A 55,204-nucleotide genomic window follows, 5' to 3' on the forward strand; every position below is an offset into this window, starting at 1 on the left:
AGAGGAACCGCTTCGCGAACCGCACCGACCGGTAACCGCGCCGGGCCGAGGCGACCGGCAGCCGGTCCACGACTCCGGACACCCCGCGCCGCAGGGGCCGGGGGACGCGCTGGTAGCGCAGCGCGAGCAGGTTGGCGAAGTGCTTGCGGTATCCCGCGAACAGCTCGTCCGCGCCCATCCCCGAGAGCATCACCTTGACCCCGGCCTCCCGGGCGGCCATGCAGATCAGGTACGTGTTGATCGCGGCGGGGTCGCCGATCGGCTCGTCCAGGCTGTACGTCATCTGCGGCAGCAGGTCGAGCACGTTCGGGGCGATCTCGATCTCGTGCAGGTCGACACCGAACTGCTCGGCGACCTGCCGGGCGTAGCGCAGGTCGTCGGGCATCGCCTCGAACTTGGCGTCCTCGGCGCGGAATCCGATGGTGTAGGCGGAGATCCCGGGCTGGTGGCGGGCCGCCAGCGCGGTCAGATAGCTGGAGTCGAGGCCGCCGGAGAGGAAGGTCGCCACAGGTACGTCGGAGAGCAGATGGCGCCGGGTCGACTCCTCGACGACGGCGTCGAGGTCCGGCCGCTCACCGGCCAGCGCCCGGTCCCGGCCCTCGGCGGCGACGTCCTTCAGGTTCCAGAAGCTGCCGCGCTCCACCCGGCCGTCGGGCCGGCAGCGCAGCCAGCTCCCCGGTGGAAGCTTCTCCGCCTCGCGGAACGCGCAGCGCGAGTCCGGCACCCAGTAGTAGAGGAGGGACGCCACCAGCGCCGCCTGGTCCACCTCCAGCGACTTGCCGGTCGCGGCGGCGAGCGCCTTGAGCTCGGAGGCGAACATCAGGCCCTGGCCGCGCCGGAGCAGGAACAGCGGCTTGATGCCCAACTGGTCGCGGACGAGCACCAGTTCACCGGTCCGCTCGTCGAAGACGCCGAACGCGAACATGCCGCGCAGCCGGGGCAGGCAGTCCGTGCCCCAGCGCCGCCAGGCCTCCAGGAGCACCTCGGTGTCGGAGGTACCGCGGAAGCGCACCCCGGTGGCCACCAACTCGGCGCGGAGTTCGGGCGCGTTGTACAGCTCGCCGTTGTACGTCAGGGCCAGGCCGTCGGAGACCATCGGCTGGGCGCCGGTCTCGGACAGGTCGATGATGGACAAACGACGGTGCCCGAGTTGCACTTCGCCGTCACCCAGGGGGTGGCCGTAGCGGCCCGAGCCGTCCGGGCCCCGGTGGGCGAGGGTGTCGGTGAGCCGGTCGGTGACGGCCTTTCCGTCCGGCCATCGGTACGTGCCCGCGATGCCACACACGTCTACCGCACCTCCTGGTCGTTGTCCGGAACCCGTGCGGCCCGTATCGGCTGCCGTTCCGTGATCCGCCGGCCCTCCCCCACTGACTGAGCGGCGTGGGCGGTACCCCCACCGTTCTGCCAGGTCGGCCGCTCGCTGTGGCCGCGCAGCGCGTTGGCCAGCCCGTCCCACAGCGTGCCGTCGGTCCGGTCGCGCGGATCGGGGTCGATCAGCACCACACCGATCACCGGGATGTGCTGGTCCGCGAGCTGCCGGGCCACGGTGTGCAGCCATGCGGCGCTGCCGTGTCCGGCACGTACGACGAGCACGGTCCGGGAGCCGAGGTGCTGGAGGTCGGTCCACGCCGTGCCGGGCGCCACCGAGCCGACGCCGATCCGCTGCTCCTGCGGGGACACGGTGGCTGCCTTCTCGCCGCCGACCACTGTGGGGTCCCCCGGTTTCGGGCGGCGGCCGGAGAGCTGTGTGCCGGGGAGACCGTCGACGACGGTCACCGGCCCGTCCTCCCCCAGTGCCCGGGCGAGACCGAGGGCGATCACGGCCGTGCTGCGCGCGCAGCCGAGTTCCAGCAGCGACAGCGGCTCCGCCGAGCCGCGCGAGGTGCGGGCCAGCGTGGTGGCGAGGCGTTCGCGTGCCACCCGGGTCCGCCGGCGCTGCCACAACCTGCCGGAGCGGCGCGGCAGTTCGGCGATGACCGAGGCGCCGAGGTTCGCCGCGATGTCCCGGCGCAGCACGGGGCGGTCCGCGACCACGACGCCGACCGCGGCCAGCGCGAGCCCGAGGAAGAGCCCGAGGACGAGTCCGATCACGCCGTCGGTGACGAGGGCCTTGGGCAGCGAGCTCCGCACCGCGCGCGGGGCGTCCACGATCTGGGTGCCGGCGACGAGCTGGGGCGCGCCGACGCGGGCCTCCTCGGCGCGCTGGCCGAAGTCGGAGATCTGTGAGGTGAGTTCGGCCCGCCGGGCGAAGAGCGACTCGAGGTTCGCCGCGTCCGCGGGGTCGGAGTCGGGCGACCGGCCGCCGATCGACTTGTTGACGTCGGCGAGCTCCGTCTCCATCCGGTCCCGCTGGTCGAGCAGGCCCTGGGCGTTGGCGTCGGCGATGTCCTGGATGCGCTTGGCGTGGTCCGCGACGAACGCTTCGGCCAGTGCCTTGGCCCGGGCCACCGCTTCCGTGTCGGTCTTGCCCGTCACATCGATCTGGAGGACGTTGTTGGTCAGTCCGGTGCCCCGGTAGTCCTTCATGAAGTCCTCGGGTTTTTCCGGGGACTTGAGGATCTTCAGGGCCTGGTCGGCGATCCGCGTGGTCGCCAGCAGCTGGGCGTCGGTGCGGATCAGCGTTCCGGTGTCGTTCGGCTGGTCCTCCTGGTGCGCGACCAGCACCTTGGTCACGGCGGCCGGGGCCGGCGGCAGCACGACCGCCACGGCCGCGCCGGCCAGCATCCCGAGGAGCGCCATGGCACCCCACAGCCGGCGGCGTCTGCGCACCGCGACCACCAGCGCCTGGAGGTCGAGGAGCGGGGTGGCGGCCGACGACTCCGAAGTCGTGCTCGTCGTCACGCTGGATCTCCTGTCGCGTGGCCGTGTACCGCGAACGTCAAAGTGGCGTCGTCGGACAGTCGGTCGGCGGTTTCCGTCGGTCGGGTGCGGACCGTGCCGGCGACGACGACGCCGACGAGCTCGTGGCCGCCGTCCGCGCACGCCTCGGCGATGCCGGCGAGTTCCCCGGCGGTCCAGCTCCCGGCGCTGAGGACGGCGAGGGCACCGGACTCGGTGTCGCGGTCCGGCACGATCGGCCGGTCCACCGAGACCTCCACCACCCGCAGCCGCGGGTCACCGGAGGCCTCGGCGACGAGCTGTCCGGCGGCCAGCCGGGCGACCTCGTCGCCTTCCGGTACGACGACCAGCAGCCGTCGGGGGGCGGGCAGTTGGTCCCGGAGCCTGGCACACACCCGCCGGTAGCGGAGCCGCCGCTCGGCCTCGTCGCCGGACCGCTGGAGGGCCGGTGCGTCCCAGGGAGTGTCGATGCCGAGAAGGCGGCGGAACCGGGCCCGCGAGCCGTGGCTCTCGGGCCGGTGCCCGTGCCGTTCGCCGGGCACGTCGACGGTGCCGAGGAACGGCGAGCCGAGCGCCGCGGCGATCTCCGGTTCGGCGCGCAGCCGGCGGCTCACCCGTGCGGCGGCGAGATGGCCGATGACCGCGAGCAGGAGGAACAACAGCGCCCCGCCGACGGTCAGTTGCATCCTCGTCGGCGCCGCCGCCCCGGTCGGCCGGGGGGCCGGACCCATGACGACCATGCTGGCCTTGGCGCTCGCCGGGTTGGCCTCCTCCAGCTTCTTCATGGCGTCCTGCAACCCGGTGCGCAGACCCTCCAGCTCGGTGCGGGCCTGCACGCCCTCCACGGTCTGCCCCGGATCCGCCGAGTCGGCCAGATCGGTGATACGGCGGTTGGTCTCGGCCACCTGCTTGCGCAGCGCCTCGGTCGCCGTGTCCGCCGCGGGGTCGGTGCTGCCGCCCGCGATACGGGTGGCGAAGGTGACGAACTGCTGGGCCAGCTGGTCGGAGAGCCGCTGCGCGCGCTCCGGGGTGTCGGCCGTACCGGAGACCTTGATGATGTTCCCGTCGTCCGCCTTGGCGCTCACGTCTTTCTGCAGCTCGGCGCCGCTGGTGCCCCACTTCAGCGCGGCGGCCGCGCGGTCGACGACCGCCGAACTGGTGGCGATGTCCACCTGAGTCAGCAGTTCGCGCTCTTCCCACTGGCCCGGCAGCAGCACCGACGCCTCTGCCGTGTAGCGCGGCGGAAGCAGCAGCACCGAGGTGCCGTAGCCGAAGAGCGCGCCCGCTACGGCGAGGACGGCGAGGAGCCGCCACCGCCGACGGAGAATCCGTCCGATCGTGACCAGGCGGATCGTGTCGTCATTCAATGGTGCGGCCTCTTCCCCATACGGACCGGCCCAGCCGCGGACACCGGGGCTTGGTCCCGGCAGGCGGCGGCATAGGCGGCGAGCAGTGACGCTTGCGAGTTCTCCCAGGACAGCGGTCCGCTGACCCGCTCCTGGCCGATCTTGCCCATGCGGGCCCGCTTCTGCGGATCGTCGAGGAGCAGCGCGATGAGCTTGGCGAACTGGGCCTCGTCGTCGTCGGGCGCGTAGACGGCGGCGTCACCGGCGGAGACGCGCGCCTCCCGGAGATCGAACGAGACGATCGGCCGGCCCATCGCCATGTACTCCAGGACCTTGTTCATGGTCGACACGTCGTTGAGCGGATTGCACGGGTCCGGGGAAAGGCACACGTCCGCGGTGCACAGGTAGCGCACCAGGTCGGCGTCCGGGATGCGCCCGGTGAACTGCACCTGCTCGGACAGACCCAGCTGCCGGGACAGTTCGACCATCGCGTCGAAGGCGTCGCCGGCGCCGACGAAGACCGCGTGCCAGTCGGTCCGCCCGAGTTCGTCGCGCAACTTCGCGAGGGCCCGCAAGGCGTAGTCGACGCCGTCCTGCGGGCCCATCACGCCGAGGTAGCACAGCAGATGAGGCTTGCCGCGCTTCAACTCCGGCTCCGGCGGCACCGGTTGGAACCGGTCGGTCGCGGGCGCGCTGCGCACCACGAAGACGTCCTCCGGCCGCTTGCCGCCGCGGCGCAGCGCGACGTCCCGGTAGCTCTCGTTCGTGGCGAGCACGATGTCCGCGGCCCGGTAGGTCCGCCTCTCCAGCGCGCACACGGCGCGGTAGAGCAGGTCCTCGCCGCGGTCGAACCGGGAGAGGTACAGCTCGGGTACCAGGTCGTGCTGGTCGAAGACGAACCGCGCGCCGCGCCGCTTCAGCCACAGTGCGGGCAGGAACAGCAGGTCGGGCGGGTTGCAGGCGTGGACCACGTCGACCGGGCCGACCTTTCGGGCCAGCCGGAGCGTGTGCCAGAGCGCCGTTCCGTACTCCCGCAGATAGCCGGCGGGCCCGCCGGTGGCCGCGCGCAACGGGTAGCGGTGGATCCGGACCCCGTCGATCACCGCTTCCGGTTCCGTGTCCCGTTTCTCCCCCTGGGGGCAGATGACGTGCACTTCCCAGCCCGCGTCGCGCAGGGTGGTGCACTCCTGCCACACCCGCCGATCGAACGGCACCGAAAGGTTCTCCACCAGGATCAGCGCGCGCCGGTTCGTCCCGTCGCGGCTGATTGCGTCACCAAGCAAGGCCCATGTACCCCGGTTCGTTCCGGCGCGTCTCGGCGTCGGGAAGGTGGATGAGGTCGACGATCGCCGGTCCGCCCGTGTGGGGCAGCGCCGACAGCACGGCCGGATCCTTGGTCCCGACCAGGCACACCTCGGCGTGCTCCAGCACCTCGTCGACGGAGTCGGCGAGCAGTTGCGCGAGATGCGGCAGCCGGCTCTCGATGTACTCGCGGTTCGCGCCGAGCAGCCGGGAGAGGCTCACGTTGGCGTCGTAGATCTTGAGGTCGTAGCCCTTGCCGAAGAGCCGCTCCGCCAGCTCGACGAGCGGGCTCTCCCTGAGGTCGTCGGTGCCGGGTTTGAAGGACAGCCCGAACAGGCCCACCTTGCGCTTGCCGGTGCGCTCGACCAGGTCCACCGCGCGCTGGAGATGGTCGGAGTTGGAGGCCAGCACGTGGGAGAGGATGGGCACGGAGACGTCGGCCCGCTGCGCCGCGTGGACCAGGCTGCGCAGGTCCTTGGGCAGGCAGGAACCGCCGAAGGCGAAGCCGGGCCGCAGGTAGGCGGGGCTGATGTTCAGCTTGCGGTCGGCCAGGAACACGTCCATCACCTGGTGCGAGTCCACCCCGAGCGCCTGGCACACCGAGCCCAGCTCGTTCGCGAAGCCGATCTTGAGGCCGTGGAACGCGTTGTCCGCGTACTTGATGGCCTCGGCGGTCGGGATCGGCACCCGGAACACCTCGCCCGGCAGGCCGTCGTACAGCGCCGCCACCGCGTCGCCGCTCGCCGGGTCGAGCTCGCCGATGACGGTCTTGGGCGGGTCGAAGAAGTCCTGCACGCTCGTGCCCTCGCGCAGGAACTCCGGGTTGACCGCGACCCCGAAGTCCACCCCGGCCGTGCCGCCGACGTTCTTCTCCAGGATCGGCACCAGCAGGTTCAGGCAGGTGCCCGGAAGCATGGTGCTGCGGAACACGACGGTCTGGCGCCCGCCCCGCTCGGCGAGCGCGGCGCCGATCTGTTCGGTGACCCGCTCCAAGTACGTGGTGCACAGGCTGCCGTTGGGCTCCGACGGCGTGCCCACGCAGACCAGCGATATCTCGCTGTCCATGATCGCCTCGCGGACATCACCGGTGGCGCGGAGCGCTCCGGTCCGCACGACCTCGGCGATGAGCTCGCCGATCCGCTCCTCGACCACCGGGGCCTTGCCGTCGTTGACCAGGTCGACCTTCACCTGGTTCACGTCCACCCCGATGACCTCGTGCCCCATGCTGGCCAGGCACGCGGCCGACACACAGCCCACGTAGCCGAGCCCGAAAACGCTGACTCTCATGCTCCGTCTCTCCCCCCAGTCAGGCCCTTGCGGCCTGCGTTCCGCGCGTCGGTCGGTCGACCCCCGCGCATCAGTAGGCCCCCTGCCCGTGGAGCACCGCACGCAGCGTCTTCCACAAGATCACCGTGTCCAGGGCGAGCGACCAGTCCTCCACGTACCGCAGGTCGAGGCGGACCGCCTCCTCCCAGGACAGATCGCTGCGTCCGCTGATCTGCCACAGGCCGGTGAGGCCGGGCTTGACCAGCAGCCGCCGCCGGATGTCCGGGCCGTACGCGGCGGACTCCTCCGGCAGCGGAGGCCGCGGTCCGACGAGCGACATCGATCCGGTGAGCACGTTGAAAAGCTGCGGGAGCTCGTCGAGCGAGTACCGGCGCAGCACCGCTCCCACCCGGGTCACCCGCGGATCCCGGCGGAGCTTGAACAGCAGACCCGCGCCCTCGTTCCGGTCGGCCAGGTCCGCACGTGCCCCGTGGGCCCCGGTGACCATGGTGCGGAACTTGACGATGGTGAACTCGCGGCCGTCCTTGCCGACCCTGCGCTGGCGATAGATCGCCCCGCCGCGGCTGTCCATCAGCACGAGCAGCCCGACGAGGAGCATCAGCGGCGCGAGCACCACCAGCAGAATCGTTGCGCCCAGCCGGTCGACGACCCCTTTGATCGCCCGGCGGCCACCGCTGAAGGTCGGCATGCTGACCCGCAGCAGCGGGATCCCGAGCACCGCGTCGACATGCAGGCGCGGGCCGGCCACCTCCATCAGCACGGGGGCCACGATCATCTCGGCGTCGCTGCCTTCGAGGTTCCAGGCCAGCCGCTGCAGCCGGTGCGGTGACCAGTGCGGGTCGGGGGTGACGGCGACGACTCGGTAGCCGTCGTGGCGGACGTGCTTGGCGACGTCCTCCAGCAGGCCGATGACCGGCACTCCGTCCAACTGGTCACCGTCGAGCCCGCCTTGCTCGCCGTCGATCCCCCGGCCGTCCGTCGTGCACACCGCCTCCACCCGCCAGCCGAGGTGCGGGAACTTGCGGGTGCGGTTGATCAGGTCGCGCACGGTGGCCGGGCTCCCGGCGGCGAGCACCGGTCTCAGGCACCGTCCTTCGTTGCGCTGTTTGTGCAGCCAGAGGCGGAGCAGATACCGCGCGGTCATGGTGACGAGCGCGATCGCCGGGATCGCGACGAAGATCCAGAGCTTGATGTTCCGCGAGGTCAGGGCGATCCCGCCGAGCGCCAGCACGACGGTCGCGGTGAACAGCGAGCGTCCGAGCCGACGGAATTCCTCGGCACCCTGGCCGAGCACGGCCGGAGCCCACGCCCGGCTCACCGCAAGCGCTCCCAGCACCAGCAGCTGGGTGCCGAAGGCGAGAATCCCCCATTTCTCATGCCAGTTGGCCGCGTCCCGGGCCCCGAAGAAGTCGCCGATCGCCCCCACCACGCAGGCGGTGGCCACGGTGTCACTGATGATCACGGTACGGCGGTACCGCTGCTCCCAATCGGTCGCGGGCTGGCTGATCGCCCCGTCCGCCAGACGCCCACGCGCCGACGGAAAAGGGCCGACTATTCCCCCCTGCCGCACAGAACCCCCCAAGGTCCCCAGTGGTACGGCGTCGCCGCCGCACACTGTTTCTCCCCCTGCGGAGGGTCCCCGCCCCCCGCACTGTGCCTCCCCTCGGGAGGCCCCCACCGCACCGCTCCCCCTCGGAACACCACCGCCCCCGGCGTATGACATCCCGGCTGTCTCAGAGTTATGTGGTCAACCCCCTGGCGACAGCGCACTCGCAGGTCCTGCCAAGCCCCTGAGGTACGCGGAACCCCGTCGAAACCCCGGATGCTCCCCGCGCCCCAAGCCCCCCTACGGGTCCAAGTACCGATCACCCCCACGTCAGGCGCGAGAGACGCGGCTACTGGCCGTCCACATCGCCGGACCCATAGATCACCATTTGTCGCCTGGTGTCCCACCATTGCGAAAGCACGGTCAATCTAGACCATCTGGGGCCGCCTGAAGAGAGGTCTGTGTGGACTTTGTGCTCAATATTTGAAGGCGGGGCCATAGATCAGCGACCGCCTGCGGGTGCCCTGGTGACGCAAAACGTCCCTTGCGCCCGACGACGGCGGGAGTTCGCCGAGCCGACGGCACCGGCGACCCGAGGCGTCCCGGCACTGATCGACGACACCCGGAAACAGGTCCGCACCGTTCCGTTCGCGCAGGCAGGCGCCGAGGACGACCTCGACCGGGTCGTCGCCGTCGACTCCGAGATCGTGCGCGCCGACCAGCACGCCCCCGAAGCCCCCGCAAACCGACCCCGGCCGTGCCGCGTTCCCAACGGGCCAACCCACAGGCCCGCGTGGCGCAATTCTTGCGAGCTGTCCGACCCCCCTTCGGGAGGCAAAGTTTGCGCGCGGCGGTGCCGCAAAGGCCGATCGGATCACCACCAGCGAACACCGCGCCGGATCCGGCGGCCGGTCGCCGGCCTTCGCCGCCACGGCTTCCAACGGCTCCGCGAACCACCCCTGCGGACACGACAAAGACCGTCTTCCCATCGCTGAGAAAACGGCCTCTGACCTGCGACTTCAAAAGTCGGGACGACAGGATTTGAACCTGCGACCCCTTGACCCCCAGTCAAGTGCGCTACCAAGCTGCGCCACGTCCCGCTGCCCGTCTGACCTGGGGTTTCCCCTGGCCGGACACGCATGGAAACAATACCGCACTCCCGTCGGTGATCGCGCACGCCTTTATTCGGGGCCGGCTTCCGGTCGCGTCCCCGGCAGCACTTGACCTGAAGTTTGGTTGAGGTTGCACGATCGTCCGCATGACGACGACAACCACGGAACACAGCCGCCCGTACACGCACGGCGACCTGCCCCGCCTCATGGGACTGATGACCGGCGACGAGAAGCACGGTCCGGCGGCGACCTCGACGCTCGACGTGCTGTGGGTCCTGTACGACCAGGTGCTGCGGGTCGGCCCGGAGCGGATGGACGACCCCGAGCGTGACCGGTTCCTGCTGTCCAAGGGGCACGGTCCGATGGCCTACTACGCGGTGCTGGCCGCCAAGGGATTCGTACCGGTGGAGTGGCTCCCGGACTTCGGCTCCTACGACTCGCCGCTCGGGCACCACCCCGACCGGGTACTGGTGCCGGGCGCCGAGATCGGCAGCGGGTCGCTGGGGCACGGGCTGCCGATCGCCGTCGGGACGGCACTGGGGCTGCGCGCCCAGGGACGCACCGCCCCGCGGGTCTGGGTCCTGGTCGGGGACGCCGAGTTGGACGAGGGCAGCAACCACGAGGCCATCGCCTTCGCCGGGCCCGCCAGGCTGGACCGGCTGCACACCGTCGTCGTCGACAACTCCTCCGCCGGCCACGCCCGGCCCGGCGGCATCGCGGCCCGCTTCGAGGCGGCGGGCTGGTCCGCGGTGACGGTCGACGGCCGTGACCACGCTGCGCTGTACGCCGCCTTCACCGCACCGCACCCCGGCCGACCGCACGCGGTCGTGGCCCGGGTGGAACCGAAGTCCGCCTGATCGGCCCTCCCCCGCCCTCCCCACCATCACATCGAGAAAGGCTCCCCATGGACACCATGCGTGACCGTTTCGCCCCGGTCGTCTCCCGGCTGCTCGAGGAGGACCCACGGGTCGCGGTCGTGCTCGCCGAGATCGGCAGGGACGGCTTCGCGGACGCACAACTCCGGCACCCCGACCGGGTGATCAACGTCGGCATCCGCGAGCAGCTCCTCGTCGGGGCGGGCGCGGGACTCGCCCTGACCGGGATGCGTCCGGTCGTGCACACCTTCGCGAGTTTCCTCGTCGAGCGGCCCTTCGAGCAGGTGAAGCTGGACCTCGGGCACCAGGACGTCGGCGCGGTACTGGTGAGCGCCGCGGCCTCCTTCGACTGGCCCGCCGGTGGGTTCACGCACATGGCTCCGGGCGACGTGGCCCTCCTCGACACCCTGGACGGCTGGACCGTACACGTGCCGGGCCACCCGGACGAGGCCGAGACCCTGCTACGGCACGCGGTCGCCGCGGGCGACGACAAGGTGTACGTACGGCTGTCCGTCCAGTCGAACGCGGAGGCCCTCCCGGTCGACGGCGCGCGCTTCCGCACCGTCCGCGAAGGCCGCTCCGGCGTGGTCGTCGCCGTCGGCCCGATGCTCGACGCCATCCTCGCCGCGACGGACGGCCTCGACGTCACCGTCCTGTACGCCACGACCGTACGGCCCTTCGACGCGGACGCGTTGCGCGCCGCCACGCGGGCCGCCGGGACGGACGTCGTCCTCGTCGAGCCGTATCTGGCGGGCACCTCCACAACCGCCGCGAACGACGCGCTCGCCGACGTGCCCCACCGTGTGCTCGGCCTGGGCGTCGGCCGCGCCGAACTCCGGCGCTACGGCACCGTCGCCGAACACCTCACCACGCACGGCCTCGACACGCGGACCCTGCGCGAGCGGATCGGCGGCTTTGCGGGAGGGGGAGACGGCGGGCGGGTGGCGGTACGGGGCTGAGGCCTCGCCGTACGACAACGCCCTCACCGTCGCCCTCGCCGAAGGCCGCACCAACACCAGCCCTCGCCGTCAACTGTCCTGCGGGCACGCCCGTTCACGTATCGCCACGTCGCTCGGGGCGACCGGGGCACCCGGGCCCACCGGTACCGCGTCGGCCCGTATCAGCCCGCGTATGGCAGGCACCAGGAGCAGAATCGTCGGCACCACGAAGCTCATCGCCCCCGCGACGAGCAGCACATGGCCGGCACCGATGCCCGCGGCCGCAGGGCCCGCCAGGGCCTGGCCGACGGGCATCATCGCGAGGGAGCCCGCCACGTCGTACGCGTGGATGCGGTTGAGGACGTCCGGTGGGACCTGGGTCTGAACGCTCGTCGCCCACATCACGCCCCAGAAGGACATTCCCACCCCCGCGACGGCGGCTCCGGCCGCCATGGCCGGTACGCCGAGTCCCGCCCCGACGGCTGCCGGGAAACCGGCGAAGGCGAAGAGGGCGATCGACCCGGCGCGCAGCATACGGCGGGGGCGCAGCCGGAGGGCGAGGAGTCCGCCCACGACGGTGCCCGCGCCGAGGGCCGAGTTGATCAGGCCGTAGGCACGCGGTCCGTGCTGTTGCACCACCTCCGTCGCCACGAGCGGAACCGTCGGGCCCGATACGGCGATCATGTAGAGGCACCAGACGGCGATGACTCCCCACAGCCATGTGCGTGATCTGAACTCCCGCCATCCCTCGACCAGATCGGCCTTGAAGGCGCCCGACCCGTGCCCCGGCTCGCGGCTGCCCGGTGCGAGCGGGGGCAGCCGGAGCAGCAGGAGACAGAGGGCGCTGACCGCGTAGGTGGCGGCGTGGGCCGCGAACACGCCGCCGGGCGAGGTGAATCCGACGAGCAGGCCCGCGACGGCCGGACCCGCGAGTTGGGCGGCGGACTCGGCGATGCGTATCGCGCCGTTCGCGCCCTGGATGTCGGAGGCGAGTCGCGGCACCGTACTCGCCACGCCGGGCTGGAACACCGCGCCCGCCACGCCGTTGACGAAGCCGATCGCGCAGATCTGCCAGAGCACGACATGGCCGGTGAAGAAGAGCGCGGCGGCGAGGGACTGGGTGCCGAGGCGCACCAGGTCGGCGCCGATCATCAGCTTGCGGGTGCTGAACCGGTCGGCGATCACCCCGCCGAAGACGACAAGTCCCGCGAAGGCGGCGGCCGTGGAGGCCATGGCGAGGCCGACCGCGCCCGCGCCGTACCCGTGTTCCAGGAGGCCGGCGGCGAGGGCCACCGGCAGCATCGTGTCGCCGAGCCGGGCGACGGCGCGTGCCACGAAGAACAGCGCGAAGTCCCTTGACCAGACGGGCCGTTCGCCGCCCGCACCGCCACTCTTCACCGCCCCGGCGACAGCCGCTCCCGCGACAACCCCGGCTCCCGCTCCCACTCCCGCGACAGCTCCGGCAACGATGTCATCGCCGTCGTCCCCGCCGGTCGCCCCGCCCGACGCCGACTCACGCCCTGTCCCCTTGCGCACCGGATCCGATGCCCTCCCCGTCATCCCCCACCGCTCCCTCCCCCGGCCGCCGCCCCCGAAGCGCCCCGCCGATGCCCGTGAAATACCGCCCGGGTGGGAGCCGGATCCCCCTCCGCCCCGCTCCCACTACCGCTTCCGGATGATGCCACGCACCACTGACAACGCCGAGGGAATTTCAGTCGCCGGACCCGGACGGGAGGCCCACCTCCGGGTAGGCGTCCAGGAGTCGGGGCGGGGCCGCCTGGCGCCAGGAGTCGGCGAGGATGTCGCGGAGTTCTTCCTCGCTGTCCAGTGCGGCGAGCCGGGCCCTGACCCAGGCGAAGCCCGCCTCGTGGTCGGCGATCCAGAACTTCTCCGGTTCGGCGAGAACCAGTTCGTCACGCTCCTCCTTGGGGCAGCGCACGGCGATGGAGGTCTCCTCCTCGGGCACCGTGACGAACATCTTCCCGGCGACCCGAAAAGTGGGCATGTTCCAGGCGATCTTCTCCGTCGTGTCCGGGAGGGAGAGGGCGATACGGCGTACGTCTTCGGCATCCGGCATGAGACGCAACATAGCGGCCGCCACTGACAACCACCTGGTGGGAGCCCCTGCATAGTGCATGGATGATGGGTGCATGGCGCCCGTACCCGTCGAACCCCGTCCCCTGAACAGCTCCGAGCGAGCCGTGCTGGAGCGCATCCTCGCGGCCGACTTCGCCGACGCCCCCGTACTGCGGAGCCAGCTGGAACGGACGGAGGTGGTGGCCGTCTGGGCACCGGGATCCGTGAGCGTCGACCTGCGGGTTCGCGCACCCGTACGGCGCGCGGCGATGGCGTCCGAGCTCGTACCCGTGGACGCGCACGTCCTCGATCGGTCGGGCGAGTACGTCGGCGAGTTGTTGGTGTGGACCGACGAAGGCGCCACCTTGGCGGCCCTGGAGTACGCCTGGGTCACCGACGACATGCCGACCGTCCTGCCGACGGTCGATGAAGTACGGATCTCCACGCGCTGACCGGCCACCAGGTCTCACCGACCTCGCGCAGTCGCCCCCGCACCCACGTCCGCCGGCGTTCCCGCCCCCACGCGTTTGTAGTAGAGCGTCGTCGGCCGCAGCACCCCGTCCGGGCTCGCCGCGTAGTCCGGGATCACGCCGGCCCGGGTCCAGCCGGTGGAGCGGTACAGGTGCTCGGCGGGGCTGTCGGTCTCGGTGTCCAGGTGGAGGAGGGTGATGTCGGCGGCGCTGGCCGCGTCCTCGGCGATGGTCAGCAGTCGGCGTCCGAGGCCCTCTCCCCTGGCGTCCCGGTGGACCATCAGCTTGACCAGTTCGGCGCGGTGGCGGCTGTTGGGCTTGTCCGGGATGGCCAGGCTCACCGTGCCGACCATCCGCTCGCCGATCGACGCCGCCCACACCGCGAGCTGCCCGGCGGCGACACTGTTGGCACGCTCCCGCCACCAGTCGACGGCCGCCGCCCGGCCGAGCGGCGCCAGGAAGCCGATCGAGGCGCCGTCGTCCACGGTGTCGGTCAACAGGTCCGCCAACTCATCGACGGCGGCGAGCAGTTGAGCGACCTCCAGACGCGTCACCCGCGTCACACGCGTCACCTTCACGGCAGCACCACCGCCAGCACGTAACGCACGTCCTCGGGGCCCGGGCACCGGAACCGCGTCGGCCCCCACACCCGCAACCGCAGACAGTCACCGGCGTCGAGACGGTGCTCGACGTCCTGGGCCGTCACCTGGAGGGCGCCCTCCAGAACCCAGATGTGCTGTTCCAGGCCGGGCACGGGCGGGCGGTCGTAGGCGAGGTCGGCGCCCGCCCGGAGTCGTCCCTCGACGAGTTCGCCGCGCAGCCCGGTGTGCGGGGGCGACACGGATCGTCGTACGAAACCGGAGGCGCGGTCCTCCCACACCGGTTGCTCGGCGGCGCGGATCAGTAGGGCGGGTGCGGCCTCGACCTCGCTGAGGAGTTGGGACATGGTGCGGCCGTAGACACCGCAGAGGCGGTTGAGGAGGGCGGCCGTGGGGCTGATCTCGGCGCGTTCGGCGCGGGACAGGGTCGACCGGCTCACCCCGCTGCGCTCCGCCAACTCCCCCAGGGACCAGCCGTGTTGGGCGCGCAGCTCGGCGAGCCGGGCGCCGAGTCGGATGTCCACCGGGTCGAGGGTCGTAGCCGTTTCCTCGGATCTCATATCCGGGACGATATCCCGGATATGAAACGGCGAGGTTACGTCCGGGCCACTTCTTCCAGCGCGTCCAATACCGGGCGGATCAGCGGATGCTCCTCCGTGCCGCGTCGTACGGCGGCGAAGACGCGGCGGGTCGGCGCCACCCCGTCGACGGGCCGGACGACGACTCCCGTCAGGTCCATTCCGCGCAGCGCCGAGCGCGGGACGAGGGCCACACCCGCGTCCGCCGAGGCGAGGGCGACCACGGCGCGAAAGTCGTCGGAGGAGTGTTCGAGACGGGGCTGGAATCCGGCGTTCTCGCAGGCCAGGACGACGACCTCGTGACAGGGGTTGCCTGGGTACGGGCCGATCCACGGGTCCTTGGCCAGTTCGGCGAGGGAGATCTCGGCGGCGTCGGCGAGGCGGTGGGTGAGCGGAACGACCGCGTCGAACGGCTCGGCGTAGAGCGGGACATGGATCAAGCGCGGGTCGTCGGCGGGCGGGGCTCCGCGGTACTCGACGGCGACCGCGACGTCCACCTGCCGGTCCAGCACCATCGGCAGGCTGGCGTCACCCTCGGCGTCCTGGACCCGGAGGCGGATGCCGGGTGCGAGGAGGGCCAGCCGGGACAGCGCGGGGGCTACGACCTGTGCGATACCCGTCGCGAACGCGGCGACGGTGACCGTGCCGGCCGCGCCCGAGCTGTACGCGGCGAGTTCCGCCTCGGCCCGCTCCAGCTGGGCCAGGACCACGTTGGTGTGGCTGAGCAGGATCTCGCCGGCCGGGGTCAGCCGTACGCCCTTGGCGCCGCGCTCGACCAGGCGGTGGCCGGTCTCCTGCTCCAGGGCGGCGAGCTGCTGGGAGACCGCCGAGGGGGTCAGATACAGCGCGGCGGCTGCCGCCGTCACGGTGCGGTGGTCGGCCACCGCACGGAGGATGTGGAGCCGCCGCGCTTCGATCATGGGACCGATTATCGCAATATGTCCAAGCTGTTCGGCCCCCTCACGTTTCCAGCCGCTCCCGGGCCTCCCGTTCCCCTCAGGTTTCCCGCCGCACCCGGGCCTCCCGTTCCGCTCAGGCGTCCAGCTCCGCGCGGGCCGCCACAAACGCGTCGACCGCCCGGTTCACATCGTCCGTCGAGTGCGCGGCGGACAGCTGGACCCGGATGCGGGCCTTCCCCTGCGGGACGACCGGGTACGAGAAGCCGATCACGTACACGCCCCGCTCCAGCAGCAGCTCCGCCATCCGGCCGGCGACGGTCGCGTCGCCGATCATCACGGGTGCGATGGCGTGGTCGCCGGGGAGGATGTCGAAGCCCTCCTCGGTCATCCGGCGGCGGAACAGGGCCGTGTTCTCGGCGAGTTGGACGCGCAGGTCGTCCGCCGACTCCAGCAGGTCGAGGACCTTGAGCGACGCTGCCGCGATCACGGGGGCCAGGGTGTTCGAGAAGAGGTACGGCCGTGAACGCTGGCGCAGCAGCGCGACGATCTCGGCGCGGGCGGCGACGTAACCGCCGGAGGCGCCGCCGAGGGCCTTGCCGAGGGTGCCGGTGATGATGTCGACGCGGTCCATGACGTCGTGCAGTTCGGGGGTGCCCCGGCCGCCGGGGCCGACGAAGCCGACGGCGTGCGAGTCGTCGACCATGACCATCGCGTCGTAGCGGTCGGCGAGGTCGCAGATCTCGCGCAGCGGGGCGACGTAACCGTCCATGGAGAAGACGCCGTCGGTGACGATCAGCTTGCGCCGGGCGCCGGCCGCCTCCTTCAACTGCCGTTCCAGATCGGCCATGTCGCGGTTGGCGTAGCGGAAACGGCCGGCCTTGGAGAGCCGGATGCCGTCGATGATCGAGGCGTGGTTGAGGGCGTCGGAGATGACCGCGTCCTCCGGGCCCAACAGGGTTTCGAAGACACCGCCGTTGGCGTCGAAGCAGGAGGAGTAGAGGATCGTGTCCTCCTGGCCGAGGAACGCGGAGAGGCGGGCCTCAAGTTCCTTGTGGACCTCCTGGGTTCCGCAGATGAAGCGCACGGAGGCCATGCCGTAGCCCCAGCGGTCGAGGGCCTCGTGGGCGGCGGCGACGACCTCGGGGTGGTCGGCGAGGCCGAGGTAGTTGTTGGCGCAGAAGTTGAGGACCTCGCCGGGACGGCCGCCCGCGGTGACGTTCACGGTCGCGGACTGCGGGGAGCCGATCACGCGCTCGGGCTTGTGGAGTCCGGCGGCGCGGATCTCGTCGAGGGTGGTGCGGAGGTCGTCTCGCACGGAGTCGAACATGGGGGAAGCTCCTAAAGTTCCTTCGCCGAGGGGGAGTTACTCGGTCCGACAGGGAGTTGCTCGGTACCGAAGGGAGTTACGCGGTCCAGTCCAGGATGACCTTGCCGCCCTTGCCGCTCGCCGCGTCCGCGAACGCCGCCTCGAAGTCGCGGTGTCCGTAGCGGCCGGTGATCACGGGCGCGAGGTCCAGGCCGCCTTCCAGCAGTACCGACATGGCGTACCACGTCTCGAACATCTCACGGCCGTAGATGCCCTTGATGGTGAGCATCGAGGTGACGATGCGGGACCAGTCGACCGGGAACTCCTCGGAGGGCAGACCGAGCATCGCGATCCGGCCGCCGTGCGTCATGTTGGCGATCATGTCGCGCATCGCCTCGGGTCGGCCCGACATCTCCAGTCCGACGTCGAAGCCCTCGCGGAGTCCCAACTCCCGCTGGCCGTCGGCGATCTGAGCGTCCGTCACATTCAGTGCGAGGCTCACGCCGATCTTGCGGGCCAGGGCGAGTCGCTCCTCGCTCACATCCGTCACTACGACGTTCCGCGCGCCGGCGTGCCGGGCAACTGCCGCCGCCATCAAGCCGATGGGGCCCGCACCGGTGATCAACACGTCCTCGCCGACGAGCGGGAACGACAGCGCGGTGTGCACGGCGTTGCCGAACGGGTCGAAGATCGCGGCCACATCGAGGTCGACGGGAACGCGGTGCACCCACACATTGGCGGCGGGCAGCGCGACGTACTCCGCGAAGGCCCCGGCCCGTCCGACGCCGAGCCCGACCGTGGCGCGGCACAGGTGGCGGCGCCCGGCCAGGCAGTTGCGGCACTTGCCGCACACCAAGTGGCCCTCACCGCTGACCAGTTCACCGACTGCTATGTCGGCGACGTCCCGGCCCGTCCCGACGACCTCGCCCACGAACTCGTGGCCGAGCACCAGCGGCGTACGGATCGTCTGCCGCGCCCACCCGTCCCAGTTCCGGATATGCAGGTCGGTGCCGCAGATCCCGGTCCGCAGGACCCTGATCAGTACGTCGCCGGGTCCGACGGCGGGCTCCGGGACGTCCGCGAGCCACAGCCCGGGCTCCGCCTTCTCCTTGACCAGCGCCTTCAACGCTACGGCTCCTGAGGGTGAGGTCCCGGGGCCGGGCACGATCCGGACATGCCGGACGCGCCCGTTCCAGGGGTGGGGGTGGATTCTGCAAGCAATCTGCCCCACCTGAGCGCCCCGGTCCATCGAGGTTTTCTTAAGCCGTGCCGCAGCTTTCCTTCACGCCTGGCACCTTCACGCCTGGCACCTTCACGCCTGGCACCCGTCGAGCCGCGACACCTGGTAGTGGGCGATGTACCAGCCGTCCGCCAGCCGCTTCACCAACACGGCGAGCTTGACGTCGACCGGCGACCGGTCGGTGAACGTGAACTCCGTGTCCAGATAACCGAGTACGACGTCGTCCGCGAGCTTCCTGGTTTCGAGAACCTCGAACTGGGCGGTCATGCCCGGGGGTTGGGAGTCGTAGTACTCGGCGATTCCCTTCCGTCCGACGCTGAAGGGATGCAGCCCCTGGAAAATCGCGTCCTCGGTGAAGAGCCGGGCCACTTCCTCCGGCTCGTGGGCGTCCACGGCCGCTTTCCAGGGGTCCAGGACACCGCGCAGGATGATTTCGTCGTCCTTGCTGTTCATCTCCGTCGACCTTTCTCAGTGGCCGGTCAGTGACCGGCGCTCATGCCGCCGTCGACATGCAGGATCTCGCCGGTGACGAAGGGAGCGTTCTCCAAGAACACCACGGCGTCGACGATGTCGCTCACCTCACCCATCCGCCCGACCGGATGCAGGGCGGCGAGCCCCATGTGGGTCTCCTCCGGGTGCATCGGGGTCTTGATGGTGCCGGGCGACACAGCGTTGGCGCGGATGCCGCGGGTGGCGTACTCGATGGCGAGGGACTTGGTGGCCGACTGCAGGCCGCCCTTGGTCAGCGAGGCCAGCGCGGAGGGGACACGGGCGTCCGCGTTGTCGACCAGGCTGGTGGTGACGTTGACGATGTGTCCGCCGCCCTGGGTGAGCATGTGCCCGATGGCGAGCTGGGTGATCCGGAAGAACCCGGTCATGTTGATGCCGAGCACGGCCGCGTAGTCGTCGGCCGTGTAGTCGGTGAACGGCTTGGCGACGAAGACACCCGCGTTGTTCACCAGCGTGTCGATGCGGCCGAACCGCTCGATCGCGGCGGCCACGACCCGCTCGGCGGTGGCCGGGTCGGCGATGTCGCCCTGGACGGTCACGATGTCCGCGTCGTCGGCGGGGGCGATGGTGCGCGAGGTGGCGACGACGCCGTAACCGAGCTTGCGGTAGGCCTCGACGACGCCGGCTCCGATGCCCTGCGAGGCACCGGTGACGATCGCGACCTTCTGGTTCTGAGTGCTCATGACGACCTTCTCCGAAGTGGTGGCTGAGGTGCTCCCGGCCGGTGGTTTTTCCTAGCCGACCGGTCGCCTATTGGAGAAAGTAGGTGATCCGGGGAGGTGAAAGCAAAGGTCAGAGGGGGTTTGCCCGGGACCGGAATCCTCGCTGCTGAGAGGCCTGGCCTCCCAGTACACGTCAGCGGTGCGGGTCGCCCTCGGGCAGCCAGGCATCGGGGGCGCGCAGTCCGAGGTCGCCGGCGTCGACGCCTTCGCAGAGCGCGTCCACGGCGGCGAGGACCGCGGTACGCGTCTCGCCCTCGCGCCACACCAGCGACCAGGTCCAGTGGACGGTGGGTCCGACGATCTCGCGGCGCACCAGGTCGGGCGGCAGTGAAGTGGTCTGTCCCTTGGGCGAGTTGACGATCGGGCGGCGGCTGCGGCGGACGTGGTCGAAGAACGCGGGGCCGGTGATCCCGCCGTCGGCGATGGGCACCGCGCGGGCCCCGGTGTCATGGGCGAGCCGCTCGGCGTACACGTTCCAGGACGACCAGGAATTGGTGTCGTCGTCGAGGAGGACGGATGTGTCCCGGGCCCACACATCGCCGGCGTCGGTACCTGTGCTCACCGCATATAGGCGATCCGCACCCAGCAGTCGGGCCCGGAGGCCGTGCCGTTTCAGGTCCTCGTCCCGCACCCAGCACACGGCGAGATCCAGGCTGCCGTCCGCGACCCGGGCGGCCTGGGTGTGCGAGGGCGCGACCCACGCGTCGACGTGCACCTGGGCCACTCCGGCGGTGCGCGAAGTCAGGTCCGCGGGGAGCCAGTTGACGTAGCCGAGCCGCACCGCCTCCGAGCCCGCGAGCCGGCCGGCGCGGCGGCGGAGGTCGTCGGCCCGCTCCAGCAGCGCCCGGGTGTGCGGGAGCAGGGCGGCGCCGGCCGGGGTGAGGGAGACCGAGCGGCGGTCGCGGTCGAAGAGCCGTACGCCCAGATCGCGTTCGAGGGCCTTGATCTGCTGGGAGAGGGAGGGGCCGGCGATCAGGAGGCGGTCGGCGGCCCGGCCGAAGTTCAGTTCCTCGGCGACGGCGACGAAATACCTGAGTTGGCGCAGCTCCACGCCCGTCATGCTACGCGGGCTGGGAGGCCGTCCCTCTCAACAGGGAGCAAGCCTGTCGTGGCGCCCGCGCCGGTCCGGGGCCACGATGGGGGCATGGAAGTCCGGCGCCCTGCCGCCGGGCCGGGCGGGCCCGAACGGAGCGAGATCATGCGAGAGTTCCTGGTCGAGATCACCACGACCGTCCCCGAAGGCACACCTCAGGAGGAGGTCGACGAGCGGCGCGCCGCCGAGGCCGTCCGGGCCCGCGAACTGGCCTCGACCGGCCATTTGGCGCGGCTGTGGCGCCCCGTGGGTGAACTGCGCAGCGTGGGCGTCTGGCGCGCCGACGACGAGGAGCAACTCCACGAGAAGGTGCTCGGCACCCTGCCCCTGCACGCGTGGATGACCTTCGCCGTCACCCCGCTGGAACCGCACCCGAACGACCCCGGATATACGGAGTAACTCCCCCCACCTGCAAGGGATTTCACCTTCATGAGCTCTTGCGCCCCGGTCCCCGCGCCCCGGGCGGACGGGACCCTCCTGTCGCCCTGGCCCCATGTCGCCCGGGTCGCCGCCGCCCTCGCGGCCGGCATGGGGGTCGGCCGCTTCGTCTACACCCCGGTCCTCCCGCTGATGCACGCGCAGGCGGGCCTGAGCACCGACGCCGGCGCGCAGCTGGCCACCGCCAACTACGTCGGCTACTTCCTCGGCGCCCTCGCGGGCACCCTGCTGCCCGCCCTGGTCCGCTCACGCGCGGTCTTCCGCGGCGCGCTCGTCCTGCTGATCGGCACGCTCGCCGCGATGCCCGCCACCCACAGCACCGAGGTGTGGATCGCGCTGCGCCTGCTGGCCGGCGTCGCGAGCGCGCTGATCTTCGTGGTCGCGGTCAGCTCGGCCCTGGGCCACCTGCGGAACCACCCGCCGCACCTGCCCGGCTGGGCCTTCGGCGGGGTGGGCGCCGGCATCGCGCTCTCCGGCCTGCTGGTCCTCACGCTGCACTCCGTCGCGGACTGGCAGGTCGCATGGTGGTCCTCGGCCGCGCTCGCCACGGCGCTCGCGACCGCCGCATGGAATCTACGACCCGAAGTGCCGGTCACGCCCTCGACTGACGCCCCCGAAAGGGTAGTTGACCCCTGGTTCGGCGCCCTGTTCGTCAGCTACACCCTGGAGGGCGTCGGCTACATCGTCGCCGGGACCTTCCTGGTCGCCGCGATCGACCAGAGCTCGCCCGGCTGGATCGGGAGCGGCGCGTGGGTGCTCGTCGGGCTGGCCGCCGTACCGTCCGCCGCGCTGTGGGCCCGGCTCGGGCGCCGTTGGTCGTGGCCCGGGCTGCTGTGCGTGGCCCTGGTGATCCAGGCGGTCGGCATCGCGCTGCCCGCGCTGGTCGGCGGGGTGGCGGCGGCCCTGGTCGGCGCGGTGCTGTTCGGCGCGACCTTCATCGGCGTCAGCACGCTCGCCCTCGCGGCCGGGGCGGAGTTGCAATTCCCGCGCTCGGTGGCCCTGTTGACCGCCGGCTACTCCGTCGGCCAGATCCTCGGCCCCCTCGCCGTGGCCCCGCTGCTGCACCACGGCTACCGCCCGGCCCTGCTCCTGGCCGCCGCGGTGGTCCTCACCGCGGCCACGGCAGCCGCCGTCCTGCGGGCCGGCTTCCCCCGTCGGACGGTGACGCTACGACACTCCGTGCCGGCCCCGGAGGTACGGGCCGCCGAACGCTGATCAGGCCGCGCGGGCGCCGAGCAGCGCGAGGCAGTTGCCCCAAAGGGGGCTCAGGCGCCCGGTGTTGTTGTAGAGCTTCGCGAACATCACCTGGCCCTCCAACTGCGCGACGACGGAACGCGCCGCCTCGCGGGAGTCGTTGACGGTGACGTCCCCCCGGTCGCGCGCCTCGTCGATGACCGCGGCGACCATCTCGACCTGGGCGTCGAAGATCTCCTGCAACCGCGCGCGAACGGCCTCGGTCTGATTGCTCATCTCCAGGCTGAGGTTGCCGAACAGACAGCCCAGTACGGTGCCGCAGCCCTGCTGCACGGCGTGCTGCCCGGCCTCCGTCTCCTCGAACAACTTCCGCAGCCGGTCCAGCGGTTGGGCTCCACCGGCGTCACCGCCGTCTTTGCCGACACCGCTGAGGATGCGCGTCCACTCCCGCCGCTGGTCCGCCCAGTGTTCGTCGACGACGGCCAGCGCGAGGGCCTCCTTCGACGCGTAGAAGTAGTAGAAGCTGCCCTTCGGCACTCCGGCCGCCTTGCAGATCTCGGCCACCCCCAGCGCCGAGTACCCGCGCGCCTCGAAGAGCGACCGCCCGGCGGCGAGGATCTTCTCTCCGGCATCACTGGTCCTACCCATACGACAAGTATACGACCGGTCGGCTAGAGACTGGACTGTCCGCCCACCCGCCTATCCGCCTATCCGCCTATCCGCCGCCGAGCAGCTCCAGGCGGGACACCAGCTCCGCCGCTGTCGACTTGATCGTCTCAAGACCCTGCTTCCCCCAGGGCCGCGGCTCCGTGTCGACGACACACACGGTGCCCAGCACCATCCCCGTGGAGTCGATGAGCGGCGCCCCCAGATAGGAACGGATCCCGAACTCGTCGACGACCGGATTGCCCGCGAACCGCGGATAGTCGCAGACGTCCTCCAACACCAGCGCCTTACGTCTGACCACCACATGGGGGCAGAACCCATAGTCACGCGCCAACTGCCGGCCCACCTCGGGCTTGGCGTGCTCACCTCCGGTGACGGGTCTGGGCAGTCCCACCCCGCCCGGAGTGTGCAGACCGGCGAAGAACTGCCGGTTCTCGTCGATGAAGTTGACCATGGCGTACGGCGCCCCGGTCAGGTCGGCGAGATGGTCCGCGAAGGCGTCGAGCGCCGGGTCCGGGTGCTCCCCCAGGCCCAACCCGCGCAGCCGTCGCACCCGTTGAGGGGCCTCCTTGTCCTCGGGCGTGAGCAGCAGACGACCGGCCGGACGCGGCGGGTCGTAGCTCATGGGCGTACTCCGTCCCTGTGGACGTATGACATAGAGGAACTCCGTGGCGGTGTGCGGGGATCACATGTGGGCACCATGGCTCGGCACATGTGCCGGGGCGTGGGCGATGAGATGGCGGACGAGGGTCAGCAGGGTCTGGACGCCGGAACTGGAGATCCGCGCGTCGCAGCGCACGACCGGGATCCCGGGGTCGAGGTCTATGGCGGCACGCACCTCCTCGGGGTCGTAGCGGTAGGAGCCGTCGAACTCGTTGATCGCGACGATGAAGCCGAGGCCGCGCTGTTCGAAGAAGTCGACGGCCGCGAAGCACTCCTCCAGTCGTCGGGTGTCGGCGAGGATGACCGCGCCGAGCGCGCCCTCGGACAGCTCGTCCCACATGAACCAGAACCGCTCCTGTCCGGGCGTACCGAACAGATAGAGCACGTGTTCCGGGTCGAGGGTGATCCGGCCGAAGTCCATCGCCACGGTCGTCTCGACCTTGTTCTCGATGCCTTCGAGATCGTCGGTCGCGGCACTGACCGTGGTGAGCAGCTCCTCCGTGCTGAGCGGCGCGATCTCGCTCACCGCGCCGACGAAGGTCGTCTTGCCGACACCGAAACCGCCCGCCACCAGGATCTTCAGTGCGGTGGGGAAGGGATCGTGGCCGCTCTCGTAGTCAGAGCTGTCGTCGTAGTCCATCGAGCACTGCCTCCAGAAGAGACCGGTCAGTGGGGTTGTGGTGGAACTCGGGTGGCTTGGTGGTCAGCGCCCCGCAGTCGACGAGGTCCGACAGCAGCACCTTGGTGACCACCGCCGGCAACTTCAGGTGCGCGGCGACCTCGGCGACCGACACGGGCGCGCGGCACAGGTCGAGCGCCTGCGCGTGCTCCGGGCCGAGGTAGCCGAGGGGGGTGGCGCCGGTGGCCATCACCTGCGACAGGAGGTCGAGCGCGACGGAGGGCCGGGTACGGCCGTTGCTGACCGTGAAGGGGCGCACCAGACGTCCGGCCGCGTCGTCCAACCAAGGCCCGTCGCCGGCCGTCGCCACGCTCAAGGCCTCATCGCAGGTGATTCGACGGCGTGCTGCCGGGGCGCGGTCACGAGGTAGGGGCGGACGCTCTTGACCAGCATCGCCATCTCGTAGCCGAGCACGGCCGCGTCGGCCTCGCGGCCGGCGAGCACGGCGAGACAGGTGCCGGAGCCGGCCGTGGTGACGAAGAGCAGCGTCGAGTCGAGCTCGACGACCACCTGTCGGACGTCTCCACCGTCACCGAAGCGGACGCCCGCACTCCGGCCGAGGGAGTACAGCCCGGAGGCCAGGGCGGCCATGTGGTCGGCGCTGTCGGGGTCGAGCCCGTGAACCGACTTCACAAGCCCGTCGCAGGAGAGCAGGACCGCGCTGGTGGTGTGCGGAACGCGCTGCACGAGGCCGCTCATCAGCCAGTCGAGATCGGATACATGGCCGGTCGGCTGGCCGGTCGGCGCATCGCTCGCCATGGTGGATCGACTCCTTGGGGTACGAAGGTCTGCGGGAGCGCTGGTGGGGGTGACTGTAGGGGTGGGGGCGTGCGTGGTCATCCGGCTGATGCGCTCCCGTCGTGCCGGGCGGTGAGGTCGTGGTCGTGACCGCGCGCATGCGCGTGCGCTTCGGCTATGGGGGCCGCGTCCATGTGGGGGGCGAGGGTGAAACGGTCCGCGCCGATGTGGGTGCCGGGGGTGGTGGAGGTGCGTGGGCCCGTGTCCGCGCCTGGGCCTACGTCCGCCTCCGCGTCCGGTGTCGTGGGCTGAGTGGTGTAGCGGTGGAGCGCGGTGTCCATGTAGCCGGAGCCCATGTGGGTTGCCGACATGTGCGGTTGCTCTACGGCGAAAGGTTCCGGGGCGGAGGGTTCCGGGGCGGACGGTTCCGCGTGGAGCGCGTTCATGTAGAGACCGCCCGTGTGGACCTCGCCGGTGTAGACCTCACCGGTGGGCACGAACTCCGGGTGCACCGACTCCGGGCGCTCCAACTCCCTGGGCGAAGCCTCCATATGCGAAGTCTCCATATGCGGCGGCTCCACGATCTGGGGTGCCTCCATGTGTGGTGAGGCCGCCTCGGTCCCCTCCACCAGCTTCGCCGCCTCCATGTGCTGCCGCGCCTCCGCGAGGCCGATCCCCCGTTGGAACGCGGCCATCAGGCCCGGGTCGTGGCCTGCGGGATCCTCGGAGTCCTGGCGCGGTGCCGGTCCGTCGCGGAGTTGGGGTGCGATGTGTTCCTGGGCGCGGCGCCGGGGCAGTTGGGGCGGCTTGCCCATGGTGCCGCGTACCGCTCCGCCGCGCGGGAGGGGCGGGGCGGTCACGTTCTCCGCCACGGTCCCCCGGTCGTCGGGACGGATGCCGGGCACCGCTTCCGAGGGGTTGGCCCGTTCCGCGTGGGCGCCCCGCACGGGCAACGGCGGTCCGCTGCCGTTCGGCCCCGGCGCGGAGTCCCGTCGTTGATGCCGCCCCGGTGCCCCCGACCCGCGCTGGTGCCGCCCCGCCGTGCCGGGCGACGCCAACGCCCCCTGGCCGACGGCCGGTTGACCTCCCTCGACCCCACCCTGCGCCCCGACCCGCGGAGCCTGCTGCGGCGGCGCGAGCGGCTGCCCCCCGCCCAAGGTGTCCTGCGGCTGCCCTACGGCCCCGGGGGCGCCCGGCGCCGTACCCAACAAGGCCTGTGGCACGACGAGTACGGCCTGCACCCCGCCGTAGATGTTGGTCTGCAGGCGGACGTGGATGCCGTGGCGGCGGGCGAGTTGGGAGACCACGAACAGGCCGATGCGGCCGTCGGCCAGCAGGCTGGCGACGTTGACCTGGTCGGGATCGGTCAACAGGGCGTTCATGCGGCTCTGTTCACCGACGGGCATGCCGAGGCCGCGGTCCTCGACCTCGACGGCGAGGCCCGAGGTCACGAGGTTGACGCGGAGCAGCACTTGGGTGTGCGGGGCGGAGAACACCGTGGCGTTCTCGACGAGTTCGGCCAGCAGGTGGATCACGTCGGCGACGGCGTGGCCACGCAGGGTGCCGTCGATCGGCGGCACGAGCTTGACGCGGGAATACTGCTCGACCTCGGCGATGGCGGAGCGCAGTACCTCGGTCATGGAGACCGGGTTGCTCCACTGTCTGCGGGAGACGGCACCGCCGAGGACGGCGAGGTTCTCGGCGTGGCGGCGGATGCGGGTGGCGAGGTGGTCGACGTGGAAGAGGCCCTTGAGCAGGTCGGGGTCCTCGATCTCGTTCTCCAGCTCGTCGAGGATGGAGATCTCCCGGTGCACGAGGGACTGCAGGCGCCGGGCGAGGTTGACGAAGACCTCGACCTTCTGTTCGCTGCCCGCCTGGCTGGAGAGTTGAGAGGCGGCCACGACGGCGGTGACGGCGCCGTCGTGCGCGTGTGCCAGGTCGGCGGCGAGCAGGTCGAAGTCGTCGGCGTTCCCGGGGGGTTTGCTGCGCGGCTTGCGCTGGGGCGGGCCCTCGCCGCGGCGCAGCGCCTCGACCAGGTCGCGCAGATCGGCCTCGCCGCGCGCGCTGCTGCGGCGCAGGGCGTCGATGCGGTCGCTGACGGAACCGGCGGCGCGGCCCGCGGCCACGGCGGCGATCAGGATGCCCGCGAACGTCACCGACGTGGCTCCGGCGAGGACACCCCAGAGGGTGAGGCTGGTCCGCGCTCCGGTGGAGCGGACGGTGAACAGGACGGCCGCGCTGGCGCTCAGCGCGACCGCGACGGGCGGCAGCACGGCGAGGCGCAGGAGTTGGGGACGTATGTGCGTATCGGGCAGTGCGGGCACGGGGCGGGCGGCCGGTCGCCCGTGCCGGCCGCCCTCACGGCGGTCTGCGCGGGCGGCCGGTGCACGGAGTTGAGACATCGGCGTCCTCGTACTGGTGCGTCGGGCCGGTTGGTTCGCGCGGGGTGCGCGATTCGGGCATACGCCATCGCGGTGCCGGTCGAGAGAACCGAAAAATCCGGCCCCACGTCGCCCGACGGACACTCACAGTAGTCGCCAACGCATCAGGTGCGGTGGGCAGTTGACAAAGTCCCCCGGGGAGCGTCCCGCTCTGGTATGAGGCCTCGTACGACAGACCGATAACCCCCTCGACCGCAGACCGAAGAAGGACAAAGAATCGATCGTCCCTGATCGGAACCGGTCACGAACGGGCGTCGGGGGCCGGGCAGTTCGACGCCACCCCGCCCCCCGATACTCACTCTCCCCACACTCAAGGGCGAACCGCGGAGGCGTTTCCCGGGATCTCGACCGCCCTCGATCACACCCCGGAGCATCACGGAGTGTGATCGCGGCGGGGACGTACGAGCGCGTCAGGCGTCGAAGCGGCGGCGGGCCGCCTCGATGTGACCGAGGTAGTGATGGGTCCAGCCGCACATGGCGTCGACCGTCGCCCGGAGTCCCTGGCCCGACTCGGTGAGGGTGTATTCGACGCGCGGCGGCACGGTGGGGTGCACGTCGCGCTCGACCAGACCGTTGCGCTCCAGCATGCGCAGGTTCTGGGTGAGCATCTTGTGGCTGATGCCCTCGATCGCGTTCCGCAGTTCGCTGAAGCGCAGGGTGCCCTCACCGAGGGCCTCGATGATCAGGAACGCCCATTTGTTGGCGACGTCGGAGAAGATCTCCCGCGCCAGCGAGTCCGCGCGCCGCAGGTCCGCGTCCTCGGGCGAGTCACTGAATTGCTTTGTCACCATAAGGTTCCTCAGTCACTGAAAAGTGCGTTCTTCCAGGTCAGCGGCAACTCTCCTACGGTTTCCGAGTAACCACAAGTGACCGAGAACGAGGTGGGCAGCATGGCCGTCACTCTGATGAACCCCAGCGGATTGCCGCAGATCCCGGTGTACCGGCAGGTGTCGATCGCGACGGGGTCGAAGCTGGTCTTCGTCGCCGGGCAGGTCGCCTGGGACGCCGAGGGGGTCACGGTCGGCGCAGGCGACCTCGCCGCCCAGGTCGAGCGGAGCTATCTCAACGTCGGCACCGCGCTGGCCGCGGTCGGCGCGTCCTTCGACGACGTGGTGAAACTGACCGTCTACGTCGTCGACTGGACCCCCGACAAGATGCCCCTGTTCCTGGAGGGGGTAGCCCGGGCCACCGCGAAGCTGGGCACCACGCCGATGGCGCCGGGCACACTGATCGGCGTGGCGACCCTGGACGTACCCGACCATCTCGTCGAGGTCGAGGCCACTGCGGTCCTCGACTGAGCGGAGCCGCCGGGCAGGCGCTCCTCCCCTGCGGGACCCGCTCGGTCAGCGCTCGTTCGCGAGGTCCAGCTCCGCGGGAGCGGGGGGTCGGCTCCGGTTCCGTCGCCACCGGCTTCGGGGTCTGCCAGTGGTGGGCGAACGTTCCCCCGAAGGGCCGCCACCAAGGGGCCGTCGTCAGGTCGCCGCCCGGTTCGAACGGCTCGCCCGGCCGCGGTGTGGCCACGGTCTGGCCCACCGCCTCTCCCTCGTCCGCGGTCCACTCGCCGGGCTCGGCCCACGGGTGCAGCGCCAGATTGAAGGTGCCCCAGTGGATGGGCAGCAGCACCCCGTGCGGCTGCCCGCCCTGGAGGTCGAGGTGGGCGCGCATGCCCTCCTCGGGTGTCATGTGGATGTCGGGCCAGATGTATTGATCACGAGCGTTGTTGTCACTTGTCGGGCTTGCTCATGGCGAAGACCTCCGGTGTGGTGGAGCTGTCTAGGACTGCACCGCACGGAGGTCTTCGTGTCCCACCGTAATGCCCGGCTGACCGTTCACGGCAGGCGGCTGCTCGTCGAACGGGTCCGCTCAGGCCGTCCCGTCGCGCATGTCGCGGCAGAGATGGGCATCTCCCGCACCACGGGCCACAAATCGATCCGCCGCTGGCAGTTGGAGGGTGAGCGGGGACTGCACGACCGCTCCAGCCGACCCCTGACGACACTGCACCCCGGCGACGGCTCGGGTGTGCCGGCTGCGGCAGGCCCGCAAACTCGGCCCCGCCCGCATCGGACCGGTCCTGGGCCTGCCCGCCTCCACCGTGCACCGCATCCTGACCCGGCACGCACTGAACCGTCTCGCCTTCCTGGACCGGCCCACCGGACGGGTCATCCGCCGCTACGAACGCGACCGGCCCGGCGAACTCGTCCATGTGGACGTCAAGAAACTCGGCCGGATCCCTGACGGCGGCGGCCACAAAGTCCTGGGCCGCCAGGCCGGCCGGAGCCTGTCACTCAAACCTGCACCAGACCCGCCGGACTTGTCGATGACGCGACGAACCGGCGCTGTCTCGGCGGGTAGGTAGGCCAACGGTTCCTGAAGCGCAGTGGGATCGTCCCACGATGCTTCGGTGAGTTCGGGCAGCGCTTGAAGTAGCTGCCATGTCAGCCATTGCCATCGCTCTTCGTTGTCCAGCGCGTCGGTGAGAAGCGAGTTCAGCAGAGCGCGGACGCGACCTCCCGCGGTGTCGGGATTGCGGTCGAGGCAGCTGAGGGGAGGAAGACCCTCCGGGGCACAGGCTCGGACGGCACCGCGCACGGTGTTCCAGAGCTGCTGTACGGCGGCGTGGCTGTCGCCTCGCCGCCGTTCGTCCTGCGCGGCGCGGGCGGCCGCGATGACAAGCACGCGGGGTCCGCGACAGACCAGTGATCTGGGCTCAGATGGTGCTTGCTTCCCGCCAGCGCTGGTAGGCGGTATTGGCGCGGAACGCGAGCAGGATGGCCAGAGCGGTACCAAGGACAGTGGCGACCAAGGACGGCAGCGCGAGCCAGGAGATTTCACCGATGTCGACCAGTAGGTACGCCGCAGTGGCGCTGATCGCGGCAAGCAGCAGATCGAATCGCACATACGGCACGGTCCTGCGGACGTTGAACGATTCCTTCACGATCACCGAATCAGCCTACGCGCCTGAAGGTCAGGCCGCCCGAGGTAGGGCGTCGGTGATGTGCAGGGCGTCACGAGGCCTCTTGGCCTTGTCAGTGTCGCTGGTCAGGCGATGCGCAGGAGGTCGAGCGGGCGGGTGAAGGGCTCGTAGGAGGTGTGGCGTAGGCCGGCAGCGATGTCGCTGTGTCCGGCGTCGCGGAGCGTGTTGATCGCGAGGTTCCGCAGGGCAGCCATGTTGTCGGCCCGTGGCCGGTACGAATCTTCGAGGCGTCCTCGTGGAAGGAGGTGTCCCGGACGAAGTGCAGCCGGCTCTCGATGGTCCACTGTGACCTGGCCAGTTGACCCGGGCGTTGGCGCGAGGCCCGATGAGAGGCCAGGTTGGTGATCGCGGAGACGGTCTGGCGGGTGCACTTGCCGGCCTTGAGGTCGGTACGGTGGCGCAGGATCCGAACGGCCTGGACGGCGTGAGGGAAGCCGAGTCCGAACTCGGTAACGGTGAGCACTCTGGTCACCGGGTCTCCTTGCGGCCGTGGCCGCTCTCGCGGTCGTGGCGGCAAGCGGTGACCTCCTTCAGCGGCAGTGACCTGACCTGTCGGTGCAGGCCCGGTTGGCTGGCTTTGACCACCAGCAGATAGTGGGCGTTCTTCTCCTCCACCAGGAAGCGCGATTTCGTTGGTCTTGTCAGGCACCCGCAGCTGGGTGACAGTCCGCCCCTGGCCGGTCATCGCGGCCAGGGGAAGGGCGGCCGGGCTCTGGTCGTGGCACGGGCGGCTTCGCCGTCCGCGGCCAGTGACTGCGCGCCCAGAGGATCGGCGCCGCTCAGGTCGGCCAGGCCGCCCGGACAGACCCGCCCGATGACCCGCCGGATCGTGGCGGCGCTCGGCGGTACGCGCACAGTTCGTCGAGCAACTCCCGTAGTAGCAGGGCCGCTTGGCGCACGGCGGCGAAGTCGTCCCCGGTCGACGGGCCGAGGTCGAAGACGAGGCGGTCGGTCCGGGTGGAACCTGTCGGTCCGGGACAGCCAGCGGTGCGGGGTGAGGCAGGCCTGGTCGGCGAGGTACCCGAGAGTGGCGGTGTCGTCGCACACCGGGTGCGTGACCGTGCCGCCCTCCTAGGACACCTCGACGCGTTCGATCCAGTCCGGGTAGCGCTCCGGGACGTTCCTCTGCATGAACCGGGGGCCGGGCCGTCGATACCCTCCGGGTGTCGTTCAAGCATCAACGGGCGTCCGCGCAGGTGCGGCAACATGGAGGAGGCGACGACCCGGTAGTACGTGACGAGGTCGCCCTTGGTGTACTCCCTGCCGTTCCCGTCAGCGGGAGCAGCACCTTCTCGGGCTCCACGTCACCCGCCTGCAGCAGACCGATACCCGGCGGTACGGTCGCGCCGTGGAGCGGCATGTTCACCCCCGGCCTCTCTACGACGGTGACACGCACGTCGCTCCTCGCGTGCAGGAGTTCGATGCGGATCGAGGAAGTGAACCCGTGGACGGCGTACCCGACACCGCAGCAGGCCGACTGTGGCGCATTGGACCTCGCCCAGGACAGATCCGACGCTCGCCGGTGGCAGGCCTTACGTGCGTCCTGCCGTACGGCGAACCCCGCCTTGAGGACAACCGACGTGTCGGCGGGGCACACAGCCCCTGGTGCCTGGGCGGTTGGGTCCCTCTGGTGTGCGGCCAGGAGTGCGGCAGTGCGACGGCGCCCGGGACACCGGCAGCCGATCCGTCTCAGTCGCGATCGCGGCGGGTGCTCCTCTCGCGCCGCAGGCGGCGTGCCACGACCAGCACGTCCAGTGCGGCTACCAGCGCGAGTACGCCGCACAGCGCGGCGACGGTGACCAGGACACCGCGACCAGGCGTGTCACCGGGATCGGAGCCGCCCGCCCACAAGCCGAACAACACACCCGCCACGGCAAAGAGCGGCAGGAAGACCCTGGACAGCAGCAGCCGGAGCCGAAGTGGGCTCCGGGCGGTAGCCGGTTCGGTCCCGGTTCTCGGGAAGCGGCGCCCGATCACGCCGGAGCGCGAGCGCGACATCGGCTCCGTCGTCCGGCCCGTGTGATCGTCGGGCACGGCACCCCTCCCTCAGCGGTTCGGAGCGGCTTTGCCGATGTCCGCCAGGACCGAGCCCGGACCCTCCGTACCGGCCAGGTCGCCGAGGCTGACGATGCCGACCGGCCAGCCACCGCGTTCGACGACGGGGAGTCTGCGCACGGCGTGCCGGCGCATCAGCTCGGCGGCGTGGTCGGTGGTGTCGTCCGCGGCCACGGTCACCACGGGCGGGCGGGAGCACACCGATCCGGCAGTGGTGGTGTGCGGGTCGCGGCCCTCGGCGACCACCCGGACCACGATGTCGCGGTCGGTGAGAACGCCGAACAGATCGCAGTCGTACGTCACCAGGACGGCGCCGATGTCCTGCTCGCGCATGATTTGGGCCGCCCGCGCCACCGAGGTCATCGGTTCGACAGCTGCCGTTCCGGACGACATCACCTCATGTACTGCCCGGGTCATGGGGCATCACCTCCCGGATCCTCGGAGTACTGTATGCCCGCCGCGTAGCCGGTACCGGCTACGCCAAACCTCTTCTGGTCCGGCGACTTCTCGCCCCGCAGAAGCCTCGGCCCGTCGGCGGCATCGCGGTGCCGGGCGCGATCAGTCCGCGTCGAGGGACGTGACGGACGCGTGGTGACGGGTAGTCGGGGTTCGTCCGAGCAATACGGTCCAGCACTCCGGCAGGAGGTATCGGGAGATGACTGCGCGGCAGAGCTCCGGCGGCACGGTGGCGCACCGGCTCATCGAGGAACACCTGGTCGAGGGGCGCGCGGTGCCCGGTGAGGAGATCGGTCTGCGCATCGACCAGACGCTCACCCAGGACGCCACCGGGACCCTGGTCATGCAGGAGGTGGAGGCGCTGGGACTGGACCGGGTGCGCACCGAGGTCAGCGTGCAGTACGTCGACCACAACGTCCTGCAGGCCGACGAACGCAACGCCGAGGACCACGCTTTCCTCCGCTCGGCCGCCCGCCGCTACGGCGTCTGGTATTCCAAGCCCGGCAACGGCGTCTCGCACCCCACCCACATGCAGCGCTTCGGCGTCCCGGGCCGGAGCCTGGCCGGCTCCGACTCGCACACCTGCGCCGCCGGTTCCCTCGGCATGCTGGCCATCGGCGTCGGCGGTCTGGAGGTCGCCCTGGCCATGGCCGGACGGCCGCTGTACGTACGGATGGCGCAGATCTGGGGCATCCGCCTGACCGGTGCCCTGCCCGACTGGGTCAGCGCCAAGGACGTGATCCTGGAGTTGCTGCGGCGTCACGGGGTCAAAGGCGGGGTGGGCCGCATCCTGGAGTACCACGGACCGGGGCTGGCCCACCTGAGCGCCATGGACCGGCACGTCATCGCCAACATGGGCGCCGAACTCGGCGCCACCACCAGCGTCTTCCCCGCCGACGACGCCGTGCGCGACTTCCTGCGTGCCGAGGGCCGCGAGGACGACTTCAGCGAGGTCACCGCCGCCTCCGACGCCCGCTACGACCTCGACGAGGAGATCGACCTCTCCGCCCTGCAGCCGCTGATCGCCAGGCCCACGTCCCCAGGCAACGTCGTACCGGTGCGGGAGGTGGCGGGCGAGCCGATCGGGCAGGCGGTGATCGGTTCGTCGGCCAACCCCGGCCTGCGCGACTTCGCCGTCGCCGCCGCCATGGTCCGGGACCGGCAGACGGCCTCCGGAGTGAGCTTCGACGTCAACCCCAGCTCCCGGGAGATCCTCCAGGACCTCACCCGCAGCGGCGCGACCTTCGACCTGATCGCGGCCGGTGCGCGGCTGCACCAGGCCGGCTGCCTGGGCTGCATCGGCATGGGCCAGGCCCCCGCCGTCGGCCACAACTCGCTGCGCACCTTCCCCCGCAACTTCCCCGGCCGCTCCGGTACCGAGGACGACGCGATCTGGCTCTGCTCCCCGGAGACCGCAACCGCCTCCGCGCTCACCGGCACCATCACCGACCCGCGCGACTGGGGCGCCGAGCACAAGGTGCCGTACCCGCGACCGGACCTGCCCGAGCACGCCCAGGTCAACACCGCCATGCTGGAGCCACCGCCGCCGCCCGACGAGGCCATGGACGTACGTCTGGAACGCGGGCCCAACATCTCCGCGCTGCCCGACCTCGATCCCCTGCCGGACACCCTCGACGCCCCGGTCCTGCTGAAGGCCGACGACGACGTCTCCACCGACGAGATCTCCCCCGCCGGCGCCAGGGCCCTGCCGTACCGCTCCAACCTCCCCAAACTCGCCGGGTTCACCCTCACCCGACTCGATCCGGACTACCCGGGCCGCGCCGCCGAACTCCGCGAGCACGGCGGTCACATCATCGTCGCCGGCGAGAACTGGGGCCAGGGCTCCTCCCGCGAACACGCGGCGCTCACCCTGCGCCACCTCGGGCTGCACGCCGTGATCGCGAAGTCGTACGCCCGTATCCACTGGCAGAACCTCGCCAACTTCGGCGTCCTCCCGCTGGAGTTCGACGACCCCGCCGACCACGACCGCATCAAGTCCGGCGACCGGCTCCGCATCGAGGACCTGCACACCGCTCTCACCGCCGGCGCTCCGCCGACCCTCACCGTCCGCAACACGACCCGTTCCGAGGAATACCGCCTGCACCACCACCTCTCGCCCCGGCAACGGCAGGCCGTTCTGGCCGGCGGTGTCATCCCGGCCGTGGCCCGGCCGACGCACGAGGCGCTCACGTGAGGGGAGCAAGGGAAGCCGGCACGCCGTAGGAGGCGGGGAGTGCGGGGAGCCCGCGGCGAAGGTGGCGCCGGCGACGTCGGCGTGCCGACTGAGTGACTGCGCATCCGGATTCTCCGGATCCTTTCGTCGCCCACTTCGCCGGGGATGCCCCGGACGGAGTAGCGTCCGGGGTGACCGCCGCAGAGGCTGATCGCACAAGGGTCGACCAGGTCAGGGCGACGGCGGCGACATCGGCGAGCGACTGGGCCAGGCTCAGTTCCGTGTCCGGCAGGCCGCCGAGCGTGGTGAGCAGGAGATTGAGCGCCCCGATGGTCTGCTGGCGGACGCGCAGCGGAAGGGCGTGCGCGGCGCGGTAACCGCAGCGGGTCGCGAGCGGTGCCAGCCGTGGCCAGCGGCCGGTGCTTTCGCCCAGGATCGGTTCTCGCGGTAGCAGTCGAGGCAGGGGGCCTCCTCGGACCTGCGGCAGGAACAACTCCACCACCGGCATGGTGGCCGAGCACGGAGGTCTCACCCTGGCCGAGGCCCGGTCGGCCCTGCGCGCCCACTCGGCCCTCGACGGCCACCGGCTTCTGGACATCGCCCAAGCGCTCGTCGACCATGCTCTCGCGCCGGACTCGGTGCTGACCGAAGACCGCTGAGTCCTGTCGTCACAGCCCCGCACGCGTTCCCGTACGGGGCTCTCAGTCACCGTCCAGCCGCGCGCGGAGCAGCCGTTTGCCCAGTTCGGCACCCTTGCGGCTGTCGGCCTGGGCCTTGCGGAAGAGATCCGCGACCTCGGTGTCCTTCCCGCGCTCCGCGTCCGCGATGTACGTCTCCAGTCGCAGCGCGTTGCTCAAGCATGCCTCCACGTACCAGATCAGGTTGTAGTCCCTGTCCGGTGTACCCGTGGCGCCGCCGGTCTCCGTGCTGCTGGTCATCCGTGCCTCCTTCGTGTTCCGGGGGTGCGCTTCTTTGCCGGAGAGCGGCGGGTACCCGGTGCTCTCCGGCACACACGTCGGCATACGGGCGTGTGATCCAGGCCGGCCTGGATACGCGGACTGGAGGAATCCGAATCGTCCGAAAGGTACGCACACCATGGGGAGCCAGAACCACGACGACGTGATGGGTGACGAGGTCTACCAGCCCGAAGGCCCCGACGACCGGGAGGACGAGGGCATCCTCGACCCCGAGGACACGCTCAACGACCGGGGCGCCGATCCCTACGAGGAGGGCTGGTCACCGCCCGAGCGTCCGCTCGGGGTGGAACACCAGGGCACGACGGCGGGTGAGCAGCGCGAGGGCGAGAGCCTGGACCAGAGGCTGGCGGAGGAGCGCCGGGACCCGGCGTTGGAGGAGCCCGGCGGGGACGACGGCGTCGGAGACCTCGCGGGCGGCGAGGGCGAACCGCTGGACGACGAGGTGGGGGCGGACCGGGCCGGTCGCCTCATGGCTCCTGACGAGGGCGCGCACGAGGACGCCGAGAAGGACCTGCTCGCCCACGACGTGGGCATCGACGGCGGCGCGGCCTCCGCGGAGGAAGCGGCTGTCCATCGGATCCCGGACGAGGACGACACACCCCCGTAGCCCTCGGGGCGCCACCTTTCGGAATACCTCGATCGCCGTCCGACGGCCTGTACGAACGGAAGGCCCTTCATGGAAACCGACACCGCACACCCCACAACCGGCCCACCCGACCACCACCACTCGGAGATCACTCTGCGGGTGAACGGCAAACCGCACACACTCACCGTCGACCACCGCTCGGTGCTCCTGGACGTGCTGCGCGAGGACCTCGACCTGACCGGCGCCAAGAAGGGCTGCGACCACGGCCAGTGCGGCGCCTGCACGGTTCTGGTCGACGGCCGCCGCGCCAACAGCTGTCTGCTGCCCGCCGTCGCCCTCGACGGCGGCGACATCACGACCGTCGAGGGACTCGGCGGGGACGGCGAGGAACTCCATCCGCTCCAGCGCGCCTTCCTGGACCGTGACGCCTTCCAGTGCGGCTACTGCACCCCGGGGCAGATCTGCAGCGCCATCGGCGCGCTCGCCGAGGCCGCCGCCGGTCACCCCTCCCACGTGACCGACCCCGGCGCCCCCGCCGGGCCGCCCGTCGCGCTGGACCGGGCGGAGATCCGCGAGCGGCTCAGCGGCAACCTCTGCCGCTGCGGTGCCTACCCGAACATCGTGGAAGCCGTCGAGGACGTGATCCCGTGAAGCCCTTCGGATACGTACGCGCGGGCAGCGTCGAGGAGGCGGCCGACGCGTACGCCTCGCATCCCGGCGCCCGGTATCTCGGCGGCGGCACCAATCTGGTCGACCTGATGAAGCTCGGCGTGGAACAGCCGGCCACCCTCGTCGACGTCAGCCGGCTGCCCCTGGACTCGGTGGAGGAACTGCCCGCCGGTGCGCTGCGGATCGGGGCCACCGTCCGCAACAGCGACCTCGCGGCCCATCCTCTGGTCCGCGACCGCTATCCGGTGCTCTCGCAGGCGCTCCTCGCGGGAGCCTCCGGGCAGCTGCGCAACATCGCCACCACCGGCGGCAACCTGCTCCAGCGAACCCGCTGCCCCTACTTCCAGGACACCTCCAAGCCGTGCAACAAGCGCGAGCCGGGCAGCGGCTGCGGCGCCCGGGACGGCGTCCACCGCGACCACGCGGTGCTCGGGCACTCGCCGCACTGCATCGCCACGCATCCGTCCGACATGGCCGTCGCGCTGGCCGCCCTCGACGCGCAGGTCGAGCTGTACGGGGCCGACGGCGAACGGTCGGTCCCCGCCGCCGAGTTCCACCGGCTGCCCGGTGACCACCCGGAGTGCGACACCGAGATCCGCCCCGGCGAAATCATCACCGGCGTCGTGCTGCCGGCCACGGCGGCCGGGCTGCCGTCCCGCTACCGCAAGGCCCGTGACCGTGCCTCGTACGCCTTCGCCCTCGCCTCCGTCGCGGCGGTGCTACGGGTGGACGACGGCGTCGTCCAGCACGTCGGTGTCGCCTTCGGCGCGCTCGCCCACCGGCCCTGGCGTGCCCGGCGCGCGGAGGAGGCGCTGCTGGGTGCCGCGCCCACGGCCGCCGCCTTCGAGCGGGCCGTCGACCTCGAACTCGCCGCCGCCCAGCCCCTGTCCGACAACGCCTACAAGGTGGGCCTCGCCCGCGATCTCGCCCTCGACGTCCTGACCCGGTTGGCACCGCCGACGACCAGCACCTGACGGGACTTCCGCCCCGGCACCACGAGGAGGACTCCATGTCCGACACCGATACCGCGCTGGGCGCACCCGCCGAGCGCCGGGAGGGCCGCGAGAAGGTCACCGGCACGGCCCGTTACGCCGCCGAACACACCGTCCCCGGACGCGTGCACGCCTGGCCCGTGACCGCCGCGATCGCCTGTGGCGCGGTCAGAGCGATCGACACCACCGAAGCGCTGCGGTCGGCCGGGGTGATCACCGTGCTCACCCACGAGAACGCTCCCCGTCTCGCCGACGCCGACGACCCCACGCTCGCCGTTCTGCAGAACTCCCGTGTGCCGCACCGGGGTTGGCCCATCGCTCTGGTCGTCGCCGAGACGCTGGAAGCCGCCCGGGCCGGTGCCGCGGCGGTCCGTGTCGAGTACGAAGCGCAGGACCACGACGTGACGCTCACGGACAGCCATCCCGGGGCGTACGTTCCCGAGGAGGCCAACGGCGGGTATCCCGGGCACCGGGAACGCGGCGCCCCCGAGGGCGCGTTCGCATCCGCCGCGGTCCGCGTCGACGCCGCGTACCGTGTGCCACCCCTGCACAACCACCCCATGGAGCCGCACGCCGCCACCGCCCAGTGGGACGGCCACCGGCTCGTCGTGCACGACTCCAGCCAGGGCGCCACGGCGGTACGAGCCACGCTCGCCGCGTTGTTCAGGCTCCCCGAGGACCAGGTCACCGTCGTGGCCGAACATGTCGGCGGCGGCTTCGGGTCCAAGGGGACGGCCCGCCCGCACGTGGTGCTCGCCGCGATGGCGGCACGGCGGACGGGACGGCCCGTCACCGTGGTCCTCCCCCGCCGCTTCCTGCCCGCGCTCGTCGGACATCGCGCGCCCACCCTGCACCGGGTCCGCCTGGGCGCCGACGAGCAGGGCTCCCTCACCGCCCTCCTGCACGAGGTCACCACCCACACCTCCCGCATCAAGGAGTTCGTCGAGCAGGCCGCCGTACCCGCCCGCGTCATGTACGCCTCACCCCACAGCCGTACGACCCACCGTGTCGTCCCGCTGGATGTGCCGAGCCCTTCCTGGATGCGCGCACCCGGCGAGGCACCCGGCATGTTCGCCCTGGAGTCGGCCATGGACGAACTCGCGGTCGCGCTCGGCACGGACCCCGTCGAGCTGCGGATCGCGAACGAGCCGGACACCGAACCGGACAGCGGCAAGCCCTTCAGCAGCCGGCACCTGGTCGAGTGCCTGCGCGAGGGTGCCCGGCGCTTCGGCTGGGCGCACCGCGACCCCCACCCGGGTCCGCACTCCTCAGGCCCGCTGCTCGTGGGGTCGGGGGTGGCCGCCGCCGTGTACCCCGTGCTGATCCAGCCCTCCACCGCGACCGCGCGGGCGCTGCCGAACGGGAACTTCACCGTGCGGGTCAACGCGACCGACATCGGCACCGGTGCCCGTACCGTCCTCGCGCAGGTCGCCGCCGACGCCCTGGGCGTCCCGCTGGACCGGGTCCGTACGGAGATCGGCAACAGCGACCTGCCGTCGGCCTCGCTGGCCGGCGGTTCCTCCGGCACCGCCTCGTGGGGCTGGGCGGTGCATGAGGCGTGCACGCGGCTGCGCGCAGGCCTCGCGGAACACACGGGACAGCTGCCGGAGCCGGGTCTCACGGCGAGCGCCGACACGGCGGGGACCGCGGACGCCGACAGCGACTACGCCCGGCACGCCTTCGGCGCCCACTTCGCCGAGGTCGCCGTCGACACGGTCACCGGCGAGGTCCGGGTCCGCCGCCTGCTAGGTGTGTACGCCGCCGGGCACATCCTCAACTCCCGTACCGCACGCTCCCAGTTCATCGGCGGTATGACGATGGGTCTGGGCATGGCCCTGACCGAGGGCAGCACCATGGACGCCGCGTTCGGTGACTTCACCGAGTCGGACCTGGCCGCGTACCACGTCCCCGTGCACGCCGACGTGCCCGCCGTGGAGGCGCACTGGATCGACGAGGACGATCCGCACCTCAACCCGATGGGCAGCAAGGGCATCGGCGAGATCGGGATCGTCGGCACGGCGGCGGCCATCGGCAACGCGGTCCACCACGCCACCGGCGTCCGCTACCGCGAACTGCCCCTCACACCGGACCGCGTACTGACGGGCCTGCCGTCGTTCATGGCGCGGTGAGCTCGGAGGGACGTTCGTGGACGACATCCCGTGCCGCCTTGTCGTCGCGCAGCCCGAGGAAGCGCGGATGGCGCAGCCTGCCGTCGCGGGTCCACTCGGTGAAGGCGATCTGCGCGACGAGCGTCGGCTCGACCCAGTGGGCGCGTGCCTCGTGGACGTGGTCGGCGAACGGCGGCTCGGAGGTGGCCAGTTCGTCGAGCCGGGCCCGCAGATCGAGGAGGGTGCGGCGGTCGAAGCCGGTGCCGACCTTGCCCGCGTGCCGGAGCCGCCCACCCTCGTGGTAGCCCAGCAGCAGCGCACCCAACCCGACCCGGCTGGCCGCTGGTTCGGTGAAACCGCCGATGACGAACTCCTGGCCGAGCGAGCACTTGAGCTTGAGCCAGTCCGTCGAACGGCCTTGCCGGTAGGGGCCGTTGGCAGGTTTGGCGATGAGCCCCTCCCATCCCCGGGCGCAGGCGTCGGCCGACGACTCGGCGCCGCCCTCGTTGCGGTGGGCCGTCATCCGCAGGTGCGCCCGGTAGGTCAGGGCGCGGCGCAGCAGGGACTTGCGGCTGCGCAACGGCAGCGAGCGCGTGTCGGCGCCGTCCAGGCGCAGCAGATCGAAGAGGTAATACGTGACGGCGACCCCGCTCGCCTCGATGTCCCGGCGCCGGGTCAGCCCCATGCGCTCCGGGTACCCCGCCCGCTCCGGCCCGACCCACACGACGGGAGGCGAAGAATCCGCTCGACGATGCAGGCTGGGAGACATGGCAAAGACCGCGCTGATCGTCATCGACATGATCAACACGTACGACCACGACGACGCCGACCTGCTGCTGCCCTCGGTGAAGGCGTGCCTGCCCGGGGTGACCCGGCTGCTGGAGAGCGCGCGCCGGTGCGACGTGCCGGTGATCTACGTCAACGACAACTTCGGGCAATGGCGCTCCCACCACGGCGAACTCCTGGAGGCCGCGCTCCGCGGACCGCATGCGGACCTGGTACGGGCTGTCGCCCCCGACGAGGCGTCGCTGTTCGTCGTCAAGGCACGGCACTCGGCCTTCTTCGAAACTCCGCTGAGCTATCTGCTCGGCCAGGAAGATGTCGACCACGTGGTGCTGTGCGGGCAGGTCACCGAGCAGTGCGTGCTGTACTCGGCGCTCGACGCCCACATCCGGCATCTGAAGGTCACGGTGCCGCGCGACGCGGTCGCCCACATCCACCAGGACCTGGCCGAGGCCGCCCTGAGGATGATGGAACGCAACATGGCCGCGCGCATCACGACCGCGGACGACGTCGGCTTCTCCGACACCACCGGCCGATAGCGGACGGCCGGGCCCGGCACCGCCCGGGGCGACGTCATACGGCCTCGTAGTCGTGGGCCCGCCCGCCCTTCCACCTCACCCACACCGGATCGTCGAGGATGTCCTCCCCCAGGGACAGACCGGCCCGCCGGACGAACTCGACGACATCGCCGTCACAGTGGGCGAGACCGGCGACCTCGTTCCGTATGACAACGGGCCGGCCGCCCTGCGCGATCGCCCGGTGCACCACTATCGGCACCTCTGCCATGTCTGCAGCGTGCTACGCCGGGAGCGCGCCGTCGAATCGCGACAACGGACTCCGGAGGGCCTACGGCCGGTGAGCCCCGGACACGGTCCGTGGTTCTCGGACGCCCGGCCGCCTCGCACGGCGCGCGGACCACGCCACCGGACCCAGAACGCGCACCGCACCGGAGTACAAGAACTCGCCCCTGGCGATGTTCCCAACCGGGCCCGTGTGCCCTTCCCGCTCCGACGACGCGTAGGGCACGCCGGGCTCGACGAAAGACATCGAGACACCCCGCACGCGTCGGCATCGTCCCTCGGACCGGAATGAACTCGGCGGGTCGCGTCATGGGTGGACCGGGGGTTCACTCGGGTTCGGGGGCTCGCCGTAATGGCGCAGGACCGCGGCGCTCACGGCGCGAAGTGTGGTGCCCTGGCGGCGGGCGGTGTCCTTGAGGAAGGCGAGCGCCTCGTCATGGGTGCAGTCCTGGCGTGCCATGGTGACGCCGATCGCCCGGTCGATGAGGGCTCGGGTGGCCATGACGGTCCGCAGTTCGTCGTTGAACGCCGGGACGTCGGCCAGCCGCTGGGCCAGGGCGATGGCTCCCGTGGCCTGGGCGGCTACGGCCCGCAGGACGGTGAGGTCGGCGCCGGCGAACGAGTCCGGTGCGGAGGCGTAGAGGTTGATGGCGCCGGGTGTCCAGGTCCGGGCCGCGATGGGCAGGGAGAGGGAGGAGCGGGCCCCGTTGGCCGCGGCGTATGCGGGATATCCGCCCCAGCGCCGGTCGGTACGCGTGTCCTGAACGAAGATCTCCTGACCGGTGCGCAGGGCCTGCAGACAGGGGGCCGTCGTTCTGGCCGTACTGTTCCTCGTCCAGCCGCCTGGCGCTCCTACCGGAGCTGGCCACCGTCAGCGGGTGACCCTCCCGTTCCAGGGTGATCCCGCACCCGTCGCATCCAGGTGAGATGTCCAGCACGGTTTCGGCCAGTGTGGTGAGGAAGGCTTCCAGCGTCCTGGTGGTCAGAAGGAGCGCGGTGAGGTCCGGTACGGCGGGGTGGAGTGAGCCGGTCATGCTCATCCCTTCACGGAACGTTCTCCGCTGGTCGGCATAGCAGCATGCCGCTGGGGTCGGACTCCGGTCCCGGGAAGCTCCAGCGCCGTCCGGTCGTCCCGCCGAAGGCCCGGGCAGGAGAAGCGACCGGTGTTTCTTCCAACTGTCCCACCGCGCGAACGGTCCCGGGCGGACAAGGCCTGTTGGACAAGGCCGATCCGTCCGCGGCGGCAGCGGCCGACTCAGCCCGTCGGGTCGGGAGACCGGGCAACCGGTGCCCGAGGGGCGCAGTGGCTCGGACCACCAGCGCAGCATGGCACCGACCGCGACACCGGCCAGCGACGCCGCCACGGTGAGGTCTTCAGCGGGGATTTCGCGGGTGTCGCTCACGAGGAGGTTCAGTGCGCCGACCGGCTGGTCGCGCACGGTGAGGGGAAGGGCGTAGACGCCGTGGACACCCACGTCGCCGGCGAGTCCGATGGTATTGGGGCCAGCGTTCGGCGCGGGTGTCGAGCCGTGGGGCGCGGACGGGTTCCCCGCTCCGCAGGGAGTCCACGCCCGGTCCCTCGCCCGTCCGGGCCTGCAGCCTGTCCAGCGCCTCCGCGCGCCGGTCGGACGAGGCGACGGTGCGCAGCCGTCCGCGTGCGTCGACGAGCAGCAGTCCCGCCGTGTCGGCATCGGTGAGTTCGGTGCAGTGGTTCACCAGCCGGCCGGCACCAGCGCGTCGACATCAGCGTCGAGGACGTCGGCCACACTGATGAAGGCCTCCGCGACACGCTGTACCCGGCTCATGCCCATGTCGCTGTCCCCGGTCTCGGTCGGTCCGGGCCTACTCGTCGAATTCCACTCTGCGGGCCAGTACCTCACGCGCCGCCTGGGTCACCGTCACGCCCTGTGCGTAAGCGTAGGCACGCAGCCGGGCCAGAGCCTGCTGCGGACCGACACCCAACTGCACCATCAGCATGCCCGTGGCGTAGTGCACCTCCTCGTGGCCCGACTCCGCGGCGTCCAGCCAGGAGGTGAGTTCGGCTCCGCCGCGTGCGGCCGTGTCCTCCGCCTGTGACTGGACACGCATCAACGCCAGGGTGATCGCCTCACCAGCGGTGAAAGCACCCGCGGTGTCCCCCGGACTCAGCGGCCCCGGGCCGCGGCGGTACAGATCCAGCGAGCCGATCGCCACCGCGTCGCTGCCCAGGGGGAGTGAGAACACCGCGCGTACTCCCAGTTCCACCGCTCGCTGGGCGAACATCGGCCACCGACGCGCGTCGGTCCCACCGGTCAGGTCCGCGGCCAGTACCGGAGCGACCAACGTCCGGGCGGTGGTGCAGGGCCCGTCGCCGAGGCTGTACTGCGCCTCCGCCAGTTGTGCCGCCACCGGATCGCTGGACCACCACACCGCCGACTCCCCGGACGCACCTCCGTCGAGCGAGACCGACGCTCCCGTGATGTCCAGCAGATCGACACAGACCTGACAGAGCCGCGCCGGAACCGAGGCGGCGTCGGACACCTCCAGCGCGCCCGCCAGTGCCCTGATGACGGAACGACGATCCGAAGCACCCGAGCCGCTCGCCGACTCCGTGCCCCGCTCTCCGCCCTCGTCCGGGCGACCGGACTTCACACACCCACCTCCGGCGACAACGACTTGGTCCATCGTGCGTCAGCCCCCGCTCATCCGCCGACACCCGGGGCGCGAACGCCGCGGTGGCGAACACGACCTGCACGAGAACTCCCCGACCCGTACTCAACGCCGTCGTACGGGGTGACCCGGGTACCCCGTCCGACGGTGTTGAGTACGGGTCGGACGCCCGGGAAGCTGGGTCGGCCCGCACTTGTCGAGGGTGTTTTCCAGGATCGCGCGGATGTCGGGTGGCAGATCGTCGTTGCCTCCCCGGGTGAGGATCGGTTCCGCGATGTCGCGCGGCTTGATGCTCGTGCGCTGGGGAGACTCCCGTGCGCTGGGAGACTTCACGGAGTACGGCCGACCCCTGGTCGGGCGAGCCACGGCCGAAGGCGCCCATCATGCCGATGGCCTGATCCACCATGGCGTGCGAGGTGACGGCCTCCTTCAACTGGTCGGCCTCTTCCCGCAGTTCGGCGATCTCAGCCACGACCTCCATGGCCTACGCGACCTCCATGGCTTACGCGACCTCCTGCGAACCGCCCGACCGCACCGCGCCCACGGAGGCTCCAGCAGGTCGGCGGAGCATGCCCGGTCGGCCGTCCCCGCCCGTGTGTGCAGGGAACCTCATGCCCCAGTCTCCAGGTGTCCACGATCAAGGGGGAGCTTCATCGGACGCGGGGCAGACCGACGGACGGCACACCGGGCAGACGGCGGGAGACCGACAAGGGCGCGTGCCCACGCCACGATTCAAGTACAAAAAGAGCTGACGGCCCTGTATGGCGATGCCTCGTGCGGGGTACCCGGGGTCGGACCAGGGTCCGGCCGAGAAGGGGAGAGCACCGTGAGCGAGCACCGTCCGGGGAGTCACGGCGACGGCGTGGGGCGGGAGACCAAGCCCGTGCCGAGGGACATGCCCGACCAGCAGGCGGGGTCCGACGGGGACCCCTGGGAGCCGGCCGCCGACGCGCCTCGGCCGGCCGAGGACGAGGACGAGCTGCCCGACCCCGAGCTGCCCGACACGGACGAGGCCGGAACGGGTCGGCGCGGCGCTCCGCGCTCCGGAAGCCCCCGGCCCGAGCACCCCGTGCCCGACGAGCCGTCCGACTGACGCTCCGCGCGCCGTCCGCACCTCAGTGGGCCAGTCTGGAAACGGCGCCCACCGCCGACGTCGGAGATCCCAGCCGCCGAGAGGACACACCATGGGTGTGCGTACCTGGGTCAGTGACTGGCCCGCCTTCCGTCAGCTCACCGGTTCCGACCCGCTGGGCCGGGGCCGGGCCGCCATGTCGCCGCGCACCGAGCGGCTCAGGCCGCGCACGGACACCGCCGACCGGGTGGTGAGTTCCGTGTGCCCCTACTGCGCGGTGGGCTGCGGCCAGCAGGTCTACGTCAAGGACGACAAGGTCGTGCAGATCGAGGGCGACCCGGACTCGCCCATCAGCCGGGGCCGCCTCTGTCCCAAGGGATCCGCCACGCTCCAGCTCACCACCGGCCCCGCCCGCCGCCACGAGGTGCTGTACCGGCGGCCGTACGCCACCGACTGGGAGCCCCTCGACCTGGAGACCGCCATGGACATGGTGGCCGACCGGGTGATCGAGACGCGGCGCCGGACCTGGGAGTGGGAGTCCGAGGGGCTGCGCACCGCACGCACCCTCGGTATCGCCAGCCTCGGTGGCGCGACCCTCGACAACGAGGAGAACTACCTCATCAAGAAGCTGCTGACCGGCCTCGGGATCGTCCAGGTGGAGAACCAGGCCCGGGTCTGCCACAGCTCCACGGTCGCCGGGCTCGGTACCTCCTTCGGGCGGGGCGGCGCCACGACTTTCATGCAGGATCTCCAGCACGCCGACTGCATCGTCATCCAGGGTTCCAACTTCGCCGAGGCGCACCCCGTCGGCTTCCAGTGGGTGATGGAGGCCAAGAAGCGCGGCGCCCGGATCATCCACGTCGACCCGCGCTTCACCCGCACCAGCGCGCTCGCCGACCTGCACGTCCCGATCCGCGCGGGCAGCGACATCGCGTTCCTGGGCGGGATCATCAACCACGTCCTGACCGAGGAGAAGGACTTCCGCGAGTACGTCCTCGCCTACACCAACGCCGCCACCCTGGTCAGCGAGGACTTCCGTGACACGGAGGATCTCGACGGCGTCTTCTCCGGTCTGGACGAGGACAAGCACCACTACGACCCGTCGAGTTGGCAGTACGAGGGTGTCGAGGTGCAGCAGCCCACGGGCGAGGTCGACGAGCAGTACGAGGAGCGCGTCCAGGGCTCCGGCGGCTCCGAGACACACGGCTCGGGCGGTGCGCAGACCGCGAGCAGGCCGCCCCGCGACGAGACTCTGCGGCACCCGCGCTGCGTCTACCAGATCCTCAAGCGCCACTACGCCCGCTACGCCCCGGAGCTGGTCGAGGAGGTCTGCGGAGTACCGCGCGAGACGTTCCTCCGGGTGTGCGACGCCCTGACCGCCAACTCGGGCCGCGAGCGGACGAGCGCGTTCGCGTACGCGGTCGGCTGGACCCAGCACTCGGTCGGCGCCCAGTACATCCGCGCCGCGAGCGTGCTGCAACTCTTGCTCGGCAACATCGGCCGCCCCGGCGGCGGCATCCAGGCCCTGCGCGGCCACGCCTCCATCCAGGGTTCCAGCGACATCCCCACCCTCTTCAACCTGCTGCCCGGCTACCTCCCCATGCCGCACGCCCACGCGCACGAGAACCTGGACGCGTTCATCGACGCCAGCCGCACGGACAAGGGCTTCTGGGGCAACATGCGGGCCTACTTCGTGAGCCTCCTCAAGGCGTACTACGGCGACGCGGCCACCGCCGCCAACGACTTCTGCTTCGACCACCTGCCGCGCCTGACCGGCTCCCACTCCACCTACGACACGGTCATGGCCCAGCTGGACGGCGCGTGCAAGGGCTACTTCCTGATGGGCGAGAACCCCGCCGTCGGCTCCGCCAACACCCGGCTCCAGCGCCTCGGCATGGCCAACCTGGAGTGGCTCGTCGTGCGCGACTTCTCCCTCATCGAGTCGGCGACCTGGTGGCAGGACGGCCCCGAGATCGAGACCGGCGAGCTGCGCACCGAGGACATCGGCACCGAGGTGTTCTTCTTCCCGGCCGCCGCCCACACCGAGAAGAACGGCTCCTTCACCAACACCAACCGCTGGCTCCAGTGGCATCACGCGGCCGTGGAACCCGAGGGCGACGCCCGCAGCGACCTGTGGTTCATGTACCACCTGGGCAGCCGCATCAAGGAGAGACTGGCCGGCTCCACGGATCCCATGGACCGGCCCGTACAGGATTTGACCTGGGACTACCCGGTGGAAGGTCCGTTGCGGGAGCCGGTCGCCGCCACCGTGCTGGCCGAGATCAACGGCCACGGCCCGGACGGGGCGCCGCTCTCGGCGTACACCGAACTCAAGGACGACGGCTCGACGAGGTGCGGCTGCTGGATCTACTGCGGGGTGTACGCGGACGGCGTCAACCAGGCCGCCCGCCGCAGGCCCGGCAGCGAACAGGACTGGGTGGCCGCCGACTGGGCCTGGGCCTGGCCCGCCAACCGGCGCATCCTCTACAACCGGGCCTCGGCCGCCCCGGACGGCACCCCGTGGAGCGAGCGCAAGGCCTACGTCTGGTGGGACGGCGACGCGGGGAAGTGGACCGGACACGACATCCCCGACTTCGTGCCCGACCGCGCCCCCGACTTCGTACCGGACGACGACGCGACCGGCCCGGACGCGCTGCGTGGCGACGACCCGTTCATCATGCAGGCCGACGGAAAGGGCTGGCTGTACGCGCCCGCGGGACTGGAGGACGGCCCGCTCCCCACGCACTACGAACCGCAGGACTCCCCCTTCACCAACGCCCTGCACCCGTCCACACCACGCTCTCCCGTACGCCAGTTGCTCCCCCGCGAGGGCAACCGCTACCACCCGAGCGGCGACGACAAGGGCACCGAGGTCTTCCCCTACGTCGTCACCACGCACCGCCTCACCGAGCACTTCACGGCGGGCGGCATGAGCCGCTGGTCGCCCTATCTCTCCGAGCTCCAGCCGGAGTTCTTCTGCGAGGTCTCCCCCCAACTGGCCGCCGAACGCGGCCTGGAGCACATGGGATGGGCCACCATCGTCACGGCCCGCAACGCCGTCGAGGCCCGCGTCATGGTCACCGCACGGATCAGGCCTCTGACGGTGCACGGCCGTACGGTCCACCAGATCGGACTGCCGTTCCACTGGGGCCCCAACGGCGTGGCCACCGGCGACGCCGCCAACGAACTCGTCGCCATCGCCCTCGACCCCAACGCCCACATCCAGGAGGACAAGGCCCTGACCGCCGACATCCGCCCGGGGCGCCGGCCACGCGGCCCCGACCTGCCGAAGCTGGTCGCCGAGTACCGCAGACGCGCGGGCATCACCGCCAAGACAGGGACGGAGACACGGAAATGACGGACCGTCACCTCTTGAGCGGCACGGAACCCGACCCCGCCCGCGACGCCGGACACCCCGAACCCCCGCCCCGCGTCGGCTTCTTCACCGACACCTCCGTCTGCATCGGCTGCAAGGCCTGCGAGGTCGCGTGCAAGGAGTGGAACGCCATCCCGGAGGACGGGCTTTCCCTCACCGGCATGAGCTACGACAACACCCAGGGGCTCGGCGCTTCCACCTGGCGCCATGTCGCCTTCATCGAACAGCAGAAACCACAGGTCCCGGCACCGGACGGCCGGACTCAACTCCCCTTGGTGGAGGCCGAGTCGGAAGCGCCCGGCGGCGAGCCCGGCGAGCTGCGCTGGCTGATGTCGTCCGACGTGTGCAAGCACTGCACCCACGCGGCCTGCCTGGACGTCTGCCCGACCGGCTCCCTCTTCCGGACCGAGTTCGGCACGGTCGTCGTCCAGGAGGACATCTGCAACGGCTGCGGCTACTGCGTGCCCGCCTGCCCGTACGGCGTGATCGAGCAACGCCCCGACGACGGGCGGGCGTTCAAATGCACCATGTGCTACGACCGCCTCGGCGCCGGACAGGAACCCGCCTGTGCCAAGGCCTGCCCGACGGAGTCCATCCAGTTCGGCCCGCTGGACGAACTGCGCGAACGAGCCGCGCTGCGCGTGGACCAACTGCACGAGGCGGGCGTGGACGGCGCCCGGCTCTACGGCCACGAACCCGACGACGGGGTCGGCGGCGACGGCGCGTTCTTCCTGCTCCTCGACGAACCCGAGGTCTACGGACTGCCCCCGAACCCGGTCGTCACCACCCGCGACCTCCCCACGATGTGGAAGCACGCCGGTGCGGCGGCCCTCTCGCTGGTCGGCGGCCTCGCCCTCTCCTTCGTGCTGCCGGCCCTCCGGGGAAAGAAGGGAACACGATGACGCAGACCGGGCGGGACAGCCATCGCGGTCGCCGCGGGCGTCGCGGGGAGCAACTCATGGTCCCCCGCGTCGAGTTCGAGTCCTACTACGGGCGCCCGGTGATCAAGGCACCGTCATGGGCCGCCCGGGACATCGCCGGGTACTTCTTCCTCGGCGGCCTGGCCGGCGCGGGCTCCGTGCTCGCCGCGGGCGCCCAACTCACCGGACGTACGACCACCGCCACGGCGATGAAGGTGTCCTCGCTCGCCGCGGTCTCGTTGTCCGCCGCCGCGCTCGTGCACGACCTCGGAGTGCCCAGCCGGTTCCCGAACATGCTCCGGGTGCTGAAGCCGACCTCGCCCATGAGTGTGGGCTCGTGGCTGCTCGCGGGCTACGGTCCGGCCGCCGGCGCGGCTGCTCTCAGCGCGGTCACCGGCCGGCTGCCCCGGGCGGGGGCGGCGGCGACCTCGGCGGCGGCGCTGCTGGGCCCGGCGGTGGCCTCGTACACGGCCGTCCTGGCGGCGGACACCGCTGTACCGGCCTGGCACGGCGCACACCGCGAACTCCCGTACGTCTTCGCCGCGTCGGCGACGGCTGCCGCAGCCGGGATGGGACTGGTCCTCGGCCCCGTGACCGAGTCCGCGCCGGCCCGCTGCGCCGCGCTGCTGGCCGCCGCGGCCGAGGTGACGGCGACCGAGGCGGCGGAGAAACGGCTGGGCATGGTCGCCGAGACCTACCGCCAGGGCCGGGCCGGAACCCTGCTGCGCGCGGCCCGCCTGCTCACCGCGGCCGGTGCCGCGGGCGGCCTGCTGCTCGGCCGCAGTCGCCCGGCCGCCGTGGCGAGCGGACTCGCCCTCCTCGCGGGCTCGGCGTGCACCCGCTTCGGCATCTTCGCGGCCGGGGTCGCCTCGGCGGAGGACCCGAAGTACACCGTGGTGCCCCAACGGGCCGACGACCAGCCGGACGAGGGCTGAGGGTTGGGTTCCGGACGGGGGCTCCGGCGCTCACGCCCCTCTGGCACTGGCGCGCGCGGGTAGCGACCATGTACCTGAAGGACGACGACACAGGACCGGGATCGCGACCTCGGAGAAGACGATGACTTCAGACACCCCTTCGGGAGACGGCGTGCCACATGATGTCCCGACAGAGCCTTCCGTGTCCGGGGAGGTAGTGGAGGAGATCGTGGAACTGCGGGAAGAGGTCGACCAGTTGAAGGAGGCCGTCACCTCGCACGCCACGGTGGACCAGGCCATCGGCATGATGGTCGCCCTCGGTCGTGTCACGCCGGACGAGGGGTGGGCCGTACTTCGCGAGGTCTCCCAGCGCACGAACATCAAGCTGCGCAACATCGCGGAACTGATCCTCATCTGGGGGCGCAACGGAGACCTCCCGTCCGACGTCCGGGCGCCCCTGGAAGAGGCCCTCGACAAGTACGGGCCCACCCAGATTCCCGGAGCTCCGCCCCCACCGTGATCCGCGGTTGTCGTTTGCGGCGGCTCCAGCCCGGTAGTCGTAGGAAGGCGGACAACTGTCCAACCGCTCCCGGGAGGGTTCGGCAGTGAGCCCGCCACCGGCCACCCCCGGGAGAAGTCCCGCAGGGCGGCCGGCCTCACTCTCGGAGCGCTAGGCGGCGTCGGCGAGCACGCGTTCGCGCACCTGGGCGCAGGACGTACTGATCAACCGGGAGACGTGCATCTGGGAGACGCCCAGCTGCTCCGCTATGCAGCTCTGGGTCATGCCCCGGAAGAAGCGCAAGTAGAGGATGGTGCGCTCGCGTTCGGGCAGCGTCCGCAGAGCGGGCTTGACCCCCTCACGGTCGACGACCAGGTCGAACCCGGTGTCCCGCTCCCCCAGCACACCGGCGAGCGTCATGCCGACGTCCTCACCCGGCGCCTCGGCGTCCAGGGAGAGCGCGGCAAAGCTGTCCAGCGCCTCCAGACCGGTGCGGACGTCGTCCTCGCTCAGCTGCGTGTACTCGGCTATCTCGGCAATACCCGGGCGCCGGCCAGGGCCCTTCGCGGACAGGTCGCGGAGGGCGACGCGCACCCTGTTGCGGAGTTCCTGGACGCGGCGGGGCACATGCAGAGCCCACATGTGGTCGCGGAAGTGGCGTTTGATCTCGCCGGTGACGGTCGGGACGGCGTAGCTCTCGAAGGCGTGGCCGCGCTCGGGGTCGTAGCCGTCGACGGCCTTGACCAGGCCCAGGGCCGCGACCTGGCACAGGTCCTCGAAGTCCTCTCCCTTTCCCCGGTAGCGGCCCGCGATACGTTCCGCCATGGGAAGCCACGCCCGGACGAGTTCGTCGCGCACCACGTCCCGCTCGGGTCCGTCGGGCAGGTGCGAGAGGTGGACGAAGGCGGCGGCGGTGTTCGGAGCGTCGTCGTGCGGATGACGCTTCCTGGTAACTGTGGCCATGGTGCTCACAACTCCCTCAAGGGGTTGTCGACTGGACGGTCCCATGGGAGCGAGCACGCGCTTACCGGGCGGAACACACCCGCGATCCGGCGTCCACCGGCTCCCACGGACGTGCCTCCTGTCCGAAGCACTCCTATGGCGCATTCCCGCGCGGAGAGCCCCGAAACGGGCTCACGCACACGATCACGCAGAGCCAGAGAAAACCAACAAATCGTGATGAACAGGGCGAGGTGGCGCGATGGTCGCGAGGCCGGAGTCGGCCGCGCGCTTCTACGGCGCCTGCCACTCGCAGATCGGCCGGAAGGCGGCAAGCCGGAGCGGACGGGCCCGTGGGGCTGCGGATCGTATCTCACCGTGTCGGACGGGGAGGCGACTCCGCAGCCCCACTCCCCTTGACCACCCAGCACCGGGCCGGGTCCCCCTTGCCGCACGCTTCAAACAGCGGCGCGCGGTCAAGTCCGTGCCGTCACCTGGCTGATTCGGAATCACGCTCGCGCGGCCGTACCGTCCGTGACCGCGGCGGCTGTCCGTCACGCTGATCGTCGTGCCGCGCGAGGGCGGACAGCAGCGCTTCGACCGTCATCCCCGCCTCGGCAGGATGCCGCAGGATGGTCCCCGGCTGGATCCGGTACGCGTTGGTCCGCCCCTCCCGTGTGCGGGTGAGATAGCCGTCCTGCTCCAGATCGGAAATGATCTTCTGGACGGCCCTCTCGGTGAGCCTGCACCGCGCGGCGATGTCACGGATGCGGATGCGATGCTCCTCGGCGATCGCAGCCAGCACCCGGGCATGGCTGGTGAGGAACGTCCATCCGGCACGTGTCTCGGATACTCCACCCATGCACCCCAGCCTAGGGCGTAACATTCGCGTATTCAAAGGAGCGAAATATATTTCAGGTATCTCTTGACGCGTTTCGCACGCCGCATGAAACTTGTACCGGCAGAGGACAGGCGAAGGCTTCGGGAGCGACTGCCATGTCAGAACACGACTTCTCCGCCCCGCCCAGGAACAGCAGCCCAGCTGTCTGTGCAACGCCGCGCGTCCCAGCGACTGTTGCCCCGTCGGCCTTCCTGGAGATCGTGACGCGTCCGGCCGGGACCCGGACGCTCGTGACGGTCTCCGGCGAGATCGACATCGACACGGAACAGACCATGCAGCACGCCTTGCGCCTGGCACTCGCCCGGTCGCCCGCAGGCGTGGACCTCGACCTGACCGGAGTCGGTTTCTGCGACTGTTCCGGCCTCAGCGTCCTGCTGCGCGTCCGCCGGATCGCCCTGGCCGACGGCAAGACACTCGGCGTCCGGGCTCTCAGTCCGTGGGTCGAGAGGCTGTTCACCCTCACCGACACGCTGCCGCTGTTCACTCACGCCCGAGCGCCCGTCAACGGGGTGGTCAACGCCTGGCACGGACATCACGAACATTCCGCTGCGACGCACAACCCCACGGAGGAGAACGAGGTGTCCGACGAGGCCGAGGAGCTGCGCGTCGAGGTCGTACAGCTCAAGCGCGCGATGGTGACCCGGCCGGTCATCGACCTGGCGCGCGGAGTCCTGATGGCCTCCTTCGGCCTCAGCCCCGACGAGGCCTGGAACGTCCTGGTCGACGTCTCCCAGCACACGAACACCAAACTCCACCAGCTCGCGGAGGACCTCGTCGACTCGGTCAACGGGACGCCGCTGCCCGGCCATGTGCAGGAGCGGATCTCCACAGCTGTGGCCGAGGGCTCCCGCCCCGCGTAGAGCGGACGTTTCCCGGCGCGCTGCGCGGCCACCCGGAGGGCGGACGATCCACTGCCCCGAGGAGAGCGCCATGACGGAGTTCGGATACTTCCTGTCCTGCGAGGAACACGGTCCCGCCGAGTTGGTGGAGCAGGCCAGGATGGCGGAACAGGCCGGATTCACCGCACTGTGGATCTCGGACCACTACCACCCCTGGAACGACGACCAGGGACAGAGCCCCTTCGTCTGGTCCGTGATCGGCGCCCTCTCCCAAGCCGTCTCACTGCCCGTGCAGACCGCCGTGACCTGCCCCCTCATCCGTATGCACCCGGCCGTCGTCGCCCAGGCGGCAGCCACCGGCGCGGTGCAACTCGGTGGACGCTTCCGGCTCGGCATCGGCAGCGGTGAGGCGCTCAACGAGCACATTCTCGGTGACGCCTGGCCCGAGGCCGACGTACGCCTGGAGATGCTGGAGGAAGCGGTGCAGGTGATGCGGGAGCTGTTCACCGGGAAGCAGATCAGCCACCGGGGCAAGCACTACACCGTGGAGAACGCCCGGCTGTACACGATCCCCGACGAACCGGTGCCCATCGACGTCTCCGCCTTCGGCCCGCACGCCGCCGAGGTCGCCGGCCGCATCGGAGACGGCTTCATCACCATGGCGCCGGACGCCACCGCCATTGAACGGTTCCGACGCGGCGGCGGCGGTACCAAGCCCGTCTCCGCGGGGCTCAAGGTCTGCTGGGCGACCGACAAGGACGAAGCCGTCCGTACGGCACACCACCTCTGGGCCAACGAACAGCTCCCCGGCGAACTCGCCCAACTCCTGCCCACCCCACGCCACTTCGAGCAGGCCTCCGAGCTCGTCGGCCCCGATCGCGTCGAAGCGAATCTCGCCTGCGGCGACGATCCGGACGCACATGTGGAGGCGGTCAAGGAGTACGTCGACGCCGGTTTCGACACCGT

57 protein-coding genes, 1 tRNA gene and 5 pseudogenes (2 of these 63 only partly in view) are annotated in these 55,204 nt (G+C 71.0%); 21 read left to right on the forward strand and 42 right to left on the reverse strand.

Annotation, left to right across the window (positions count from 1 at the left end):
* The 8 genes from asnB to SPR02S_RS37400 form a co-directional block, all read right to left on the reverse strand.
* On the reverse strand, positions 1–1,285 hold the 5' portion of the coding sequence (asnB, locus tag SPR02S_RS37365) for an asparagine synthase (glutamine-hydrolyzing) (RefSeq protein ID WP_019062135.1). It extends 650 nt beyond the left edge of the window; only the first 1,285 of its 1,935 coding nucleotides appear in the window; its start codon is at positions 1,283–1,285; its stop codon lies beyond the left edge, outside the window.
* Between the two features lie 2 nt (positions 1,286–1,287).
* A complete protein-coding gene (locus tag SPR02S_RS37370) occupies positions 1,288–2,841 on the reverse strand; it encodes a Wzz/FepE/Etk N-terminal domain-containing protein (protein WP_019062136.1) in 1,554 nt (517 codons plus the stop codon).
* Positions 2,838–4,205, reverse strand: a complete 1,368-nt coding sequence (locus SPR02S_RS37375) for a Wzz/FepE/Etk N-terminal domain-containing protein (RefSeq protein ID WP_019062137.1) — start codon at positions 4,203–4,205, stop codon at positions 2,838–2,840. The genes SPR02S_RS37370 and SPR02S_RS37375 overlap by 4 nt, the downstream gene beginning before the upstream one ends.
* Positions 4,202–5,467, reverse strand: a complete 1,266-nt coding sequence (locus tag SPR02S_RS37380) for a glycosyltransferase family 4 protein (RefSeq protein WP_019062138.1) — start codon at positions 5,465–5,467, stop codon at positions 4,202–4,204. The genes SPR02S_RS37375 and SPR02S_RS37380 overlap by 4 nt, the downstream gene beginning before the upstream one ends.
* Positions 5,457–6,773 carry a nucleotide sugar dehydrogenase gene (locus SPR02S_RS37385; RefSeq protein WP_019062139.1) on the reverse strand — a complete coding sequence of 439 codons (1,317 nt, stop codon included), beginning with the start codon at positions 6,771–6,773 and terminating at the stop codon, positions 5,457–5,459. Before SPR02S_RS37385 ends, SPR02S_RS37380 begins: the two co-directional genes overlap by 11 nt.
* 70 nt (positions 6,774–6,843) lie before the next feature.
* Positions 6,844–8,343, reverse strand: coding sequence for a sugar transferase (locus SPR02S_RS37390; protein ID WP_026151208.1), 1,500 nt, complete (start codon positions 8,341–8,343; stop codon positions 6,844–6,846).
* Between the two features lie 452 nt (positions 8,344–8,795).
* Positions 8,796–9,044 carry a hypothetical protein gene (locus SPR02S_RS37395; protein ID WP_019062141.1) on the reverse strand — a complete coding sequence of 83 codons (249 nt, stop codon included), beginning with the start codon at positions 9,042–9,044 and terminating at the stop codon, positions 8,796–8,798.
* Between the two features lie 301 nt (positions 9,045–9,345).
* Positions 9,346–9,419: transfer RNA gene (locus tag SPR02S_RS37400), tRNA-Pro, on the reverse strand.
* 158 nt (positions 9,420–9,577) lie between these two features.
* On the opposite strand from SPR02S_RS37400, the gene SPR02S_RS37405 reads away from it, so the two are divergent.
* A complete protein-coding gene (locus SPR02S_RS37405; RefSeq protein ID WP_019062142.1) occupies positions 9,578–10,288 on the forward strand; it encodes a thiamine pyrophosphate-binding protein in 711 nt (236 codons plus the stop codon).
* 47 nt (positions 10,289–10,335) lie between these two features.
* Positions 10,336–11,265: a transketolase family protein gene (locus tag SPR02S_RS37410; RefSeq protein ID WP_019062143.1), complete on the forward strand. Its 930-nt coding sequence runs from the start codon at positions 10,336–10,338 to the stop codon at positions 11,263–11,265.
* A 69-nt stretch (positions 11,266–11,334) separates the two neighbouring features.
* Here the strand turns inward: SPR02S_RS37410 and SPR02S_RS37415 are convergent, their stop codons facing one another.
* Positions 11,335–12,642, reverse strand: coding sequence for an MFS transporter (locus tag SPR02S_RS37415; RefSeq protein WP_019062144.1), 1,308 nt, complete (start codon positions 12,640–12,642; stop codon positions 11,335–11,337).
* Between the two features lie 313 nt (positions 12,643–12,955).
* Positions 12,956–13,321, reverse strand: a complete 366-nt coding sequence (locus SPR02S_RS37420) for an MmcQ/YjbR family DNA-binding protein (protein WP_020684251.1) — start codon at positions 13,319–13,321, stop codon at positions 12,956–12,958.
* A gap of 73 nt (positions 13,322–13,394) precedes the next feature.
* Between SPR02S_RS37420 and SPR02S_RS37425 the strand changes: the two genes are divergently transcribed.
* Complete coding sequence (locus SPR02S_RS37425) at positions 13,395–13,772, forward strand: hypothetical protein (protein ID WP_019062146.1); 378 nt, start codon at positions 13,395–13,397, stop codon at positions 13,770–13,772.
* Positions 13,773–13,786: 14 nt separating this feature from the next.
* Here the strand turns inward: SPR02S_RS37425 and SPR02S_RS37430 are convergent, their stop codons facing one another.
* The 8 genes from SPR02S_RS37430 to SPR02S_RS37465 all read right to left on the reverse strand — a co-directional run bounded on the left by SPR02S_RS37430 (position 13,787) and on the right by SPR02S_RS37465 (position 20,704).
* The gene (locus tag SPR02S_RS37430) at positions 13,787–14,353 is read right to left on the reverse strand and encodes a GNAT family N-acetyltransferase (RefSeq protein WP_169389444.1); all 567 of its coding nucleotides are present in this window, start codon (positions 14,351–14,353) and stop codon (positions 13,787–13,789) included.
* Between the two features lie 11 nt (positions 14,354–14,364).
* Positions 14,365–14,949: a helix-turn-helix domain-containing protein gene (locus tag SPR02S_RS37435; protein WP_026151209.1), complete on the reverse strand. Its 585-nt coding sequence runs from the start codon at positions 14,947–14,949 to the stop codon at positions 14,365–14,367.
* 35 nt (positions 14,950–14,984) lie between these two features.
* Positions 14,985–15,887 (reverse strand): LysR family transcriptional regulator, encoded by a 903-nt coding sequence (locus tag SPR02S_RS37440; RefSeq protein WP_019062149.1) that lies wholly within the window; start codon positions 15,885–15,887, stop codon positions 14,985–14,987.
* 112 nt (positions 15,888–15,999) lie between these two features.
* The gene (locus SPR02S_RS37445; protein ID WP_019062150.1) at positions 16,000–17,193 is read right to left on the reverse strand and encodes a glycine C-acetyltransferase; all 1,194 of its coding nucleotides are present in this window, start codon (positions 17,191–17,193) and stop codon (positions 16,000–16,002) included.
* Positions 17,194–17,269: 76 nt separating this feature from the next.
* Positions 17,270–18,298: an L-threonine 3-dehydrogenase gene (gene tdh / locus SPR02S_RS37450; RefSeq protein WP_019062151.1), complete on the reverse strand. Its 1,029-nt coding sequence runs from the start codon at positions 18,296–18,298 to the stop codon at positions 17,270–17,272.
* 186 nt (positions 18,299–18,484) lie between these two features.
* Positions 18,485–18,865 (reverse strand): SgcJ/EcaC family oxidoreductase, encoded by a 381-nt coding sequence (locus SPR02S_RS37455; RefSeq protein ID WP_019062152.1) that lies wholly within the window; start codon positions 18,863–18,865, stop codon positions 18,485–18,487.
* A 26-nt stretch (positions 18,866–18,891) separates the two neighbouring features.
* Positions 18,892–19,605 carry an SDR family NAD(P)-dependent oxidoreductase gene (locus tag SPR02S_RS37460; RefSeq protein WP_019062153.1) on the reverse strand — a complete coding sequence of 238 codons (714 nt, stop codon included), beginning with the start codon at positions 19,603–19,605 and terminating at the stop codon, positions 18,892–18,894.
* A gap of 172 nt (positions 19,606–19,777) precedes the next feature.
* Positions 19,778–20,704 carry a LysR family transcriptional regulator gene (locus SPR02S_RS37465; RefSeq protein ID WP_019062154.1) on the reverse strand — a complete coding sequence of 309 codons (927 nt, stop codon included), beginning with the start codon at positions 20,702–20,704 and terminating at the stop codon, positions 19,778–19,780.
* A 138-nt stretch (positions 20,705–20,842) separates the two neighbouring features.
* On the opposite strand from SPR02S_RS37465, the gene SPR02S_RS37470 reads away from it, so the two are divergent.
* A complete protein-coding gene (locus SPR02S_RS37470) occupies positions 20,843–21,136 on the forward strand; it encodes a muconolactone Delta-isomerase family protein (RefSeq protein WP_026151210.1) in 294 nt (97 codons plus the stop codon).
* Positions 21,137–21,166: 30 nt separating this feature from the next.
* A complete protein-coding gene (locus SPR02S_RS37475; protein WP_019062156.1) occupies positions 21,167–22,390 on the forward strand; it encodes a YbfB/YjiJ family MFS transporter in 1,224 nt (407 codons plus the stop codon).
* Here the strand turns inward: SPR02S_RS37475 and SPR02S_RS37480 are convergent, their stop codons facing one another.
* The 7 genes from SPR02S_RS37480 to SPR02S_RS37510 form a co-directional block, all read right to left on the reverse strand.
* A complete protein-coding gene (locus SPR02S_RS37480) occupies positions 22,391–23,017 on the reverse strand; it encodes a TetR/AcrR family transcriptional regulator (RefSeq protein WP_019062157.1) in 627 nt (208 codons plus the stop codon).
* Positions 23,018–23,084: 67 nt separating this feature from the next.
* Positions 23,085–23,660: a GAF domain-containing protein gene (locus tag SPR02S_RS37485; protein ID WP_019062158.1), complete on the reverse strand. Its 576-nt coding sequence runs from the start codon at positions 23,658–23,660 to the stop codon at positions 23,085–23,087.
* Between the two features lie 60 nt (positions 23,661–23,720).
* A complete protein-coding gene (locus SPR02S_RS37490) occupies positions 23,721–24,338 on the reverse strand; it encodes a GTP-binding protein (RefSeq protein WP_019062159.1) in 618 nt (205 codons plus the stop codon).
* On the reverse strand, positions 24,316–24,687 hold the full coding sequence (locus tag SPR02S_RS37495; protein ID WP_019062160.1) for a DUF742 domain-containing protein: 372 nt from the start codon (positions 24,685–24,687) through the stop codon (positions 24,316–24,318). The genes SPR02S_RS37490 and SPR02S_RS37495 overlap by 23 nt, the downstream gene beginning before the upstream one ends.
* A gap of 2 nt (positions 24,688–24,689) precedes the next feature.
* A complete protein-coding gene (locus SPR02S_RS37500) occupies positions 24,690–25,136 on the reverse strand; it encodes a roadblock/LC7 domain-containing protein (RefSeq protein WP_019062161.1) in 447 nt (148 codons plus the stop codon).
* A gap of 77 nt (positions 25,137–25,213) precedes the next feature.
* Positions 25,214–27,517 (reverse strand): sensor histidine kinase, encoded by a 2,304-nt coding sequence (locus SPR02S_RS37505; protein WP_026151211.1) that lies wholly within the window; start codon positions 27,515–27,517, stop codon positions 25,214–25,216.
* 449 nt (positions 27,518–27,966) lie between these two features.
* A complete protein-coding gene (locus tag SPR02S_RS37510) occupies positions 27,967–28,347 on the reverse strand; it encodes a winged helix-turn-helix transcriptional regulator (protein WP_019062163.1) in 381 nt (126 codons plus the stop codon).
* 99 nt (positions 28,348–28,446) lie between these two features.
* Between SPR02S_RS37510 and SPR02S_RS37515 the strand changes: the two genes are divergently transcribed.
* On the forward strand, positions 28,447–28,854 hold the full coding sequence (locus SPR02S_RS37515) for a RidA family protein (RefSeq protein WP_026151212.1): 408 nt from the start codon (positions 28,447–28,449) through the stop codon (positions 28,852–28,854).
* A gap of 45 nt (positions 28,855–28,899) precedes the next feature.
* Here SPR02S_RS37515 and SPR02S_RS65185 read toward each other — a convergent pair.
* Positions 28,900–29,254: pseudogene (locus SPR02S_RS65185) on the reverse strand (MBL fold metallo-hydrolase); the annotation flags it as partial.
* A gap of 102 nt (positions 29,255–29,356) precedes the next feature.
* On the opposite strand from SPR02S_RS65185, the pseudogene SPR02S_RS57265 reads away from it, so the two are divergent.
* Positions 29,357–29,822, forward strand: a pseudogene (locus SPR02S_RS57265) (helix-turn-helix domain-containing protein); the annotation flags it as partial.
* 441 nt (positions 29,823–30,263) lie between these two features.
* On the opposite strand, the gene SPR02S_RS37530 reads toward SPR02S_RS57265, so the two are convergent.
* The 6 genes from SPR02S_RS37530 to SPR02S_RS37555 form a co-directional block, all read right to left on the reverse strand.
* Entirely contained in the window at positions 30,264–30,497 is a 234-nt protein-coding gene (locus tag SPR02S_RS37530; RefSeq protein WP_019062167.1) for a bestrophin family protein, read from the reverse strand.
* 98 nt (positions 30,498–30,595) lie between these two features.
* Positions 30,596–30,724 (reverse strand): hypothetical protein, encoded by a 129-nt coding sequence (locus SPR02S_RS65830; protein WP_019062168.1) that lies wholly within the window; start codon positions 30,722–30,724, stop codon positions 30,596–30,598.
* Positions 30,725–30,998: 274 nt separating this feature from the next.
* A complete protein-coding gene (locus tag SPR02S_RS63525) occupies positions 30,999–31,145 on the reverse strand; it encodes a hypothetical protein (RefSeq protein ID WP_019062169.1) in 147 nt (48 codons plus the stop codon).
* A 164-nt stretch (positions 31,146–31,309) separates the two neighbouring features.
* Complete coding sequence (gene ligD / locus SPR02S_RS65190; RefSeq protein ID WP_373283381.1) at positions 31,310–31,738, reverse strand: non-homologous end-joining DNA ligase LigD; 429 nt, start codon at positions 31,736–31,738, stop codon at positions 31,310–31,312.
* Between the two features lie 481 nt (positions 31,739–32,219).
* Entirely contained in the window at positions 32,220–32,564 is a 345-nt protein-coding gene (locus SPR02S_RS37550) for a DUF6343 family protein (protein ID WP_019062171.1), read from the reverse strand.
* A gap of 12 nt (positions 32,565–32,576) precedes the next feature.
* Positions 32,577–33,002, reverse strand: coding sequence for a CBS domain-containing protein (locus tag SPR02S_RS37555; protein WP_026151213.1), 426 nt, complete (start codon positions 33,000–33,002; stop codon positions 32,577–32,579).
* A gap of 238 nt (positions 33,003–33,240) precedes the next feature.
* On the opposite strand from SPR02S_RS37555, the gene SPR02S_RS37560 reads away from it, so the two are divergent.
* Positions 33,241–35,235, forward strand: coding sequence for an aconitate hydratase (locus tag SPR02S_RS37560; protein ID WP_019062173.1), 1,995 nt, complete (start codon positions 33,241–33,243; stop codon positions 35,233–35,235).
* Here SPR02S_RS37560 and SPR02S_RS66280 read toward each other — a convergent pair.
* Positions 35,228–35,722, reverse strand: coding sequence for a GAF domain-containing protein (locus SPR02S_RS66280; protein WP_373283382.1), 495 nt, complete (start codon positions 35,720–35,722; stop codon positions 35,228–35,230). The genes SPR02S_RS37560 and SPR02S_RS66280 overlap by 8 nt on opposite strands.
* Here SPR02S_RS66280 and SPR02S_RS63535 point away from each other — a divergent pair.
* Positions 35,721–35,873, forward strand: coding sequence for a hypothetical protein (locus SPR02S_RS63535; RefSeq protein ID WP_019062174.1), 153 nt, complete (start codon positions 35,721–35,723; stop codon positions 35,871–35,873). The genes SPR02S_RS66280 and SPR02S_RS63535 overlap by 2 nt on opposite strands.
* 42 nt (positions 35,874–35,915) lie before the next feature.
* Here the strand turns inward: SPR02S_RS63535 and SPR02S_RS37570 are convergent, their stop codons facing one another.
* Positions 35,916–36,152: a hypothetical protein gene (locus SPR02S_RS37570; protein WP_019062175.1), complete on the reverse strand. Its 237-nt coding sequence runs from the start codon at positions 36,150–36,152 to the stop codon at positions 35,916–35,918.
* 157 nt (positions 36,153–36,309) lie between these two features.
* On the opposite strand from SPR02S_RS37570, the gene SPR02S_RS37575 reads away from it, so the two are divergent.
* The 4 genes from SPR02S_RS37575 to SPR02S_RS37590 all read left to right on the forward strand — a co-directional run bounded on the left by SPR02S_RS37575 (position 36,310) and on the right by SPR02S_RS37590 (position 40,567).
* Complete coding sequence (locus tag SPR02S_RS37575; RefSeq protein WP_019062176.1) at positions 36,310–36,798, forward strand: DUF5709 domain-containing protein; 489 nt, start codon at positions 36,310–36,312, stop codon at positions 36,796–36,798.
* 69 nt (positions 36,799–36,867) lie between these two features.
* Complete coding sequence (locus tag SPR02S_RS37580; RefSeq protein ID WP_019062177.1) at positions 36,868–37,428, forward strand: (2Fe-2S)-binding protein; 561 nt, start codon at positions 36,868–36,870, stop codon at positions 37,426–37,428.
* Complete coding sequence (locus SPR02S_RS37585) at positions 37,425–38,420, forward strand: FAD binding domain-containing protein (RefSeq protein ID WP_019062178.1); 996 nt, start codon at positions 37,425–37,427, stop codon at positions 38,418–38,420. The genes SPR02S_RS37580 and SPR02S_RS37585 overlap by 4 nt, the downstream gene beginning before the upstream one ends.
* Before the next feature lie 35 nt (positions 38,421–38,455).
* Entirely contained in the window at positions 38,456–40,567 is a 2,112-nt protein-coding gene (locus SPR02S_RS37590) for a xanthine dehydrogenase family protein molybdopterin-binding subunit (protein ID WP_019062179.1), read from the forward strand.
* Here the strand turns inward: SPR02S_RS37590 and SPR02S_RS57280 are convergent.
* Positions 40,554–41,237: pseudogene (locus SPR02S_RS57280) on the reverse strand (ATP dependent DNA ligase); the annotation flags it as partial. The gene SPR02S_RS37590 and the pseudogene SPR02S_RS57280 overlap by 14 nt on opposite strands.
* Positions 41,238–41,313: 76 nt before the next feature.
* Here SPR02S_RS57280 and SPR02S_RS37600 point away from each other — a divergent pair.
* Positions 41,314–41,868: a cysteine hydrolase family protein gene (locus SPR02S_RS37600; protein WP_019062181.1), complete on the forward strand. Its 555-nt coding sequence runs from the start codon at positions 41,314–41,316 to the stop codon at positions 41,866–41,868.
* Between the two features lie 34 nt (positions 41,869–41,902).
* On the opposite strand, the gene SPR02S_RS37605 is transcribed toward SPR02S_RS37600, so the two are convergent.
* The 5 genes and pseudogenes from SPR02S_RS37605 to SPR02S_RS66560 all read right to left on the reverse strand — a co-directional run.
* Complete coding sequence (locus tag SPR02S_RS37605) at positions 41,903–42,115, reverse strand: hypothetical protein (protein ID WP_106437096.1); 213 nt, start codon at positions 42,113–42,115, stop codon at positions 41,903–41,905.
* Between the two features lie 321 nt (positions 42,116–42,436).
* Positions 42,437–42,631: an ANTAR domain-containing protein gene (locus tag SPR02S_RS65200; protein ID WP_019062183.1), complete on the reverse strand. Its 195-nt coding sequence runs from the start codon at positions 42,629–42,631 to the stop codon at positions 42,437–42,439.
* A 117-nt stretch (positions 42,632–42,748) separates the two neighbouring features.
* A pseudogene (locus tag SPR02S_RS65205) lies at positions 42,749–42,928 on the reverse strand (GAF domain-containing protein); the annotation flags it as partial.
* Between the two features lie 1,043 nt (positions 42,929–43,971).
* Positions 43,972–44,760, reverse strand: coding sequence for an ANTAR domain-containing protein (locus SPR02S_RS37625; protein WP_019062186.1), 789 nt, complete (start codon positions 44,758–44,760; stop codon positions 43,972–43,974).
* A gap of 376 nt (positions 44,761–45,136) precedes the next feature.
* A pseudogene (locus tag SPR02S_RS66560) lies at positions 45,137–45,259 on the reverse strand (ANTAR domain-containing protein); the annotation flags it as partial.
* 345 nt (positions 45,260–45,604) lie between these two features.
* Between SPR02S_RS66560 and SPR02S_RS37630 the strand changes: the two are divergent.
* From SPR02S_RS37630 to SPR02S_RS37650, 5 genes are all read left to right on the forward strand, one after another.
* The gene (locus SPR02S_RS37630; protein WP_019062187.1) at positions 45,605–45,871 is read left to right on the forward strand and encodes a hypothetical protein; all 267 of its coding nucleotides are present in this window, start codon (positions 45,605–45,607) and stop codon (positions 45,869–45,871) included.
* Between the two features lie 91 nt (positions 45,872–45,962).
* Positions 45,963–49,208: a formate dehydrogenase gene (gene fdh, locus SPR02S_RS37635; protein WP_019062188.1), complete on the forward strand. Its 3,246-nt coding sequence runs from the start codon at positions 45,963–45,965 to the stop codon at positions 49,206–49,208.
* Positions 49,205–50,128 carry a 4Fe-4S dicluster domain-containing protein gene (locus tag SPR02S_RS37640; protein WP_019062189.1) on the forward strand — a complete coding sequence of 308 codons (924 nt, stop codon included), beginning with the start codon at positions 49,205–49,207 and terminating at the stop codon, positions 50,126–50,128. Before fdh ends, SPR02S_RS37640 begins: the two co-directional genes overlap by 4 nt.
* On the forward strand, positions 50,125–51,081 hold the full coding sequence (gene nrfD / locus SPR02S_RS37645) for an NrfD/PsrC family molybdoenzyme membrane anchor subunit (RefSeq protein WP_174447585.1): 957 nt from the start codon (positions 50,125–50,127) through the stop codon (positions 51,079–51,081). The genes SPR02S_RS37640 and nrfD overlap by 4 nt, the downstream gene beginning before the upstream one ends.
* Positions 51,082–51,277: 196 nt before the next feature.
* Positions 51,278–51,580, forward strand: a complete 303-nt coding sequence (locus SPR02S_RS37650) for an ANTAR domain-containing protein (protein ID WP_019062191.1) — start codon at positions 51,278–51,280, stop codon at positions 51,578–51,580.
* A gap of 150 nt (positions 51,581–51,730) precedes the next feature.
* On the opposite strand, the gene SPR02S_RS37655 is transcribed toward SPR02S_RS37650, so the two are convergent.
* A complete protein-coding gene (locus SPR02S_RS37655; RefSeq protein WP_019062192.1) occupies positions 51,731–52,522 on the reverse strand; it encodes a SigB/SigF/SigG family RNA polymerase sigma factor in 792 nt (263 codons plus the stop codon).
* 466 nt (positions 52,523–52,988) lie between these two features.
* Positions 52,989–53,360: a helix-turn-helix transcriptional regulator gene (locus tag SPR02S_RS37660; protein ID WP_043258757.1), complete on the reverse strand. Its 372-nt coding sequence runs from the start codon at positions 53,358–53,360 to the stop codon at positions 52,989–52,991.
* 239 nt (positions 53,361–53,599) lie between these two features.
* On the opposite strand from SPR02S_RS37660, the gene SPR02S_RS37665 reads away from it, so the two are divergent.
* Both SPR02S_RS37665 and SPR02S_RS37670 read left to right on the forward strand, forming a co-directional pair.
* Positions 53,600–54,259 (forward strand): ANTAR domain-containing protein, encoded by a 660-nt coding sequence (locus SPR02S_RS37665; RefSeq protein ID WP_245607684.1) that lies wholly within the window; start codon positions 53,600–53,602, stop codon positions 54,257–54,259.
* A 70-nt stretch (positions 54,260–54,329) separates the two neighbouring features.
* Positions 54,330–55,204 carry the 5' portion of an LLM class F420-dependent oxidoreductase gene (locus tag SPR02S_RS37670; protein WP_019062195.1) on the forward strand. 82 nt of this gene lie beyond the right edge of the window, so the window shows 875 of its 957 coding nt (coding positions 1–875); its start codon is at positions 54,330–54,332; the stop codon falls past the right edge of the window.

Source organism: Streptomyces prunicolor NBRC 13075, assembly GCF_000367365.1.
GTDB lineage: Bacteria > Actinomycetota > Actinomycetes > Streptomycetales > Streptomycetaceae > Streptomyces > Streptomyces prunicolor.

Bases quoted from the DNA above. Each gene is read 5' to 3' on its own strand.
- SPR02S_RS37510 (WP_019062163.1), bottom strand. From the start codon at position 28,347: ATGGTGACAAAGCAATTCAGTGACTCGCCCGAGGACGCGGACCTGCGG.
- SPR02S_RS37600 (WP_019062181.1), top strand. From the start codon at position 41,314: ATGGCAAAGACCGCGCTGATCGTCATCGACATGATCAACACGTACGAC.
- SPR02S_RS37655 (WP_019062192.1), bottom strand. From the start codon at position 52,522: ATGGCCACAGTTACCAGGAAGCGTCATCCGCACGACGACGCTCCGAAC.
- SPR02S_RS37385 (WP_019062139.1), bottom strand. From the start codon at position 6,773: ATGAGAGTCAGCGTTTTCGGGCTCGGCTACGTGGGCTGTGTGTCGGCC.
- SPR02S_RS37445 (WP_019062150.1), bottom strand. From the start codon at position 17,193: ATGTTCGACTCCGTGCGAGACGACCTCCGCACCACCCTCGACGAGATC.
- ligD (WP_373283381.1), bottom strand. From the start codon at position 31,738: ATGTTGCCGCACCTGCGCGGACGCCCGTTGATGCTTGAACGACACCCG.
- SPR02S_RS37410 (WP_019062143.1), top strand. From the start codon at position 10,336: ATGGACACCATGCGTGACCGTTTCGCCCCGGTCGTCTCCCGGCTGCTC.
- SPR02S_RS37470 (WP_026151210.1), top strand. From the start codon at position 20,843: ATGCGAGAGTTCCTGGTCGAGATCACCACGACCGTCCCCGAAGGCACA.
- SPR02S_RS37605 (WP_106437096.1), bottom strand. From the start codon at position 42,115: ATGGCAGAGGTGCCGATAGTGGTGCACCGGGCGATCGCGCAGGGCGGC.
- SPR02S_RS37455 (WP_019062152.1), bottom strand. From the start codon at position 18,865: ATGAACAGCAAGGACGACGAAATCATCCTGCGCGGTGTCCTGGACCCC.
- SPR02S_RS37660 (WP_043258757.1), bottom strand. From the start codon at position 53,360: ATGGGTGGAGTATCCGAGACACGTGCCGGATGGACGTTCCTCACCAGC.
- SPR02S_RS66280 (WP_373283382.1), bottom strand. From the start codon at position 35,722: ATGCCGGTGGTGGAGTTGTTCCTGCCGCAGGTCCGAGGAGGCCCCCTG.
- SPR02S_RS63535 (WP_019062174.1), top strand. From the start codon at position 35,721: ATGGTGGCCGAGCACGGAGGTCTCACCCTGGCCGAGGCCCGGTCGGCC.
- SPR02S_RS37460 (WP_019062153.1), bottom strand. From the start codon at position 19,605: ATGAGCACTCAGAACCAGAAGGTCGCGATCGTCACCGGTGCCTCGCAG.
- SPR02S_RS37640 (WP_019062189.1), top strand. From the start codon at position 49,205: ATGACGGACCGTCACCTCTTGAGCGGCACGGAACCCGACCCCGCCCGC.
- SPR02S_RS37465 (WP_019062154.1), bottom strand. From the start codon at position 20,704: ATGACGGGCGTGGAGCTGCGCCAACTCAGGTATTTCGTCGCCGTCGCC.
- SPR02S_RS37475 (WP_019062156.1), top strand. From the start codon at position 21,167: ATGAGCTCTTGCGCCCCGGTCCCCGCGCCCCGGGCGGACGGGACCCTC.
- SPR02S_RS65830 (WP_019062168.1), bottom strand. From the start codon at position 30,724: ATGGCTGCCCTGCGGAACCTCGCGATCAACACGCTCCGCGACGCCGGA.
- SPR02S_RS37485 (WP_019062158.1), bottom strand. From the start codon at position 23,660: ATGAGCTACGACCCGCCGCGTCCGGCCGGTCGTCTGCTGCTCACGCCC.
- SPR02S_RS37515 (WP_026151212.1), top strand. From the start codon at position 28,447: ATGGCCGTCACTCTGATGAACCCCAGCGGATTGCCGCAGATCCCGGTG.
- SPR02S_RS37580 (WP_019062177.1), top strand. From the start codon at position 36,868: ATGGAAACCGACACCGCACACCCCACAACCGGCCCACCCGACCACCAC.
- SPR02S_RS37500 (WP_019062161.1), bottom strand. From the start codon at position 25,136: ATGGCGAGCGATGCGCCGACCGGCCAGCCGACCGGCCATGTATCCGAT.
- SPR02S_RS37570 (WP_019062175.1), bottom strand. From the start codon at position 36,152: ATGACCAGCAGCACGGAGACCGGCGGCGCCACGGGTACACCGGACAGG.
- fdh (WP_019062188.1), top strand. From the start codon at position 45,963: ATGGGTGTGCGTACCTGGGTCAGTGACTGGCCCGCCTTCCGTCAGCTC.
- SPR02S_RS37440 (WP_019062149.1), bottom strand. From the start codon at position 15,887: ATGATCGAAGCGCGGCGGCTCCACATCCTCCGTGCGGTGGCCGACCAC.
- SPR02S_RS65200 (WP_019062183.1), bottom strand. From the start codon at position 42,631: ATGGCCACCCGAGCCCTCATCGACCGGGCGATCGGCGTCACCATGGCA.
- SPR02S_RS37590 (WP_019062179.1), top strand. From the start codon at position 38,456: ATGTCCGACACCGATACCGCGCTGGGCGCACCCGCCGAGCGCCGGGAG.
- SPR02S_RS37505 (WP_026151211.1), bottom strand. From the start codon at position 27,517: ATGTCTCAACTCCGTGCACCGGCCGCCCGCGCAGACCGCCGTGAGGGC.
- SPR02S_RS37405 (WP_019062142.1), top strand. From the start codon at position 9,578: ATGACGACGACAACCACGGAACACAGCCGCCCGTACACGCACGGCGAC.
- SPR02S_RS37555 (WP_026151213.1), bottom strand. From the start codon at position 33,002: ATGACCCGGGCAGTACATGAGGTGATGTCGTCCGGAACGGCAGCTGTC.
- SPR02S_RS37435 (WP_026151209.1), bottom strand. From the start codon at position 14,949: ATGAGATCCGAGGAAACGGCTACGACCCTCGACCCGGTGGACATCCGA.
- SPR02S_RS37425 (WP_019062146.1), top strand. From the start codon at position 13,395: ATGGCGCCCGTACCCGTCGAACCCCGTCCCCTGAACAGCTCCGAGCGA.
- SPR02S_RS37575 (WP_019062176.1), top strand. From the start codon at position 36,310: ATGGGGAGCCAGAACCACGACGACGTGATGGGTGACGAGGTCTACCAG.
- SPR02S_RS37560 (WP_019062173.1), top strand. From the start codon at position 33,241: ATGACTGCGCGGCAGAGCTCCGGCGGCACGGTGGCGCACCGGCTCATC.
- SPR02S_RS37480 (WP_019062157.1), bottom strand. From the start codon at position 23,017: ATGGGTAGGACCAGTGATGCCGGAGAGAAGATCCTCGCCGCCGGGCGG.
- SPR02S_RS37490 (WP_019062159.1), bottom strand. From the start codon at position 24,338: ATGGACTACGACGACAGCTCTGACTACGAGAGCGGCCACGATCCCTTC.
- nrfD (WP_174447585.1), top strand. From the start codon at position 50,125: ATGACGCAGACCGGGCGGGACAGCCATCGCGGTCGCCGCGGGCGTCGC.
- SPR02S_RS37420 (WP_020684251.1), bottom strand. From the start codon at position 13,321: ATGCCGGATGCCGAAGACGTACGCCGTATCGCCCTCTCCCTCCCGGAC.